We start from the raw sequence: 57,671 nt of genomic DNA on the forward strand, positions 1-57,671 counted from the left end.
CCGCGAGGTGCTCACCAGCATGCCGGAGGAGGCGTCCGCCGCGAGGGCCGCCGTCGCGGCCGCGGGCCGGCGCGCGAGGACCGACCGGCGGCGCCGGCGGGGCCTGCGGGCCCCCGCGCGGGCCGGGGGCGCCGCCCCGGCGGGGGGGGGGCCGGCGGCGGCCCCGCCGCCCCGGCCGGCCGCCGCGCCGACCGAGGCCCGCCCGGCGGACGCCCGGCCGCCACCGTGCCGCGACTACAGGCCGGGCAGCGCCGGCGGGGTCTTCGCCGGGTTCTCGGCCAGCGCGGCGAGCGCCAGCCGGACGCCTTCGGCGAGCTGCGGGTCCTCGCCGGCCGCGTACTGGTGCGGGGCGATCGGCACCTCGACGTCCGGGTCGACGCCGTGGTTCTCCACTCCCCAGCCGTAACCCTCCAGCCAGAAGGCGTACTTGGGCTGGGTGACCGCCGTCCCGTCGACCAGCGAGTACTTGCTGTCGATCCCGACGACCCCGCCCCACGTCCGGGTGCCGACCACCGGACCGATCTTCAGGGCCTGGATCGCGGCGTTGACGATGTCGCCGTCCGAGCCGGAGAACTCGTTGGCCAGCGCCACCACCGGGCCGCGCGGGGCGTCACCCGGGTACGGGTCCGCGCCCTCGACGTCCCGTGCCCGGTCCCAACCGATGATCTTCCGGTTGAGCTTCTCGATCACCAGCTGGGAGGTGTGGCCGCCGCGGTTCTCCCGCAGGTCGACGATCACGCCCTCCCTGGCCATCTCCACCCGCAGGTCCCGGTGGAGCTGCGCCCAGCCGGCGCTCACCATGTCCGGGACGTGCAGGTAGCCCAGCCGGCCGCCCGACAGCTCGCGGACGGCGGCCCGGCGCCCGGCCACCCAGTCGTGGTAGCGCAGCGCCTCCTCGTCCGCCAGCGGGACGACCACCGGGTGCCGCTGGCCGGTGCCGTCCTTGCCGGCGACCGTCAGCTCCACCGGCTGCCCCGCGGTGCCCGCCAGCAGCGGCGCCGGACCGGTCACCGGGTCCACCGGGCGACCGTTGACGGCCAGCACCGCGTCCCCCGGACGGACGGCGGCGCCGGGCGCGGCCAGCGGCGAGCGGGCCCGCGGGTCGGAGGACTCGCCGGGCAGGATCCGCTCGATCCGCCACACCTCGCCGTCCTTGACCAGGTCCGCGCCGAGCAGGCCCTGCCGGCGGGCCGCCTCGGAGCCGGTGCCGTGCGGGGTCACGTACGCGTGCGAGGTGCCCAGCTCGCCCTGGACCTCCCAGAGCAGGTCCACCAGGTCGTCGTGCGAGCCGAGCCGGTCCACCAGCGGGCGGTAGCGGGCCAGCGCGCCCGCCCAGTCGAAGCCGCCCATGTCCGCACGCCAGAAGTTGTCGCGCATGATGCGGCCGTTCTCGTCGAACATCTGCCGCCACTCGGCCGCCGGGTCGACGGTGACCCGCAGCCGGGCGAGGTCGACGTCGGTCTCGTCGTCCTCGCCGGAGGCCTTGTGGTCGGCCGGGACGATCCGCAGCCGCCCCTCGTCCAGCACGGCCAGCCGGGCACCGTCACCGGTGACCGAGAAGGCGTCCAGCCCGGAGACCAGCTCCTCGGCGCGCAGCTTCTTGAAGTCGAAGCGCTCCAGCACCGGCCGGGGCCGCTCGTCCTCCAGCGAGGCCGCCTCGTCGCCGAGCTCGCCGACCAGCGGCAGCCGCGTCCAGAGCACGCCGTCCCTGGCCGCGCGCAGGCTGCCGAACCGGCCGCCCTCGACCGGGAAGGGGATGATCCGGTCGGCGATGCCGTCCAGGTCGACCCGGGTGACGGGGGTGGCCTCAGGACCGTCCTCGGCGTCCGCCTTCTTGCCCTTGGCCTCGTCCTCCTCGCCGCCGAACGGCCGCCCGGCGCGCTGCGGGCCGAACGGCGACGGGGTGTCGGCCGCCAGCGTGATCAGGTACGGGCGGCAGCCGTTGGGGAAGGACAGGTCGAAGACGTGCGCGTCGTACACCGGGTCGAAGTTGCGCACCGACAGGAACGCCAGGTGCTTGCCGTCCGCCGTGAACGCGGGCGAGGTGTCGACGAAGCGCTGCGGGGTGGCCTCGCCGACCGACCGGGTGGCCAGGTTGGCCAGCACGATCTGGCGCAGCGACCACGGGCCGAGCGCGGGCTGCGACCACGCCAGCCAGGCCGAGTCCGGGCTGAACACCAGGCCGTTGACCTCGCCGTCGGTGCTGCGGGCCAGCTCGTGGACGGCGCCGTCGGCGAGCGTGACCAGCAGCACCCGGCCGTCGTGCGCCGCCACCGCCAGCTGCTTGCCGTCCGGTGAGACGGCGAGGCCGAGCACCCGGCCGAGCCGGCCGGCGGCCAGCCGGCGCCGCTCGGCGCCCAGCACGGCCGGCGCGTACTCGATCGCGTCGTCGCCCTCGGCGTCCGTCACCCACAGCACGCCCTGCGCGCCGTCCTCGCCCGGCACCACCCGGGCCAGCCGGGCGCGGACGCCCGGCGTCTCGTCCAGCACCCGGGCCGGGCCCTCACGGTGCGTCAGCCAGTGCACGCCGCCGCGGACGACGACGGCGCTGGCCCGGCCGGTGCGGTCCGGGGCGGCCGTCTCCAGCCAGTGCGCGGCGCTCACCGGGCGGGGCCGGCGGCCCGTCGCCGGGCCGGCCAGCCGGATGTCCAGGCGGCGCGGCTCGGCGCCCTCCAGGTCGTCCAGGATCCACAGGTCGCCGGCGCTGTGCCAGACCACCCGGGTGCCGTCCGTGGTGGCGTTGCGGGCGTAGAAGCCGTCCTGCGAGGCGGTGTGGGCGCGCAGGTCGCTGCCGTCGGGGAGGCTGGAGTACAGCCGCCCGTCGCCCTCGTGGTCACTGAGGAAGGCGATCCGGCCGCCGACCCAGAGCGGGGACTCGATGTTGCCGTCCAGCCCGGCGTGCACCCGGGCGAACTCCTCGGAGCCGATCCAGAGCTTGCCGGCCGTGCCGCCGCGGTAGCGCTTCCAGTGCGCGGGCTCGCGGCTCCAGGCGCTCAGCAGCAGCACCCTCCCCCCGTCCCCCGGCTCCTGCGCCAGACCGCCGACCGGCCCGTACGGCAGCCGGGCGGGCTCCCCGCCGTCCAGCGGTACGGCGAACGCCCAGGTGCGCCGCAGGGTGGCCTGCCCCGCGGTGGTGGTGGCGACCGGGCGGCCGTCCGCGGTCCAGCCGCGCAGTCTGGTCTGGCCGCTGCCCCAGTAGGTGAGCCGGCGGGAGGGGCCGCCCTCGGCGGGGGCCAGGTGGATCTCCGGGGCGCCGTCGCGGGTGGAGGTCCAGGCGATGTGCCGGCCGTCCGGGGAGAACCTCGGGTGCGAGACCGGGACCTGATCGGCGGTCAGCCGCCAGGCCCGGCCGCCGTCGAGCGGGGCGAGCCAGATGTCGTTCTCGGCGACGAAGGTGATCAGGTCGCCGTGCAGGTGGGGGTGGCGCAGGTACGCGCCGGCGAGGGTGCTGTGGGCTTCGGTCACGGGCGTCACTTTATGCATGTGCACGCACAGTGCGAAGCGTTTTCTTCGACAGCGAACCCGGGCGGGCGAGGGCCGCGGCGGTGCCCGCCAGCGCCCTCCCGGCGGGCGGGCGGGGGCGGCCGGTCGGGTACGATCCGCCGCCCGGGAACGGCCGCCGGGCGACCCCGGCCGGTCCGGCCCCGAGGGTCGAGCCCGGCGGGTCCGGCGCGGCGGATCAGGACCGGCGGATCAGGACCAGCGGATCAGGACCAGCGTCCGGTCCGACCCAGCAGCAGCGCGCCGGCCGCCACCCCCGCCGTCGAGGTGCGCAGCACGGACGGGCCGAGCCGGTACGGTCCGGCGCCGGCCTCGGCGAAGGCGGCCAGCTCCTCCGGGGAGACCCCGCCCTCGGGGCCGACGATCAGCACCAGGTCCCCGGCGGGCGGCAGCGCCGCGGTGGCCAGCGGCTGCGCGCCCTCCTCGTGCAGCACGGCGGCGAACGCGGCTCCGGCCAGCAGCGGGGCCAACTGGCGGGTGGTCATCGGCTCCCGGACCTCGGGGAAGCGCAACCGGCGCGACTGCTTGCCCGCCTCGCGGGCGGTGGCCCGCCACTTGGCGAGCGCCTTGGCGCCGCGCTCGCCCTTCCACTGGGTGATGCAGCGCGAGGCCGGCCACGGGATCACCACGTCAACGCCGACCTCGGTCATGGTCTCGACGGCGAGTTCGCCGCGGTCGCCCTTGGGGAGCGCCTGGACAACCACGATCCGCGGGGACGGCTCGGGCTCCCGGCGCACCGCGCCGACCGTCACGTCGACGGCGTCCTTGCCGTGCACGGCCGCGACCGTGCCGTCCACGCCGAGGCCCAGGCCGTCCGCGAGGGTGACCGCCTCCCCGGGCTCCAGCCGCTTGACCGCGGCCGCGTGCCGGCCCTCGGGACCGTCCAGGCGGACCACCGCGCCGGGGGCGGCGCCGCTGAGCCGCGCGGAGTCGGTGACGAACACGGGTGCGGTCATCGGGGTCTGCCTCCGGGGCTGGCGCTGCGCTGCTGGTGTGCGGGTGCGGGTGCGGGTGCGGGGTGGGCTGTGGGTGGGCGGGGTGGGAGCACCGGACAGGGGGCCGGTGGGCGCGTGGGGCTCTCGACGCACCCGGGTGGCGTACACGGCCGCCGGGGGCGCACAGAGGCCGGCTCACGCCGGGGTGACAGCGGCCCGCGCCCCCATGTACGGGGTCGCGGGCCGCTGCTGTGCTCGGTGTCCGGGCCGGCTCGGCGGCTCAGCGGCCGTTGAAGGCGTCCTTCAGCCGCGAGAACAGCCCCTGCTGGCCGGGCGCGAAGGTCCCCGAAGGGCGCTCCTCGCCGCGCAGCAGCGCCAGTCGGCGCAGCAGCTCCTCCTGCTCGGGGTCGAGCTTGGTGGGCGTCTGCACCTCGACGTGCACTATCAAGTCGCCCCGGCCGCCGCCGCGCAGGTGGGTGATGCCCCGGCCGTGCAGCGGGATCGACTGTCCGGACTGGGTGCCGGGCCGGATGTCGACCTCCTCCAGCCCGTCCAGGGTCTGCAGCGGCACCTGGGTGCCGAGCGAGGCGGCCGTCATCGGGATGGTGACCGTGCAGTGCAGGTCGTCCCCGCGCCGCTGGAAGGTCGGGTGGGCGGTCTCGGCGATCTCGACGTACAGGTCGCCGGCCGGGCCGCCGCCGGGGCCGACCTCGCCCTCGCCGGCCAGCTGGATCCGGGTGCCGTTGTCCACACCGGCCGGGATCTTCACCGTGAGGGTGCGGCGGGCCCGGACCCGGCCGTCGCCGGCGCACTCCGGGCACGGGGTCGGCACGACGGTGCCGAAACCCTGGCACTGCGGGCACGGCCGCGAGGTCATGACCTGGCCCAGGAAGGACCGGGTGACCTGCGAGACCTCGCCCTTGCCCCGGCACATGTCACAGGTCTGCGCCGAGGTGCCGGGTGCGGCGCCCTCACCGGAGCAGGTGGTGCAGGTGACGGCGGTGTCGACCTGGAGTTCCTTGGTGGTGCCGAACGCGGCCTCCTCCAGGGTGATCTCCAGCCGGATCATCGCGTCCTGGCCGCGCCGGGTGCGCGAGCGTGGCCCGCGCTGGCCGGAGGCGGCGCCGAAGAAGGCGTCCATGATGTCGGAGAAGCCGAAGCCCGCCGCGCCGGCGCCGAAGCCGCCCGCGCCGCCGCCGTTCGGGGAGAGGGGGTCGCCGCCGAGGTCGTAGACCTGGCGCTTGGCCGGGTCCGAGAGCACCTCGTAGGCGGCGTTGATCTCCTTGAACCGCTCCTGCGTCTTCGGGTCCGGGTTGACGTCCGGGTGCAGTTCACGGGCGAGGCGCCGGAACGCCTTCTTGATCTCGTCCTGCCCCGCATCCCGTCGGACGCCGAGTACCGCGTAGTAGTCCGTGGCCACCAAATGCTCCGCTTGTTCCGCCTCTAGAAGTGCTGCGACTGGTTGTCACCGTTGGAGGTCCAACGGCGCTGTTCTACGACTCGGCCAGGATCTGGCCCACGTACCGTGCCACCGCACGCACCGCCCCCATTGTGCCCGGGTAGTCCATCCGGGTCGGACCGATCACTCCCAGCTTTGCCACACTCTCGTCGCCCGAACCGTAACCGACCGAGACCACCGAGGTGGAATTGAGCCCTTCGTACGCGTTCTCCCGGCCGATTCGGACCATCATCCCGGCGTCGGCGGTCTCGCCCAGCAGGCGGAGCAGGACGACCTGCTCCTCCAGCGCCTCCAGCACCGGCCGGATGGTGAGCGGGAAGTCGTGCCCGAAGCGGGTCAGGTTGGCCGTGCCGGCCAGCATGATCCGCTCCTCGTTCTGCTCGGCGAGGGCCTCGAAGAGGGTGGCGAGCACGGTGGTGACGGTCGGGCGGTCGGGCGCCTCGAAGGCCGCCGGCAGGCCCTCCAGCAGCTCGGGGACGTCCGGCAGGCGCTGCCCGACGGCCCGGGCGTTGATCCGGGCCCGCAGGTCCGCCAGGACGGTCTCGCCGACCGTGCCCGGGCAGTCGACCATCCGCTGCTCGACCCGGCCGGTGTTGGTGATCAGGACGAGCATCACCTTGGCCGGGGCCAGCGCGACCAGTTCGATGTGCCGCACGGTCGAGCGGGAGAGCGAGGGGTACTGCACCACCGCGACCTGCCGGGTCAGCTGCGCGAGCAGCCGCACCGTACGGGCCACCACGTCGTCCAGGTCGACCGCGCCGTCCAGGAAGTGCCGGATCGCACGCCGCTCGGGCGCGGTCATCGGCTTCACCTCGGCGAGGCGGTCGACGAAGAGCCGGTAGCCCTTGTCGGTGGGGATCCGGCCGGCGCTGGTGTGCGGCTGCTGGATGTAGCCGTCCTCCTCCAGGGCCGCCATGTCGTTGCGCACGGTCGCCGGGGAGACCCCGAGGCTGTGCCGCTCGACCAGCGCCTTGGAGCCGACCGGCTCCTCGGTGCCCACGTAGTCCTGGACGATCGCACGCAGCACCGCGAGCTTGCGGTCGTCCAGCGGACGCACGTCCAGCTGCCTGCCGTCGAGGTGCCTGCCGTCGGACTTGCGATCGTCCGCCCTGCGCTCGTTGGCCATGGGCACGCACCTCCGTCTTCGCACGTTGTCCGTTATGACTTGGTCTGGGCCGCTCTGTGGATCACCAGTTCCGGGCCTCTGGCACTCAGGACAGTCGAGTGCCAGAACCGTACCTGCCAGTGTAAGGCCCGGGCCCGACGGCAGGAACGGCCCGTCGGTGGTGATCCTGCACGCACCGCCCCGCGCGGGGTGATGCCGCCCGCCCCGCCAGGTGGCAGCATCGAAGGCAACCGGCGAATGCGAGGAGCAGCGATGTCGACCTCAGGCCAGCACACCCGATTCACCCCCGACCGCGGACTGACCAGCCGGATGGTCGCCACGATGTTCGTGATCGGTCTTCTGTACGTGGGCTTCACCGGTGTGCTCATCGCGCTGTTCCGCGGGGCCTGGCCGATCATCGTGCTGATCTCGGGCGGGCTGTTCGTGGCGCAGTTCTGGTTCAGCGACAAGATCACCGAACGGGCGATGGGCGCCCACGAGGTCACCCCCGAGCAGTTTCCGCAGCTGCACGGCACCATCGACCGGCTCTGCGCACTCGCCGACATGCCCAAACCCAGGGTCGCGGTCTCCCAGAACGACATGCCGAACGCCTTCGCCACCGGCCGCAAACCCGAGAAGTCGGTGGTCTGCGTCACCACCGGCCTGCTGCGCCGGCTGGAGCCGGAGGAACTGGAGGGCGTCCTCGCCCACGAGCTCTCGCACGTCGCCCACCGGGACGTCGCGGTGATGACGGTGGCCGGGTTCCTCGGCGTCCTCGCCGGGGCGATGACCCGGATGGCCATGTACGGCGGCCTGATGGGCGGCAACCGCAACAGCAACGACCAGAACGCCGCCATCGCGATGCTGATCATCCCGCTGGTCTCGATGGTGGTGTACGTCATCAGCTTCCTGCTCACCCGGCTGCTGTCCCGCTACCGCGAACTGGCCGCCGACCGGGCGGCCGCCCAGCTGACCGGCCGGCCCAGCGCGCTGGCCTCCGCCCTGACCAAGGTGACCGGCCAGATCGCCGCGATCCCCACCAGGGACCTGCGGCAGGCCCAGGCCTACAACGCCTTCTACTTCGCCCCGGCGCTGAGCGCCCGGGAGACCGCCAGCCAGCTGCTGTCCACCCACCCGTCGCTGGAGAAGCGGCTGGAGCAGCTCGCCAGGATCTCCACCGACCTCAACCACTGACCCGCCCGCACCACCACCGCACCTGACGACACGCCGTGCGACCGGAGGGGACCCCGTGGGATTCCTGGACACCCTGTTCGGCCGGAGCAAGCCGGTCCGGCCCGACCTCGACCAGCTGTTCGGGGTCCCCTCCGCGGCGCTCACCCTGGAGGCCGCCGCCGGGTTCCGGCCGACCGGACTCGGCTCCGTCTGCTTCGCCGCCGTCGAGGGCGGCGCCTTCGGCGAGGTGGAGCGGCAGGTCCGGGCGCTGCTCGACGCCGACACCGACCGCGGCGGCGTCCCCGTGGAGGCCAGCCAGGACGGCTACGGCTACTCCTGGCTGCTGGCCCGGCACACCCCGGAGGAACTCCCCGAACTGGTCAACGACCTGCACGCGGTGAACAGCGAGCTGGAGGCGAACGGATTCGGCCCGCAACTGCTCTGCTCGCTGGTGGCCTTCCGCAACGACGCCGGCCAGGCGCTCGCGCTCGTCTACCTCTACAAGCGCGGCACCTTCTACCCGTTCGCACCGATGCCCGGCGGCGGCGAGAAGCGCAACAGCCCGCTGGAACTCCAGATCAAGGCCATGCTCGGCAACGACCTGCGGGTCGAGTCCGACCTCTCCCGCTGGTTCCCGGTCTGGGGCGCCCCGGGCCTGTGAGGCCGCCCGGAAACCCGCCGGACGCCGCGGCGCTGACGCACCGTACGGCGCTGGCGGAGCAGCCGGCGGCCGTGCTGTCGGCGGTGGCACCGGACGCGGGCCGGACGGGCCGGTGCGCGTGCCCGGCGGCCGGGGCGGCGGCGGGTTTCGTATAGTCCGAGGATGCGCAGCAGGAGTTACGGCCCGGACCTGACCCCGCCGTGGAAGCGGCAGCAGCCCGCCCCGGAGGTGCCCGCCGAGCGGGACCTCGTGGTGGAGGAGGCGGCCACCGGCTTCTGCGGGGCGGTGGTGCGGTGCGAGAAGACGGCCGAGGGGCTGACGGTCACGCTGGAGGACCGTTTCGGCAAGCACCGGGTGTTCCCGATGGGCCCGCGCGGCTTCCTGCTGGAGGGGCGGGTCGTCACCCTGGTGCGCCCGGCCGGCGCCGCGCCCGCGCCCGCCAAGGCCCCCGGCCGGACGGCCTCCGGATCCGTGGCGGTGCCGGGCGCCCGGGCCCGGGTCGCCCGGGAGTCGCGGATCTACGTCGAGGGCCGGCACGACGCCGAACTGGTCGAGCGGGTCTGGGGCGACGACCTGCGGATCGAGGGCGTGGTGGTGGAGTACCTGGAGGGCATCGACGACCTGCCGGCGATCGTCGCCGACTTCGCCCCCGGCCCGGGTCGGCGCCTCGGCGTGCTGGTCGACCACCTGCTGCCCGGCACCAAGGAGCACCGGATCGCCGGCCAGGTGACCGGCGCCTGCGTCCTGGTGGTCGGCCACCCGTACATCGACGTCTGGGAGGCCGTGAAGCCCGCCAGCGTCGGCATCCCCGGCTGGCCGCAGGTGCCGCGCGGGGAGTCCTGGAAGGAGGGCGTCTGCCGCCGGCTCGGCTGGCCGGTGGACACCCCGGCCGCCTGGAAGCGGATCCTCGCCTCGGTGAACTCCTACCGGGACCTCGACCCGGCCCTGCTGGGCCGGGTCGAGGAACTGATCGACTTCGTGACGCTCACCGAGGACTGAGCGGCCTCGGATCCCGCCGGAGGGTCTCAGGCGCAGGTCTGGAACTCCGCGGTGTCCAGGACGACGCCGAGCACGTCCACCGGGTCATCACAACTCCCTCGGACGGCCGCTCCCACGTCAACGGGATTCAGTCCACGAGGTCACGCACGACGCCGTCCGCCAGCAGGCGCCCCTGGAGGGTCAGCACGGCGCGGCCGCCGTCGAAGGCGGCGGGGTCGAGCAGGCCGTCGGCCAGCGCGCGGTGGGCGGCCTCCAGGCCCGCCGGGGCGAGCAGGTCGAGCGGGCAGCCCTCGACCAGGCGCAGCTCCAGCAGGATCCGCTCGACCCGGCGGTCCGCCGCCGGGAGGACCTCCCGGCCCTGGGCGGGGGTGCGGCCCTCGGCGAGGGCCCGGGCGTACGCGGCCGGGTGCTTGGCGTTCCACCAGCGGACGCCGCCGACGTGGCTGTGCGCGCCGGGGCCCGCGCCCCACCAGTCGGCGCCCGTCCAGTAGAGCTCGTTGTGCCGGCAGCGGCCGGCCTCGGTGGTCGCCCAGTTGGAGACCTCGTACCAGGAGTAGCCGGCCTTGCTCAGCGCCTCCTCGGCGATCAGGTAGCGGTCGGCGTGCACGTCGTCGTCGATCATCGGCAGCTCGCCGCGCTTGACCCGGGCGGCGAGCTTGGTGCCGTCCTCGACGATCAGGGAGTACGCGGAGACGTGGTCGGGGCCGGCGCCGATGGCGGCGTCCAGCGAGGCCCGCCAGTCGTCGTCGGACTCACCGGGGGTGCCGTAGATCAGGTCCAGGTTGACGTGCTCGAAACCCGCCGCCCTGGCCTCGGCCACGCAGGCCTCGGGGCGGCCCGGGGTGTGGTGGCGGTCCAGCAGCTGCAGCACGTGCGGGCGGGCGCTCTGCATGCCGAAGGAGATCCGGTTGAAGCCGCCCTCGCGCAGCTGCGCCAGGTAGGCGGGGTCGACCGACTCGGGGTTGGCCTCGGTGGTGACCTCCGCGCCCGGCGCGAGCCCGAACTCGTCCCGGATCGCGGCGAGCATCGTCACCAGGTCACGGGCGGGCAGCAGGGTCGGCGTGCCGCCGCCGAGGAAGACGGTCTGCACGGGCAGCTCCGCGGAGCCCAGCACCGTACGGGCGTGGCGGATCTCCGCGACCAGGTTGTCCGCGTAGGTGTCCTGCGAGGCGACGGCGCCGGAGGAGCGCAGTTCGGTGGCCGTGTAGGTGTTGAAGTCGCAGTAGCCGCAGCGGGTGGCGCAGTACGGCACGTGGACGTAGAACCCGAAGGGCCGCGTGCCCAGCCCGGCGAGGGCGTGGGCGGGCAGGGAACCGTCGGACGGCACGGGTTCGCCGTCGGGGAGTGCGGAGGGCATGCACCCATTGTCCGGTACGGCCCGGGCGGGCCGTACCGGACGGGGAGGCTCACGCCTCGACGGCGCCCGCGTACATCTCGGCGACCGCGTCGGCGTACGTCTTCTCGACCACCGGGCGCTTGATCTTGAGGCTCGGGGTCAGCTCGCCGTGCTCGATGTCCAGGTCGCGCGGGAGCAGGGTGAACTTCTTCACCGTCTGCCAGCGCTGGAGGTCGCCGTTGAGCCGCTGCACGAAGCCCTCGATCAGCTCGCGCACCTGCGGGGAGGAGACCACCTCGGCGTAGGACCTGCCGGCCAGCTCGTGCTCGGCGGCCCACGGCATGATCACCGACTCGTCCAGGGCGATCAGCGCGGTGCAGTAGTTGCGGCCGTTGCCGATCACCAGGATGTTGCTGACGAACGGGCAGATCGCCTTGAACTTGCCCTCGACCTCGCTGGGCGCGACGTACTTGCCGCCCGAGGTCTTGAACAGGTCCTTCTTGCGGTCGGTGATCCGCAGGAAGCCGTCCTCGGTGAGCTCGCCGATGTCCTCGGTGTGGAACCAGCCGTCCGGCTCCAGCACCTCGGCGGTCTTCTCCGGCAGGTTGTGGTAGCCGCGCATGATGCCGGGGCCGCGCAGCAGGATCTCGCCGTCCTCGGCGATCCGGACCTCGGTGCCGGGCAGCGGCAGGCCGACCGTGCCGATCCGGAAGTCCTCGGCGCGGTTCACGCAGGATCCCGCGCTGGTCTCGGTGAGGCCGTAGCCCTCCAGGATCGGCACGCCGGCGCCGGCGAAGAAGTACCCGATCTCGGGCGCGAGCGCGGCGCTGCCCGAGACCGAGCCGCGCATCCGCCCGCCGAAGGCGGCCCGGATCTTGGCGTACACCAGCTTGTCGGCCAGCGCGTGCTGCAGGCCCAGGACGAACGGCACCGACTCCCGGCCGGTGGCGATCCGGGTGGCCTGGGCGGTCCGGGCGTGCTCCCGGGCGACCCTCGCCGCCCACAGGAAGATCTTGTACTTGGCGCCGCCCTCGGCCCGGGCCCGGCCGGCGATGCCGTTGTAGACCTTCTCGAAGATCCGCGGAGCCGAGGCCATCAGGGTCGGGCGGATCGCCGGCAGGTTGTGGATGATCCGGTCGACCCGGCCGTCCAGGGCCATCACGTGCCCGGTGGCGATCTGGCCGGAGATCAGCGTCTTGCCGAAGACGTGCGACAGCGGCAGCCACATGAACTGGATGTCCTCGGCGCGCAGCAGCCCGCTGGCCTCCTGCGCCCGGCCCTCGTACGCCCAACAGTCGTGCACCAGGCGCACGCCCTTGGGGCGGCCGGTGGTGCCGGAGGTGTAGATGAGGGTGGCCAGCTGCTCCTTGTCGATCGCCGCGACCGCCTTGTCCACGGCGTCGGGGTGCTCCGCCAGGTACTCGTTGCCCAGCCGCTCCAGCTCCGCGAAGGTGAGGACGGCGACACCGGCCGGCTCGGGGACCTCGGCGGGGGCGTCGAAGAGGACGACCGTCCTCAGCTCGGGCAGCTGGTCCAGTCGGCTGATCGCCTTGTCCAGCTGGGCGGCGTTCTCCGCGAACAGGGCCCTGGACCCCGAGTCGGAGAGGATGAAGGCCGTCTCGTCGGCGTTGGTGCTCGGGTAGACGGTGGTGGTGGCCGCCCCGGCGCACATGTTCCCCAGGTCGGCGATGATCCACTCCACCCGGGTGGACGAGGACAGCGCCACCCGGTCCTCCGGTCGGATGCCGAGCGACATCAGGCCGGCGGCCACCGCCTTGACCCGGACGGCGGTCTGCGCCCAGGTGAGCGAGCGCCACTGCTCGGCGCCCGGCGCGCCGTCCGCGGCGTGCTCGTCCACGGGCACGGGGTAGCGGTAGGCCTCGTCGCCGGGAGTGGCGGCCACCCGGTCGAGGAAGAGGTGGGCGACGGAGGCGGGGCGCCCGGCGACGATGTCGACACTGCCGGAGCCGATCAGGGACTGCGCGGAACTCAACGAGACCTCCGGGGGCGGGTGGCCGAGGGTGGACGGTGACCGTGGGGGCGGCCTCCGGGCCGTCTTGTTAACCGACAAGTAACAAGAGGTGGCAGCAGCCTAGGGGGAAACAAGCCGTTCCGTAAGAGGGTGACGCCAGCTGGCACACCGGCGCGCCGCAAGTGCAAAGTGCCCCACTAGTCTCAGGGTCGGACCACGGCAATGCCGGTACACCGGTCCGCAGAAGCCCGAAAATTGGGATGCCGTTCCCGCTGTCGAGCATGAGAGTGTTGCCAGTGCTGATCAGACTGCTCCGGGCTCATCTGAGGCCCTACCACCGACCGATCTCCCTGCTGGTACTGCTCCAGCTGGTGTCGACCCTCGCCGCGCTGTACCTTCCCACCCTCAACGCCGACATCATCGACGACGGCGTGGTGAAGGGGGACACCGGCTACATCCTGCGGATCGGCGCGGTGATGATCGCCGTCACGCTGGTCCAGGCCGTCAGCTCGGTCGGCGCCGTGTACTTCGGCGCACGCACCGCGATGGCGGTCGGCCGCGACATCCGCGCCTCGGTCTTCGACCGCGTCCAGAGCTTCTCCGCCCGCGAACTCGGACAGTTCGGCGCGCCCTCCCTGATCACCCGCACCACCAACGACGTCCAGCAGGTCCAGATGCTGGTCCTGATGGGCTTCAACCTGATGGTCGCGGCCCCCATCATGTGCTTCGGCGGCGTGGTGATGGCCCTCAACCAGGACGTCCCGCTGTCCGCGCTGCTGCTGGTCGTGGTCCCGGTGCTGGGCACCGTGGTCACCCTGCTGGTCCGCCGGCTGCGGCCGGCGTTCCGCAGCATGCAGACCAGGATCGACACCGTCAACCGGGTCCTGCGCGAGCAGATCACCGGCATCCGGGTGATCCGCGCCTTCGTGAAGGACGGCCACGAGCAGGTGCGGTTCGCCGGCGCCAACCAGGAGCTGACCGACGTCTCGCTGCGGGTCGGCAAGATGATGGCCTTCATGTTCCCGAGCGTGATGTTCGTGGTGAACCTCTCCAGCATCGCCGTGATGTGGTTCGGGGCCCACCGGATCGACAGCGGCCAGATGCAGATCGGCGCCCTGACGGCCTTCCTCTCCTACCTGATGCAGATCCTGATGAGCGTCATGATGGCCACCTTCATGTTCATGATGGTGCCGCGTGCCGAGGTCTGCGCCGAGCGCATCCAGGAGGTGCTGGGCACCGACTCCAGCGTCGTCCCGCCCACCGACCCGGTCACCGAACTGCTGCGCCGGGGCAACCTGGAGCTGCGCGACGTCGAGTTCCGCTACCCCGGCGCCGAGGCCCCGGTGCTGCGCGGCATCGACATCCTGGCCCGGCCCGGCGAGACGACCGCCGTGATCGGCTCCACCGGCAGCGGCAAGTCCACCCTGCTGGGCCTCGTCCCCCGGCTCTTCGACGCCACCGGCGGCGCGGTGCTGCTGGACGGAGTCGACGTCCGCAGCCTGGCGCCCGAGCTGATCGCCGAGACGGTCGGACTCGTCCCGCAGAAGCCCTACCTGTTCTCCGGCACGGTGGCCGGAAACCTTCGCTACGGCCGGCCGGACGCCACCGACGAGGAGCTCTGGCACGCGCTGGAGGTCGCGCAGGCCAAGGAGTTCGTGGAGAAGTTCCCCGAGGGCCTGGACGCCCCGATCACCCAGGGCGGCGGCAACGTCTCGGGCGGTCAGCGCCAGCGCCTGGCGATCGCCAGGGCACTCGTCCGCAAGCCCGGCGTGTACCTCTTCGACGACTCCTTCTCGGCGCTCGACTACGCCACCGACGCGAAGCTGCGCAAGGCCCTCGCCCGGGAGACCGCCGACGCCACGGTCCTGATCGTCGCCCAGCGGGTCAGCACCATCCGCGACGCCGATCGGATCATCGTCCTGGACGAGGGCGCCGTGGTCGGCACCGGCACGCACCGCGAACTGATGGCCGACAACCCGACGTACCGGGAGATCGTGCTCTCCCAGCTCACCGAGCAGGAGGCGGCGTGACCACCCCGATGAACAAGGGCCCCGAGAAGCGGGGCCCCGAGACGCCGAGCCCCGGGGGCAAGGGCCCCGGCGGCACCGGCCCGGCGGACGGCGCGGCGCCGAAGGTCGCCGTCAGCGACTCGCAGACCGCCGCCGCCCGGCGCGGCCCGGCCGGCCCCGGCCGGTTCATGGGCGGCCAGGGCGCCGAGAAGTCGATGGACTTCAAGGGCTCCAGCAAGCGCCTGCTGAACCTGTTGCGCCCCGAACGCGCCTCCATCGTCGGGGTGCTCGCGCTGGGCGTGCTCAGCATCGGCTGCGCCGTGATCGGCCCCAAGGTGCTCGGCAACGCCACCGACCTGATCTTCGCCGGCGTGGTCGGCCGGCAGGCCCCGGCCGGCGAGACCAAGACCCAGGTCCTCGACGGCCTGCGCGCGGGCGGCCAGGACGGCGTCGCCGACATGCTCAACTCGGTCGACTTCACCCCCGGCCAGGGCATGGACTTCGGCGCCATCGGCACCGTGCTGATCTGGGTGCTGGCCATCTACGTCGCCTCCGCCGTGTTCGGCATCGTGCAGGGCCGGATCGCGGCCAACGCCATCCAGCGCACCGTCTTCCGGCTGCGCGAGTCGGTGGACGCCAAGCTGTCCCGGCTGCCGCTGAGCTACTTCGACAAGCAGCCGCGCGGCGAGGTGCTGAGCCGCGTCACCAACGACATCGACAACATCGGCCAGTCCATGCAGCAGACCACCGGCCAGGTGGTGAACTCGCTGCTCACCGTCGTCGGCGTGCTGGCGATGATGTTCTGGATCTCGCCGCTGCTGGCGCTGATCGCCCTGATCTCCGTCCCGCTCTCGGTGGTCGTCGCGGCCAAGGTCGGCAAGCGGGCGCAGCCGCAGTTCGTGGCCCAGTGGAAGACCACCGGCCAGCTCAACGGCCACATCGAGGAGATGTACACCGGCCACGCGCTGGTGAAGGTCTTCGGGCGCCAGCGCGAGTCCGCCGAGACCTTCCGCGAGCACAACGAGGCCCTGTACGCGTCCAGCTTCCGGGCGCAGTTCATCTCCGGGATCATCCAGCCGGCGATGATGCTGATCGGCAACCTGAACTACGTGCTGGTCGCCGTGGTCGGCGGTCTGCGGGTGGCCTCCGGGGCGCTGTCCATCGGCGACGTGCAGGCGTTCATCCAGTACTCGCGGCAGTTCAGCCAGCCGCTCACGCAGGTCGCCAGCATGTCCAACCTGGTGCAGTCCGGGGTGGCCTCGGCCGAGCGGGTCTTCGAACTGCTCGACGCCCCGGAGCAGTCCGCCGAGCCGGCCCGGCCGGAGCGCCCGGCCGAGCTGCGCGGACGGGTCGCCTTCGAGGACGTCGCGTTCCGCTACGACCCGGAGAAGCCGCTGATCGAGGACCTCTCGCTGAAGGTGGAGCCCGGCCACACCGTCGCCATCGTCGGCCCGACCGGCGCCGGCAAGACCACCCTGGTCAACCTGCTGATGCGGTTCTACGAGGTCAGCGGCGGCCGGATCACCCTGGACGGCGTGGACATCGCCGCGATGTCGCGTGAGGAGCTGCGGGCCGGCATCGGCATGGTGCTCCAGGACACCTGGCTGTTCGGCGGCACGATCGCCGAGAACATCGCGTACGGCGCGGACGGCGGCACCAGCCGCGAGCAGGTCGTCGAGGCGGCGAAGGCGGCCCACGTCGACCGCTTCGTGCGCACCCTGCCCGACGGCTACGACACCGTCCTCGACGACGAGGGAACCGGTGTCAGCGCGGGCGAGAAGCAGCTGATCACCATCGCCCGGGCCTTCCTCGCCGAGCCCAGCATCCTCGTCCTGGACGAGGCCACCAGCTCCGTGGACACCCGGACCGAGGTGCTGATCCAGCGGGCCATGGCACGCCTGCGCAGCGGCCGGACCAGCTTCGTGATCGCCCACCGGCTCTCCACCATCCGGGACGCCGACGTGATCCTGGTGATGGAGAACGGCGCGATCGTCGAGCAGGGCTCGCACGACGACCTGATCGCCACCGGCGGCGCCTACGCCCGGCTGTACCAGGCGCAGTTCGCCGAGGCGGTGGCCGAGGTCGACTGACCGCGGGCGCCGGCCGCCCACCCGGCGGCCGGCGCGGCGGGAAGGCCGGTCGTCGGAAGGCCGGTCGTGCGAAGGCCGGTCGTGCGAAGGCCGGTCGTGGGAAGGCCGAAGGGGGCCCGGGACAGTCGTCCCGGGCCCCCTTCGTCGAGCGGTGCTACTTCTTCTCGCCCTTCGGGGCATCCGCGTCGGTGGACAGCGCGGCGATGAAGGCCTCCTGCGGGACCTCCACGCGGCCGACCATCTTCATCCGCTTCTTGCCCTCCTTCTGCTTCTCCAGCAGCTTGCGCTTACGCGAGATGTCACCGCCGTAGCACTTGGCGAGGACGTCCTTGCGGATCGCGCGGACGGTCTCACGGGCGATCACCCGCGAGCCGATGGCGGCCTGGATCGGCACCTCGAACTGCTGGCGCGGGATGAGCTTCTGCAGCTTGCCGGCCATCATGATGCCGTAGTTGTAGGCCTTGTCCTTGTGCACGATCGCGGAGAACGCGTCCACCGCGTCGCCGTGCAGCAGGATGTCGACCTTGACCAGGTCGGCCGTCTGCTCGCCGATCGGCTCGTAGTCGAACGAGCCGTAACCGCGGGTCTTGGACTTCAGGATGTCGAAGAAGTCGAAGACGATCTCGGCCAGCGGCAGGGTGTAGCGCAGCTCCACCCGGTCCTCGGACAGGTAGTCCATGCCCTGCATGTTGCCGCGGCGGCTCTGGCAGAGCTCCATGACGGCACCGACGAACTCGTTCGGCACCAGGATGGACCCGCGGACCACCGGCTCGTTCACCTCGGCGATCTTGCCGGTCGGGAACTCGCTCGGGTTGGTGACGGTGTGCTCGGTGCCGTCCTCCATCACCACCCGGTAGACGACGTTGGGGGCGGTGGAGATCAGGTCGAGGTTGAACTCGCGCTCCAGCCGCTCCCGGACGATCTCCAGGTGCAGCAGGCCCAGGAAGCCGCAGCGGAAGCCGAAGCCCAGCGCGACCGAGGTCTCCGGCTCGTACACCAGGGCGGCGTCGTTGAGCTGGAGCTTGTCGAGGGCGTCGCGCAGCAGCGGGTAGTCGCTGCCGTCCAGCGGGTAGAGGCCGGAGAACACCATCGGGCGCGGCTCCTTGTAGCCGCCCAGCGCCTCGGTCGCACCCTTGTGCATCGAGGTGATGGTGTCACCGACCTTGGACTGCCGGACGTCCTTCACACCGGTGATGATGTAGCCCACCTCGCCGACGGCGAGGCCGTCCGCGACCTTGGGCTCCGGCGAGATGACGCCGATCTCCAGCAGCTCGTGGGTCGCGCCGGTGGACATCATCGCGATCCGCTCGCGCTTGGTGAGCTCGCCGTCGACCACCCGGACGTAGGTCACCACGCCGCGGTAGGTGTCGTAGACCGAGTCGAAGATCATCGCGCGGGCCGGGGCGTCCTTGACGCCGACCGGCGCCGGGATCTTCTCCACCAGGTGGTCGAGCAGCTCCGGCACACCGAGACCGCTCTTGGCGCTGACCTTGAGGACGTCCTCCGGGTCGCAGCCGATGATGTGCGCGATCTCGGCGGCGTACTTCTCCGGCTGGGCCGCCGGCAGGTCGATCTTGTTCAGCACCGGGACGATGGTGAGGTTGTTCTCCAGCGCCAGGTACAGGTTGGCGAGGGTCTGCGCCTCGATGCCCTGGGCGGCGTCGACCACGAGGATGGTGCCCTCGCAGGCGGCGAGCGAACGGGACACCTCGTAGGTGAAGTCCACGTGGCCCGGGGTGTCGATCATGTTGAGGATGTGGGTCTTGCCCACGCCCTCGCCGACCGTCGGCGCCCACGGGAGGCGGACCGCCTGCGACTTGATGGTGATACCGCGCTCGCGCTCGATGTCCATGCGGTCGAGGTACTGGGCACGCATCTGCCGGGGGTCGACGACGCCGGTGATCTGCAGCATCCGGTCGGCGAGGGTCGACTTGCCGTGGTCGATGTGGGCGATGATGCAGAAGTTGCGGATCAGCGCCGGGTCGGTACGGCTGGGCTGTGGCACATTGCTGGGGGTCGCGGGCACCTTGGTCCGATTCTCCGTTGGTCCGGGGGCCGGGCGCTCGCCCCCCTCGACGCCGCGTTCACGTCGGGCTGAGGAGCCGCTTCCCGGGGACCGGACGGTCTCGTCCGATCGATATGGCTCCGACCATCTTCCCACGAGCGGGCATCGGCTCACCGTCCAGCCGGGGCCACCGGTGCACGGACCCGCCTAGACTGCCGCGCATGATCTTGGAAAGCGTGCTGCTCGACGTCCGGCCGGGCCACGAGGACGACTTCCTCGCCGCGTTCACGGAGGCCAGGCCGCTGATCGCGGTACAGCCGGGCTTCCGCTCGCTGGAACTGCGCCGCTGCCTGGACGAGGGGCGCGGCTCCCGCTTCCTCCTCCAGGTGGAGTGGGAGACGCTGGCCGACCACACCGAGGGCTTCCGCCGCTCCGCCGAGTACGAGCGCTGGCGGACGCTCCTGCACCCCTTCTACTCGCCGTTCCCCGAGGTCGAACACTTCGGGGAACCCGTGCTGCGGGCGTAGGCGGGCCCGTGCTGCCCGCCTGCGGGCGTAGGCGGGCCCGTGCCGCCTGCCTGCGGGCGGGGCCGGCGCGGTGGCTCGGCGCGGTGGCGGCGCGGCGCCGTCGGTTTGGGGCGAGCCGCCCGCCCCTGGTAGCGTTGGCCGCTGCACCTGGCCCTGGCATGCCCTCTCAGCAGACCGGACCGCATGGTGCTGCCTCCCCCGGTTCCGGCCGGGAGGTACCTCCAGAACCATTACGAACAAGACTGAGGCTCCTTCGTGGCGAACATCAAGTCCCAGATCAAGCGCAACAAGACCAACGAGAAGGCGCGCCTGCGCAACAAGGCCGTCAAGTCCTCGCTCAAGACCGCCCTGCGCAAGGCCCGCGAGGCCGCTGCCGCCGGCGAGACCGAGAAGGCCACCGTGCTGGCCCGCGAGGCCTCCAAGGCCCTCGACAAGGCCGTCAGCAAGGGCGTCATCCACGCCAACCAGGCCGCCAACAAGAAGTCGGCCATCACCAAGCGCGTCAACGCGACCGTCCAGGCCTGACGCCCTCGGGGCCGTCCGGCCCCGCCCCCTCAGGTCGAACCGGCCCTCTACCCGGGACCCTGAGGCGCACAGACTCGTACCGCACGCGGCCTGCGTTCGCCACGCGGGTGCGGTGCACAGAACCACCGCGAATGCGTCTGATCACAGGCCGTTCGCCCGCTGCCCGTCCGGATCACTCCGGGCGGGCAGTTCGCGTTCCCGGGCGCGGCCCGCCGATCCAGGATCGACGCGTCAACTCGTCAACGCATCAAACCCCTTGAACACGCTTGGTGATGGACCAGGTGCACTGGGTGTCGCTAGTGTGCCGTCCATGACGCTTCCCACGGAACCCATCGGAAGTCTTCCCCGCTCGCCGGAGCTGCTCGCGGCCCTCCGGGAGCACGCCGCCGGACAGATCGACGACGCCGCGCTGGCCCGGCAGCAGCAGGAGGCCGTACGGGACACCATCGCGCGCCTCGAAGCCCTCGGCTCGCCCGTCGTGACCGACGGCGAGCAGGCCAAGTCCAGCTTCGCCACCTACCCGCTGGAGGGGCTGACGAGCCTCACCCCCGACGGCGTGACCATTCCGTTCGAGGACGGGCACACCCGCCGTCTGCCGCTGCTCACCGCCGGGCCGTTCCGCTACGGGACGTACGCCGACTCCTACCTCCAGGCCGCGCAGCAGTACGCGACGGTGCCGGTGAAGCAGGCCGTCATCGCGCCCTCGGCGCTCAGCCTGATCTACCCGCCGGAGGGCATCGCCGGCTACCCGCGGGAGCAGTTCCTCGCCGACCTCCAGGACCAGGCGGAGCAGGACATCCGCCGCTGCCTGCGGGCAGGCGCCCAGCGCGTCCAGCTGGACTTCACCGAGGGGCGTCTCGCGCTCAAGCTCGACCCCTCGGGCGGACTGCTCGACTCCTTCGTCGCGCTCAACAACAGCGTGCTGGCGCGGTTCTCCGACGAGGACCGGGTCCGGATCGGCGTGCACACCTGCCCCGGCGGCGACCAGGACTCCACGCACAGCGCGGACGTGGACTACGCGCTGCTGCTGCCCCGGCTCTTCGCGCTCCGGGCGGGCGCGTTCTACCTGGAGCTCGCGGGCGAGGCCGACCCGCGGCGCGTCCTCGACCTGGTGGCCAAGCACGCGGACGAGGACCAGCAGGTCTTCGTCGGTGTGACCGACCCGATCGATCCCGTCGTCGAGACCCCCGAGCAGGTCCGGGACCGGGTCCTGCTGGCAGCCGAGTACATCGACCCGGCTCGGCTCGGCACCTGCGACGACTGCGGCTTCGCACCGTTCGCCGACGACACCTCGACCTCCCGGGAGACCGCCTTCGCGAAGATCGCGGCACGGGTGGAGGGCACCGCACTGGCCTCGGCCGCGCTCGGGGTCTGACACCCGGATCTGACACCCGGATCTGACACGCGGGGTCGGGCCGGAGGTCGGGCAGGGGATCGGGTCCGGCCGTGCCGGGCCGTCGGCCGTCCTCGTGGGGCCTGCGGTGACGCTCCGGCGTCACGGCGGGCCCCACAGGCGTGCGGGAGCCGACCGAGGACCCGGCGCACCTCCCTCCGGGGTGGGCGGGCGGTGCCACTATCGTCGTCGCACCGGCTGCACCGATCCGTCCACGACGCCGCACACACCAGGGGGACTCCATGACATTGCCACCGCAGGCCGGTCCGGGTTACGGGGGCTTCCCGGCGCAGCCGGCGGCAGCATACGACTACGGTCGCCCGCCCGGGCCGCCGGTGCACTCCGGGCTACCGTCCCAGGCACAACAGGGGCCACAGGGGCCACAGTCGTCGTACCCCGCCCGGTCGGCGGCGGACAGCGGCAGCCGGCGGCTGCGACGGAACGCGGGCTGGGCGTTCGTCGGCGCCGCGGTGGTCTCGGTCGTGTGGACGGCCGTGGTGCTGACCGTACCGGGCATCGTCGCGGGCAAGGGCGCGCCCCTGGGCCTGCACGGCTACCACGCGGTGGACGACCTGTGTGCCAAGGCCAAGTTGGCCAAGTTCGGCCAGATCTACCGCAAGCCCGACGACACCCCGCGCCACCGCACCGACCGGGACCCGGCCCTCGACTCGATGACCTGCGCGCTCTCGCTCCAGAACGGCTCGGTCGGCGGCAGCGAGGGCGACACCGAGTACGCCTCGCTGTACGCGCAGCTCGGCCTGCACAAGGCCGTCAACGTGAGCGCCGAGTTCGACGCCGAGCGGACCGGCCGCAAGCAGGCGGGATACCGGATCACCGACGTGCCCGGCCTGGGCGACGCGGCCTACACCGCCTACCGCGACGAGGCCAGCGAGTCGGACAAGGCCTGGCACAGCGTCACGCACGAACTGCTGGTCCGCGAAGGCGGTATGACGTACTACCTGTCCTGGTCGGGCAGTTACCAGGACGGCAAGAGCACCGTGCCGGAGCAGGAGACGATCCGCCAGGCCCTGCTGTCCGACAGCCGGGACCTGCTGAAGGCCGTCGGCGGCCGGTGACCGCCCGGGCGGTGACCGGCCGGGCGGTGACCGGCCGGGAAGTGCGCGGCCGAGGGGTGGGCGGCCGGCGTGGTCAGTAGGCGCGGGCGCCCGAGCGGGCCGCCTTGGCGACGGCCACCACGGCACGTTCGAGTGCGTAGGCGGGGTCGTCCGAGCCGCCCTTGACCGCCGCGTCGGCCTGGGCGATCGCGGTGAGGGCGGTGGCGACGGCGTCCCCCGTCCAGCCCCGCATCTGCTGGCGGACCCGGTCGACCTTCCAGGGCGGCATGCCCAGCTCGCGCGCCAGGTCGGCCGGACGCATGTTGCGGCCGGTGGTGGCGAGCCGGCCGATGCTGCGCACGCCCGAGGCCAGCGCATAGGTGATACCGGTGGGCGGCTGGCCGACGGCCAGCGCCCAGCGCAGCCGCTCCAGAGCCTCGGCGGCCCGCCCGGTGACCGCGAAGTCGGCCACCTCGAAGCCGGTGGCCTCGGCCCGGCCGCTGTAGTAGCGGGCCACCACCGTCTCGTCGATGGTGCCCTCGACGTCGGCGGTCAGCTGGCTGCAGGCCGCGGCCAGTTCGCGCAGGTCGCCGCCGAGCGCGTCGAGCAGGGCCTGACAGGCCTCCTGGCTGGCCGACCGGCCCAGGGTGCGGAACTCACCGCGGACGAAGGCGAGCCGGTCCCCCGCCTTGGTCAGCTTCGGGCATGCGACCTCGCGCCCGCCCGCCTTGCGCCCGGCGTCCAGCAGGCCCTTGCCCTTCACGCCGCCGGCGTGGAGCAGGACGATGATCACTTCTTCGGCAGGGTTCTCGATGTACGCCTTGACCTCCTTCACGGAGTCGGCGGACAGGTCCTGGGCGGCCCGGACCACGATGACCTTGCGTTCGGCGAACAGCGAGGGCGTGGTGAGCTCGGCGAGACCGCCCGGCTGGAGGCCGCCCGGTGCCAGGTCGCGTACGTCGGTGTCGGGGTCGGCCGCCCTGGCCGCCGCCACCACCTGGGCGACCGCGCGGTCCATCAGCAGCTCCTCCTGACCGACCACGAGGGTCAGCGGGGCGAGCAGGTCGTCGGGTGCACTCTTCCTGGCCATCGCGTACCAGCATCCCACGGGGCCCGGACAATCCCGGCGGACGGCGGGAACGGCAGGGGCGGCGGGAACGGCAGGGGCGGCGGGGACCTCCTGCGGACGCCGTGGGACGGAACGGTTGCCGTGTGGGCGGCCGGACCAGGGCGGGGTGCGGGGGCGGGTGGTGGGATCGGGAGAATGGGGACGTGAACGAGAACGACATCGACCTCCAGGCGCGCCAGCTGCTCGTCCTGCCCGACCGTGACGCCGCCGACGAGGCGGCCGAGGAACTCTCCGCCCGCCGGCCGTCCCTGAACGACCTGTCCGTCGTCCGGGACGCCCTGGCCGGTGAGGACGACGCCGAGGACGCCCAGTGGCTGGTCGTCGTCGAACCGCCGGACAGCGGCTGGACCACGGACCTGCTGGCCGAACTCGACGCCCTCGCCGGCGAGTACGAGGGCTGGCGCGAGGAGGGCTGACGACGGCCGACGGGCGGGGGCCGAACCGGGCGGGGACGGAGCCGGGCGGTCGTCAAGGGGCGGTCGTCAGGGGGCACCGGCCTCCCGGTCGTGCGGATGGGTGGCAGCGCCGAGCGTGGCGGCACTCTCGCCGAGAACGGCGATGTCTCCGGACAGGTCGGTGCGCAGCACCGCCGCACCGAGGCCGCGGAGGTGGTCGACCGTCCGGGCTGAAGGGTGACCGTACGGGTTGTCCCGGCCGCAGGAGATCAGCGCGAGCCGGGGGTGCAGCGCCGCGGTGAGCTGCCAGTCCTGCTGGGCGGAGCCGTGGTGGGCCACCTTGAGGACGTCCACCCGCCCGGGGGCGAGGCGGGCGAGCAGCGCGCCCTGGGCCGGGGGTTCCAGGTCACCGAGGAGGGCGACGCGTAGGGCACCGCCGGGCTCGCTGCCGACGCCGAGGGTGACCAGCAGCGCGACACTGGCGTTGTTGGCCCCGGGCGCCACCGCTCCCGACGCGTCCGGATCCGTCGGGGCGTCCGGCCAGAGGACGTCCCAGGAGAGCCCCCGCCCGGCCGTGCGGTGCTCACCCCGACCGGCCCGCAGCACCGGCACACCGGCGCTCGCCGCCCAGCCCCGCACTCTGGCCGCCTCGGCCGCGGGCTCGTCCAGGGTCGTGGTCTCGATGGCGCCGACCTCCCGCCCTCGCAGCACGCCGGGCACGCCCTCGACGTGGTCGGCGTGGAAGTGCGTCAGGAGCAGCAGGGCGACGCGGGTGATGCCGAGGCTGCGCAGGCAGGAGTCGGCGGCGTGCGGATCCGGCCCGGCGTCGACGACCACGGCGCTGTCGGGCACCGCGCCCGCGGGGCCGTCCGGGAGGACCGGCAGCACGAGCATGTCCCCCTGACCGATGTCGCACATGGCGAGCCGCCAGCCGTCCGGCGGCCAGCCGGTGGCGATCCTGGTGAGGGCAGGCGGACGCAGCAGGACGAGCAGCAGGGCGAGTGCGAGGACGCCGGCGGACAGTGTCCGGATCCGGCGGGCGCGGAGGTGGCCCGGCCGGACGACGCCGTCCGGGCCGGCGGGCGGCGGCCCGAGCAGCAGGGGCGCCGCCCAGCACAGCGCCAGGGTGGCCACGACCAGCGTCCCGGTGCCGAACAGGCCGCCGGGCCAGGACAGCTGGGCCCCGGGCAGGGCCGCGCCGTGCCGGGCGACCGCGGCCAGCCAGTCCGCCGGGACCTCGGCCAGGCGGGCGAGGAACCGGGCCGCCGGCGACGAGAGCGGTTCGAGCGCCAGCACCGCGAAGCCGAGCAGGGTGGCCGGTGCGACGGCGATCTCGGCGAGCAGGTTGCACGGCACACCGACCAGGCTGACGCGCGGGGCCAGCAGCACGGTGACGGGGGCGCAGAGGGCCTGCGCCGCGGCGGCGGCGGCGACCGCGGTCGCGAGCGGACCGGGCCAGCCCCTGGCACGCAGGGCCGCCGCCCAGCGCGGGCCCAGGACCACGAGCCCGGTGGTCGCGAGCACCGAGAGGACGAAGCCGTAGGAGCCGGCCAGGGCGGGGTCGAGGAGCACGAGAACGAGCACCGCGCCGGAGAGCGCGGGGACGGCGTGCCGGGGGCGTCCCGCGACCAGCGCCAGCAGTCCGATCAGGCCGGTGGCGGCCGCCCGCAGCACGCTGGGATCGGGACGGCAGACGGTGACGAAGGCGATCGTCACGGCGGTGCCCAGCAGGGCGGTCTTGCGCAGGGAGAGTCCGAGCAGCGCCGCCAGGCCTCGGCGTTCCGGGGTGCCCGTACGACGACCGGACGTACCAAGCAGCACCGCCAGCAGAATGCCCAGGTTGGCCCCGCTGACCGCCATGAGGTGCGCCAGATCGGTGGCTCGGAAGGCCTCCTGGAGGTCCTCCGGGAGGCGGGAGGTGTCCCCCACGGTCAGCCCCGGGAGCAGCCCGCGGGCGTCGGCGGGGAGGCCATCGCAGGCCGCCCGCAGGCCCGCGCGCAGTCGGCCGGCGATGCGCTGCGGGAGGCTCGGGCCCGCCAGCAGCCGTGGCGGCCCGTGGGCCAACAGCACCACCGCGACATCGCGGTACCCCTCGCCCGCCGGGAGGACCCGGACGTCGGCGGCCAGCCGGGTGGAGGGCAGCAGGGTCTGCCAGGGGACGGCGTCCTGGGCACGCACCATGACCAGGACCGGGGTCCTGGTCCGGGTGGTGGTGGCCTCCCCTACCGGGTTCGGCACGGCCACCCGGTCGGCGACGGCCTCGACGGTGACCAGGGACTGGCCCGGGGCCGTCCCCCGGGAGCGTGCGGTGCGGGCCTTCGGGTCACCGGTGATCGTGAGCTCGACCCGCAGCTCGGACGGCCCGACCGGGCGCGGGTTCGGTGGTGGGGCTGAGGAGGGAGGGGCCGAGGAGGGCGGCACGGAGGAGGGCGGCGCGGAGGGATTCGGAGCCGAGGTGGGCGAGGCCGCCGGGGCCGGCGGGCGGGCGAGTGCCGGCAGCGGGCCCCGGTGGAGGTCGGCGGTGTGCAGGAGGGTGACGGCAGTCGCGGTGGCGGCGGTGAGGAGAACGACCGCCAGGGTGAGCGTGGTGCGCCCGCGGGCTCCCCGGCGGCCGAGCAGGAGGACCGCCGCCACGACCACGGCCACGCAGGCGACGGCAACGCCCGCCGCGCGCTGGTCGGGGCCCAGCCGGAGCACGGTGGCGGCGGCGCCCCAGGCCGAGACCGCCGGGAGCAGCAACCGGAGATCCGCCGCCGGGGGCGGGACGGCTCGCGCGCCTGCCGGCTGCTCCGTGGGCTCGCCGGGGGCGGCGGCCGCCCGGGCCGGAGGGGACGTGGGAGCAGTAATAGGTCGGGCGATGGGTCACCTCCTCGGCACCGGGACGGATTGGGACGGGACGGGGGCTCGAACCGGCCCGACCCGGGGCCCGAACTGGTCCGGCCCAGGGGCGCGGCCGGCCGAAGTCCGGCGCGGGTCAGAGGGTGAGCAGCGGGTCAGAGGGTGAGCAGCGGTTTCAGTTCGGCGTACGTCCGGTCACCGACACCGCTCACCTGCCGGAGCTGGTCCAGCGAACGGAACGTCCCGTGGGCCTCCCGGTAGGCGATGATGCGCTGGGCGAGGGTGGGCCCGACGCCCGGCAGGGCGTCGAGTTGCTCGGCCGTGGCGCGGTTGAGGTTGACCGGACTCCTCGGCCCGGGCCCGGTGGCCGACTGCGCGGGAGGACCGCCGACCAGGATCTGCTCACCGTCCGTCAGCACCCGCGCCAGGTTCAACGCGCTGGTGTCGGTGTCCGGCAGGGCGCCACCGGCCGCACTGAGCGCGTCGGCCACCCGGGCCCCGCCCGGCAAGGTCCGCAGTCCGGGGCTCCGGACCCTCCCCGCGATGTCCACGACCACGCTCCCTCCCCCGGACGGCGCGCCTGCTGCGTTGTCCGCGGAGCCGGCAGGTCCGCCGGGAGCGACCGGCCCGCCGGGCGCCTCGGGACCGGCCCTGATCGTGGGCGCAGCCGCCACCGGTACCTCGACGGCCTCGGGTCGGCCGAGCCAGAAGTGCTGCACCGCGTACGCGACCGCCAGTGCCAGCAGGACGGCCAGCCCCAGCACCGCCCGCCGGTCGAACCCGAATCCCGGGCTGGCTGTCAGGCGAAGCGGCCACCGGGGAGCCGGCGAGAGCGGCGGTACGGGGAGGACCTGCGGAATCGGGGAGACCGGCGGAATCGGGAGCACCGGCGGAGGCTCGTGCCGGTCCGGCTCGGGCCCGGGTCCCGCCGCGGCAAGGGGCGGCGCACCACCGGCCTCCGCGACCGCGGCCGGATCCGGGCCACGGTCAGGACCAGGACCAGGACCAGGACCAGGACCAGGACCAGAGCCAGGGCCGTGGCCGTGGCCGTGGCCGTGGCCAGGACCAGGACCAGGACCAGGACCAGGACCAGGACCAGCATCCCGATCCGGCCCGCGCGCCAGAACGCCGGCCCGGTACCGGTCGAGGACGCCGCCGCGGGAGTCCGCGCCCGGGGCGGGCCCGGGTAGCCCGCCCCCGTCGGCCCCGTCGGCCCCGTCGGCATCGGCGGCATCGGCGGCCCCGTCGGCATCGGATTCGCCCACGGCCGCTTCACCCGCAAAGTGATCGTGTGACCGCTCCCCCTCCCGGCCCGCGGGGAGCGGCTCCCCGGGCGGCCGCATGGCGAGGAGCTGCGCCATCCGGGCTCGGACGGACTCGGTGGTCTCGCGGCGCCTGGCCGCGCCCGGCATCGGAGTTCTCATGGCCCGGGACGGTACGCACCGGAGCCGCCCCGGCGGGAAGGGTGTCCGGATCCTGTGGACAACTCGGGCCTGTGGACAACCGGTGTCGCCCGGACGAGTGGTTTCCCGTCCGCCGTGTCACGCGATCGGACTCAGCGGGGCGAGAGCACGACCGCGAGCAGCCCCGGACCGACGTGCGCGCCGATCACCGCGCCCACCTCGCCCACGTAGAGCTCCCGCAGCCCGGGGACACGCTCGCGCAGGCGCTCGGCGAGGAGTTCGGCCCGCTCCTCGGACGCCAGGTGGTGGACGGTGATGTCGACCTCGCGGTCGGCCGCCCGCTCGACGGCGATCTCCTCCAGGCGGGCGATCGCCCGGGACGCGGTGCGGACCTTCTCCAGCGGCTCGATCCGGCCGCCCGAGAGATGGAGCAGCGGCTTGACCGCTAGCGCCGAGCCGAGCAACGCCCGGGCGGCGCCGATCCGGCCGCCCCTGCGGAGGTGTTCGAGGGTGTCGACGTAGAAGAACCCGCTGGTCAGGCCGGCCCGACGGGTGGCGGCGGCGGCCACCTCGTCGAGGCTCATGCCGGACTCGGCGCTCTGGGCCGCCGTCAGCACGCAGTAGCCGAGGGCCATGCCGACGAGTCGGCTGTCGACCACGCGGACCGGGATCGGCGCCTGCGCGGCGGCGAGCCGGGCGGCCTCGCAGGTGCCGGACAGTTCGGCCGACAGGTGCAGCGAGACGGCGCCGGTGGCGCCGGACTCCGCCGCCGCCCGGTAGGCCGCGGCGAAGGTCTCCGGGTTCGGCCGGGAGGTGGTCACCCGACGCTTGACCCGTAGTGCCTCGGCGACGTCCTTGGGTGACACCTCGACACCCTCGTCGAGCACCTCGTCACCGACCGCGACGCTCAGCGGCACCACCGTGATCCCATGGCGGTCGACGGCGCCTTGCGGCAGGTAGGCCGTGGAGTCGGTGACGATGGCGAGGTCAGCGGGCATGAGCCGGAGGTTACTCCCCGTGCGCCCCGGAGGACAGCGCCGTGGACAGCGCTGGGCCCCGGAGGACAGCGCTGCACCCCGGAGGACGGGCCGCGGACAGCGCCGGAGGCCCCGACCCGGGCCGTCCCGGCCGCGCCGCCGCCCCGGCGCTCCCCGCGCCGACCCGGCGGCCTCACCCCGCGGCGGGGGTGGAGGGCGTCAGGCGTCGGGCCCGTCAGCCGGCCGAGGGGCCCGTCGACGGCTTGCGCAGGCGCTGCGCGATGCGGGAGAGCGGGTCACCCAGCCCGAGGATCTCCTCGGCGCTCGGCGCGGCGCCCGCGGCACTCAGCCCGGCCCGGCGCGGCTGCGCCCCGGGGCCGGACGCCGGCCCCGCGCCCGCACCGGTGGCCGAGGGGCCGGTGGTTCCGGTCGCCGGTGCCTCCGCCTCCCGCGCGGGGTCCCAGTGCCGGAGCGCGCCCGCCTCGCTCTCGCACTCCTTGGCGAGCCTGGTCAGTTCGTCGTCCGCGAAGCGGTGCATGCGGTCCTGTGCGGCCCACCGCATGGTCTCGGCGGAGTGCGTGATCCGCTCGGCCCGCTCCCGCAGTTCGGGGAGCTTGGCGGCGATCCGACCGGCGTCCGGCTCGCGCTCCAGGATCCGCAACTCCGTGTCCAGTTCCGCCGCGTGGGCGTCCAGCCGGCCCAGCAGCTGCAGCGACTCGACCAGCTGACCGTCCTCCGCGAGGCCCGCCTCCAGGACCTGGCGGGTGCCGTCCAGCGAGGTCCGCAGGGCGAGCCGGGTGGCGGAGATCCGCCCCTGCGCGCCCGGCTTGGTGTACGTCTTGGCCTTCAGCGCGACGTTCTCGACGGCGCGCCTGGCGTTGGCCTCGTGCCGTTCGACCCTGGTCGCCACCGCCCTGGCCGCCTTGACCGTGCCGACCACGGCCAGGGTCAGCAGTCCGACGCCGATCAACAGCACCAGGCCCAGTACCACTCCGACCGCGTCCATCACGAGCCACCTTCCGCCGAAAACCGAGCACGCCGACCCGGCCGCACCGGACCGCCCGCCCCGGGCCACGGCCCGCAGCGGTCACCGAGGCTTCCACGGTAACCGGGTCCGCGCGTCCGGGGCGGGGCAAACCGGACAGCGCCCGCGAGATCAGGGACAGATCGGGGTTCTCCCCCAGGCCGGAGGGGGCCGGTCAGGGCCGGCCGGACCCGGACCGACGACCGGGCCCGCCGGCGCCCCGACCCCCGGCCGCCGCGCACCAGGCACCCCGGGCCGTCGCCCACCGCACACACCGCGCCGCGGCCGCGGCCGGGGACGAAGGAGGGCGGCCCCGCCGGAAGTCCGACGGGGCCGCCCGGAAGTGACGAATCGTCAGCCGGTGACGATGTTCACCAGCTTCGGCGCCCGGGCGATGACCTTGCGCACCGGGGCGTCGCCGATGGCGGCGACCACGGCCGGGTCGGCCAGGGCCAGCGCCTCCAGGTCGGCGTCGGAGATCGCCGGGGAGACCTCCAGCCGGGCCTTCACCTTGCCCTTGATCTGGACGACGCAGGTGACCGACTCGTCGACCACGTACGCCGGGTCGGCGACCGGGTAGTCGGCGTAGGCCAGCGACTCGGTGTGGCCCAGCTTGCGCCACAGCTCCTCGGCGATGTGCGGCGCCAGCGGGGCGACCAGCAGCACCAGCTGCTCGGCCACCTCACGCGGCGTGGAACCGCGCTTGACCAGGAAGTTGTTCAGCTCGATGGCCTTGGCGACCGCCGTGTTGAAGCGCAGGCCCGCCATGTCGCCGCGGATGCCGTCGATGGCCTTGTGCAGGGCGCGCAGGGTCGGCTCGTCGGCCGGCTCGTCGGTGACGACCAGCTCACCGGTGCTCTCCGAGGCGATGTTGCGCCACAGCCGCTGCAGGAACCGGTACGAGCCGATCACGGCGCGGGTGTCCCACGGGCGGGAGACGTCCAGCGGGCCCATCGACATCTCGTACAGGCGCAGGGTGTCCGCGCCGTACTCGTCGGCGATCTCGTCGGGCGCGACGGCGTTCTTCAGGGACTTGCCCATCTTGCCGGCCTCGCGCTTGACCGCCTCGCCGTTCCAGGTGTAGCCGCCGTGCCCGTCCTCCGCGACCTCGGCGGCGGGCACCGGGAAGCCCCGCTCGTCGCGGTAGACGTCCGCGGTGATCATGCCCTGGTTGAACAGCTTGTGGAACGGCTCGACCGAGGAGACGTGGCCCAGGTCGTGCAGCACCTTGTGCCAGAAGCGCGCGTACAGCAGGTGCAGCACGGCGTGCTCGGCGCCGCCGACGTACAGGTCGGCGCCGCCGGCCGGCTTCTCGGGCGTCGCGCCCAGCCAGTACTTCTCGTTGGCCGGGTCGACGACCTTCTCGCTGTTGACCGGGTCGATGTAGCGCAGCTCGTACCAGCACGAACCCGCCCAGTTGGGCATGGTGTTGGTCTCCCGGCGGTACGTCCTGACGCCGTCGCCCAGGTCCAGCTCGACCGTGACCCAGTCCTCGTTGCGCGACAGCGGGGTCTTCGGCGAGGAGGTGGAGTCGTACGGGTCGTAGGTGTGCGGCGAGTAGTCCTCGACCTCGGGGACCTCGACCGGCAGCATCGAGTCGGGCAGCGCGTGCATCACGCCGTCCTCGTCGTAGACGATCGGGAAGGGCTCGCCCCAGTACCGCTGGCGGCTGAACAGCCAGTCCCGCAGGCGGTAGTTGACGGTGCCCTCGCCGATCCCGTGCTCGGTCAGCCAGCCGGTGACGTGCTGCTTGGCGTCGACGACGCTCAGGCCGTCCAGCGAGATGCCGTTCTCCGTGCCCTCGGCGTGGGCCGAGTTGACGATCACGGAGTCGTAGGTGTCGAACGCGTCGTCCCAGGTGTGCGGGTCCTCGTCGCGCCCGTCGGTGGGCTTGACGACGCAGCGCATCGGCAGCGCGAAGGCGCGGGCGAAGGCGAAGTCGCGGTGGTCGTGGGCGGGCACGGCCATGATGGCGCCGGTGCCGTAGCCCATCAGCACGTAGTCGGCGATGAACACCGGGACGGGCTCGCCGCTGACCGGGTTGGTCGCGTACGCGCCGGTGAAGACGCCGGTCTTGACCTTCGCCTCGACCTGGCGCTCGACGTCCGACTTGGCCGCGGCGGCGGCCCGGTAGGCCGTGACGGCCTCGCCGGGGGTGGCGGCGCCGCCCGTCCACTCGGCCGGGACGTCCGCCGGCCAGGCGGCCGGGACGATCGAGTCGACCAGGGCGTGCTCGGGCGCCAGCACCATGTAGGTGGCGCCGAACAGGGTGTCGGGGCGGGTGGTGAAGACGGTGATCGCCCGGTCGCCGTCCACCGCGAAGTCGACCCGGGCGCCCTCGGAGCGGCCGATCCAGTTGCGCTGCTGCAGCTTGATGGCCTCGGGCCAGTCCAGCAGGTCCAGGTCGGCGATCAGGCGGTCGGAGTAGGCGGTGATCCGCATCATCCACTGGCGCAGGTTGGACTTGAACACCGGGAAGTTGCCGCGCTCGGAGCGGCCGTCCGCGGTGACCTCCTCGTTGGCCAGCACGGTGCCCAGGCCGGGGCACCAGTTGACCGGCACCTCCTTGGAGTACGCCAGCCGGTACTCGCCCAGCAGGTCCTCGCGCTCGGCGGCGGACAGCGCGGCCCAGGCGCGGCCGTCCGGGGTCGGCCGGGAGCCGTCCTCGAACTGCGCGGCCAGCTCGGCGATCGGGCGGGCGGTGCCGGCCTCGGCGTCGTACCAGGAGTTGAAGATCTGCAGGAAGATCCACTGCGTCCAGCGGTAGTACTCGGGGTCGATGGTGGCGATCGACCGGCGCGAGTCGTGGCCCAGGCCCAGCCGGCGCAGCTGCTGGCGCATGTTGGCCATCGCCGCCTCGGTGGTGATCCGGGGGTGCTGGCCGGTGGCGACCGCGTGCTGCTCGGCGGGCAGGCCGAACGCGTCGTAGCCCAGCGTGTGCAGCACGTTGTGGCCGGTCATCCGCTGGTAGCGGGCGAAGACGTCGGTCGCGATGTACCCCAGCGGGTGGCCGACGTGCAGGCCCGCGCCCGACGGGTACGGGAACATGTCCATGATGAAGCTGTGCGGCTTCGCCGAGACGTCGCCGGCCGCCGGGTCCGCCAGCGCGCCGGTCGGGTTGGGGGCGTTGAACGTCCCCTCCTTCTCCCAGACGTCCTGCCAGCGGGACTCGATCTCGGCCGCCAGCGCGGCGGTGTACTTGAAGGCGGACTCCGCGCGGAAGGCCTCGGTTGCGTCCTCGGCCGCGCCGGGGGCAGGTGTCGTCTCGCTCATGGTCCTTCGGGCTCCATCGGTGTCAGTGCGCGAACCAGCGGCCGGTCGGCGGTGGCGGAAAGCTGGGTACGTCCTCCGGAACGGGCCCGGAAAACAAAAAGGCCCCTCACAGGAGGGGACGCCACGCCGACTCCGGCATCCGCCCGAAGGCGCAGCCGGTCCTGGTCAGCGCGGCCGGCTAAGGAGCAGGCACGCGGTTCGCATTGGCCCAGGGTACCGCAAGCCCGCCAAGGGGCAGGCGCCCACGGGCGCGAAGCGCCGGCACGGCCCGGGCCGCACCCGACCGCTCCCGCCCGGGCGGGAGCCGCGCACCGGCGCCCGGCGGCTCAGGCGAGCCCGGCCCTGGTCGCCGCGTCGAAGTCGCGCAGCGCGCGGGCGACCCGCTCGGACTGCATGCCCGCGGCCAGCAGCCTGGCCCGGTCGGCCGTCCGGGCGGCCTGCTCGGTCTCGCCGGTGCGCCGGTAGGAGTCGGCCAGCCGCACCATCAGCAGGGCCCTCGCCCGGGCCCGGCCCGGCTCCAGCACCGCCACCGCGCCCGACAGCAGGGCGCGGGCCCGCTCGTGCTCGCCGAGGAAGAGGTACCCCTCCCCCACCATGCCCGCCACGTCGGCCCGCTCCTGCCGGTGCTCCGGCAGGTCCTGCAGTGCCCCGAGCGCCCGGCCGGCCGCCGCCTCCGCCTCGGCCCGCTCGCCCCGCCGGCCGTGCGCGCGGGAGATCCGGCCCAGCTGCAGCGCGAGTTCGGCCGGGGCCAGCAGTCCGTCCGCCACCCGCAGGGCGTCGGTGAGCATCGCCACCGCGTCCAGCCCGCGACCGCCCGGGCCGTGGGTGGCCTGCACGACCAGGCAGCCGACGACGCTCACCCCGAGCCGCCGGTCGCCGCAGACGTGGGCGGCCCGCAGCGCGGCCACGAAGGCGCGCTGCGCGGCGGCCTCGTTGCCCATGTCGTGCTCGGCCCAGCCGACCAGCCGGGCGAGCCGGGCCGCGGCGGCGTAGAGCTCGCGCCCGAGCCGCTCGCCGTACGAGCCGAGCTCCAGCAGCTTGCCGACCATGGCCAGTTCGGCCCGGGCCGGGTCCAGGATCAGGCCGCCGCCGCAGGCCCGCTCCAGGCGCTGCTTGCCGGTGTGGCCGAGTCCGAGGTCGGCGAGCTGCTCGGGGGCGATCCGCAGGGCTCCGCCGCCGCCGGTGACGGGAGGCGCGGGTGAGGCCCAGTGCCGGGCGGCCTGTTCCAGTTCGTCGCCGCGGAAGAGGTCGGTGAGGCGGACCGGCCCGCCGGGGGTGGCGGCCTCGCGGAGTGCGGTCTGCGCGGTGTCCGCGGTCCACGGGTCGGTGAGCAGGCCCGGGGAGAGGATCTTCGCGCCGCGGTTGCCGCCCATCCGGCCCCAGAGCTGCTCGTAGGTGACGGCGATGCCGAGCGTGCGGCTGAGCACCTCGCACACCGTCTGGTCGTGCGGCGCGCGCGGCACCATGCCCCGGTCGCGCCACTTGTAGGGGGCGGTGGAGCTGATCGCGAGGCCGGCGGGGAGGGTCAGGTTGACCTCGCGGGAGAGGCGTTCCGGGCTCCAGCCGAGCTGGTGGAGTATCCGGGCCAGCTCTTCGTTCCGCTTGCGCGCCAGGTCGGCCATGGGCTCGACGGTAGCGGTCGGGGCGCGCCGCCCGGTAGGCCGGGGATCGCCGCCCGCCGCCGTGAACGACAAGGGCCGCCTCCCGGAACGGAAGGCGGCCCTTGTCCTGCTGTGGAGCTACGGGGAATTGAACCCCGGACCTCTTGCATGCCATGCAAGCGCTCTACCAACTGAGCTACAGCCCCTTGACCTGCGATGTCACCGCTGGTGCCACGTTTCCGTGGTTCCCCTCGGCGACATCGCCCACTTTACACGGTCACGGGGGTGCTCCACGAATCCGTATCCGGGCGCCCCTCCCGCACCCCCGGGCCGGGTGGCACGGATCCGGTCGGCTCCGTGCCACCCGATGTGCCCCGGCGGCGACCCGGGTCGGTGCCGGGCCCGCGGTTCACCCGGTGCCGGACACCCGCCGGGTCCGGGCGGCCAGCACTCCCGCGCCGGCCAGCGCCAGCGCGATCACCGCGCTGGTGACCAGCAGCGCGTGCCCGGTCGCCCGGGGCGGCGCGGGCAGGGCCGCCTCACCGAGGAAGACCGTGCCCAGCAGGGCGACCCCGATCACCTGGCCGAGCTGGATGACGGTGACCATCACCCCGCTGGCATCGGCCGCGTCCCGCGGCGCCACCCGGCCGAGCGCCCGGGCGAAGAGCGGGGCGTACGCGCAGCCCGCCGCCAGTCCGAGCCCGGTCATCACGGTCACGTCGAAGAGACCCACGGCGCCGCCGCCGCGCAGCAGCAGGCCCAGCAGCAGGTACCCGGGCGCGACCACCGCGGTGGCGAGGACGGGCAGCACCGGGTGCAGCCGGCCCGGCAGCCGCTGCCAGTGCAGGCTGGAGAGCCCGAAACCGACCGAGACCGGGACGGAGAGCAGCCCGGCCCGCAGCGCGGTGCTGCCGAGGCCCGCCTGCTGGTGCAGGGCGAAGGCGAACATGAAGCCGGAGAAGGCGGCCATGATCAGGAAGATCGCCCCGGCGGCCGGCAGCAGCCCCGGCGCGCCCAGCACCCGCCCGGAGATCAGCGGCTCTCCCCCGCGGGCCGCGATCCGCCGCTCGACCCGCCAGAACACCGCCAGCATCAGCACACCGCCGGCCAGCATCGCCCGGCCCCACAGCGGCCAGCCGAGTTCGCGGCCCAGCACCAGCGGCGCCACCAGCATGCCGAGCGCCAGCGCCAGCACCACCAGGCCCGGCAGGTCGAAGCCGCGGGTGCGGTCGCCGGGCAGCCGGGGCAGCAGCCGGGCGCCGGCCGCCAGCAGCGCCAGCCCCAGCGGCACGTTGACGAGGAACACCGGGCGCCAGCCCGTCCCGAAGAGGTCGGCGCTGACCAGCAGCCCGCCCACGGCCTGGCCGACCGCCAGCCCGCCGGCCAGCACCGCCGAGTACAGCCCCAGGGCCCTGGTCCGGGCCTGGCCGGTGAAGGAGCGCTGGATCAGGCTCATCACCTGGGGGACCATCAGTGCGGCGCCCAGCCCCTGGAGCAGCCGGAACCCGATCAGCCAGCCGGTGGCCGGCGCCAGCCCGCAGGCCAGCGAGGCCGCGGTGAACCCGGCGAGGCCCAGTTGGAACAGCCGCCCGTAGCCGAACCGGGCGCCCAGCCGGGCGCCGGTGATCAGCAGCACGGCGTACGCGATCGTGTAGCCCGCGATGACCAGTTGGAGGGCCGCGCCGGAGGCGTGCAGGTCGGTGCGGATGGTGGGCACGGCCACGTTGACGATGGAGACGTCGAGCACGGCCATGAACTGGCCGCCGAGCACGAGGGCGAGGAGCAGCCCGGGCCGCGCGGGCCGGGTGGGCCCGCCGGAGGCGGCGGGTCGGGTCTGAAGGTCCGTCATGGGCCCAGGCTGCCCGGATACCGGTACCGGTGGTTAGAGCCTGCTGATCCTGGTACCGGCAGCACCTGGGACGGCGGGCCGGGGTGCGGCACCATGGCGGGATGACAGCCCTCGACGAGAGCCCCGTCCCACCGCCAGGGCCCGGGCCGAAGCCGCAGGACCACCGCCGGACCGAGCTCGCCGGGTTCCTCAAGGCCTGCCGGGCCCGCGTCACCCCGGAGGAGGTGGGCCTGCCGCCCGGGCTGCGCCGCCGCACCCCGGGGCTGCGCCGGGAGGAGGTGGCGCAGCTCGCCGGGGTGGGGGTGACCTGGTACACCTGGCTGGAGCAGGGCCGCCCGATCAACGCCAGCGAGCAGGTGCTGGCCGCGGTGGCCGGCTCGCTGCGCCTGGACGCCACCGAACGGGACCACCTGTTCCGGCTGGCCGGGGTGCGGGTGGAGGCACGGACCGCGGTGGCGCACTCCCACCTGGACGCGTCCACCCAGGTCATCCTGGACGCGCTGGCGCCGCTGCCGGCCGCGGTCTGCAACAGCCGCTACGACGTGCTGCTGCACAACGTGCCGTACGAGTCGCTGTTCGGGGCCGACCGGCCGACCGCACCGCACGGGACGTTCAACAGCCTGTGGTGCACCGTCACCGGGCCGGCCTGCTGCAATCCGTTCCTGAACCGCGACGAGGAGCTGCCCCGGATGGTCGGGGTGCTGCGGGCCGCGTACGGCAAGCATGTGGGCGAGCCGGTCTGGGAGGGCTACATCCGGGAACTGACGCTGGCGAGCGAGGAGTTCCGCGAGCTGTGGGCCCGGCAGGAGGTGGCGCCGGCCAGGAGCGCGCTGAAGGTGTTCCGGCACCCCGTGGTCGGGGAGCTGCGCTTCACCGCGGCCTACCTGACGCTACCGGCCGTCCCCGAGCACTACATGGTGGTGTACACCCCGCAGGGGCCGCAGGACCGGGAGCGGGTGGAGCGGATGGCGACCCTCCCGCCGCAGCGGCCGGCCCCCTGCCCGCACTGAGCCGCCGGCGCGGGAACCGGGTGTCGTGCCGGCCCGGAGGTGCCCGAGACCCCGACGCACCGGGGCCCGGACGCACCGAAGGCCGCCACCCGGTGGGTGGCGGCCTTCGGAACTGTTGTGGAGCTACGGGGAATTGAACCCCGGACCTCTTGCATGCCATGCAAGCGCTCTACCAACTGAGCTACAGCCCCGCGACACGAACGGCCCTCGCGGACCGGTGGTGCGGAGTGGAGCTACGGGGAATTGAACCCCGGACCTCTTGCATGCCATGCAAGCGCTCTACCAACTGAGCTACAGCCCCGCACTCGTGGGTTTTCCGGCTGCCCCTGCGGGGCCGCTTTCTCACCTGCGAACGAGGAAGACTCTAGCTGGTCAGGCCCGGAACTGCGAAATCCCGCCCGCGGCAGCCCTCCGGCCTCAGGTGTCGTCGCCGATCACCGGCTGCGGCAGGGTGCCCGCGTTGTGCTCCAGCAGGCGCCAGCCGCGCGCACCCCGGCCCAGGACGGACCAGCAGCAGTTGGACAGGCCTCCGAAGCACTCCCAGAGCGCCGGGTCCAGGCCCAGCAGCCGGCCGAGCATGGTGCGGATCGTGCCGCCGTGGCTGACCACGACCAGGGTGCCGTTCTCCGGCAGCTTCTGGACGGCCTCCAGCACCGCCGGCACGGAACGGTCCGCGACCTCGGTGGACAGCTCGCCGCCGCCGCGCCGGACCGGCTCGCCCTGCGCCCACGCCTCGTACTGCTCCGGGAACCGGGCCCGGATCTCCGCGTTGGTCAGCCCCTGCCAGTCCCCCGCGTACGTCTCGCGCAGGCCCTCGTGCTGGTGCACGTCCAGGCCGGTGACGTGGGACAGCTCGGCGGCGGTCCGCACGGCCCGCTTGAGGTCGGAGGAGATCAGCAGGTCCGGGTGGAGCCCGGCGAGCAGCCGGGCCGCCCGCTGCGCCTGCTGGACGCCCTGGCCGGTCAGCTCGATGTCGGTGGTGCCCTGGAAGCGCGATTCGAGGTTCCAGGAGGTCTGGCCGTGCCGCCAGAAGACGATGCGCGGTCCCCGCGCCTCCCGGCTCAGCTGTGGTCCTCGGAGACGTAGATCCCGACGCCGAAGTCGTCGGCCGGCGGGGCGGTGACGTTGCCGGCCGCATCGGTCTCGGCGCCCTCGGGGCGGTTGCGCGAGGCGATCGCGTCCTCGGGCAGCGCGAGCTCGGGGCAGTCCTTCCAGAGCCGGTCGAGGGAGTAGAAGGAGCGCTCCTCGGAGTGCTGGACGTGCACCACGATGTCCAGGTAGTCGAGCAGGATCCAGCGACCCTCGCGCTCACCCTCGCGGCGCACCGGCTTGACGTCCAGCTTCTCGCGCAGCTGGTCCTCGATCTCCTCGGCGATCGACTTCACCTGGCGGTCGTTGTTCGCGGAGGCGATCAGGAAGGCGTCGGTGATCGACAGCACCTCGCTGACGTCGAACGCGATGATGTTGTGGGCCAGCTTGTCGGCCGCCGCCTGGGCGGCGACGTTGATGAGTTCCTGGCTGTGGTCGGTGACGGTCACTGTGTTCTTCCGGCTCGGCTGCAGAGATGGCGCCCTCGCTCTGCCCGACTGCGGGCAAGAGGGCCCCAGTCCAGGATCTCACGCCGCCGCCGCGGCCCCGGACCGATTCGGTCGGGGGCCGCGGCGGTGCGGTGTCCGGCGCCGGCGGGCGGGCGCGGGCCGCTACTGCGGCTTCGGCGCCTGGTAGTCCTTGCCGAGCACCACCAGCAGGTCGGCGGTCTGCGCCCCGGTGACCTTCTTCACCACCGTCTCCGGCAGGTTCAGGCTGGTCGCCAGCGACTTCGCGGCCTCCTGCCGGGCGTCGTCGGTGTAGCGGATCTCGGAGGTCGCCTGCGGAGTGCTCTTCGCCGTCCCCGGCACGAAGGTCAGCCCCGCGTTGGTCACCTGGACCTGCGCCGCGGCGGCCGCCTGGTCGTTGCCGGAGGCGTCCTGGATCGCGACCCGGGCGGCGGCGCCGACGCTGTCGGCGCTGTGCACGGTGCCGCCGAGGACCTCCTTGACCTGCTTGCCGGCGGTGGCGTCGTCCAGCCCGCCGTCGGGCTTGACCGGCAGCGCCGAGGTGGCGAAGTGCCCGTCCTTGGCCTGCTGGGCGAGCTGCACCAGCACCCCGGCCAGCGCGTCCTTGGGCAGCGAGGGGTCGAGGACGGCGCCCATCCTGGTCACCACGTCCGTGGCGTCCTTCAGATCGGTCGGCATCGTCTTGACGATCGCCTCCAGCACCTGGCCGAACCGCGCCAGCTGGACGTCCCGGCCCTCGCCCGCGCCCTGGTAGGTGGCGTACTGCACGGCGGCCTGGCCGCTGAGCAGGACGTTCTTGCCGGGCGAGGCCAGCACCTTGCCGTCCGGCTTGCCGGCCTCGCGCAGCTCCACGTCGATGTCCGCGCGGACCCCGCCGAGCTGCGCGACCAGCAGCTGGAGGTACGGGGTGTCCAGGCGCCAGGTGCCGGCCACCGGGGCTCCGAGGACGTTCCCGAGACCCTCGCGGGTGTTGGAGGCGCCGATGGTGTCCATCGCCTGGCCGAGCGCGACCGTCGGCGGGTCACCCGCGCCGGGCAGCTTGAGGCCCTCCGGCAACAGCAGCACCGAGCCCTTGTGGCCGGAGGCGTCGTTGACCAGCAGCGCCGAGGAGACCTTGCCCTGGAGGTCGCGCAGGTGCACCACGTTGACCTGGCGGGGCCCGGCCGCCGAGGCCGCCGTCTTCGCGCCGCCGAGCTTGCCGGTGAACCACAGGTACCCGGTGCCGGCGCCGCCCAGCACGGCCAGCACGACGACCGCGCCGACCAGCCGGTTGCGCAGCTTCCGGCGGCGCTCGTCCCGGCGCTCGGTGCGCGACTCGGCGAACTTCAGCCAGTCGATGACGTCCTCGGACTCCTCCGCCTCCTCCTCGACGAAGGTGAACTCGCCGGTGGCGTAGTCGTCCGCGGGCGCCTTCGCGCCCTTGGCCGCACGGGAGCCGCCGACCTGCTCGGAGGGCTGCTCCGGCTTGACCGGGGCGGCCTGCGGCGCGGGGCGGGCCGGGCGGGGGCGCGGCGGTGCGGCCGGGGCGGCGGCCACCGGCGGCGCCGCGGCGGCGAACGGCTCCCGCTGCGCGGCCTGCTCGTACCCCGGCGCGTCCTGGGCCGGCTGCCCGTAGCCCGGCTGCTGCTGCTCCGGCTGGCGGTACGGCTGGTAGGGCTGCTGCCCGTAGCCGGGCTGCTGGTACTCCTCGTACGCCGGCGACCCGTAGCCCGGCGACTGCGGCGACTCGTACCCGGGTGACTGCGGGTAGGCCTGCGGCTGTCCGTACCGGTCGTACTGCGGGGCGTAGGCCTGCGGCCGGTCCGCCCGGCCGTACTGCTCCTGCTCGTAGCCGGGCTGCGGCCGGGCCGGCTGCTGGTACGAGGGATAGGGCTGGCCATACTGGTCGTACTGCGGCTCGTAGCCGGACTGCTCGTAGGGCGCCTGCTCGTAGGGCGCCTGCTGGTGGCCGGACTGCTCGTGGCCGGACTGCTCGTAACCCGGCTGCTGCCGGTACGGCGGGTAGGGCTGCTGCTGCTGGTACTGCGGGTACTGCCCGGTCGACCAGTCGTCGTCCTGCTGGCCCCTGCGGTCTGCCGTTCCGGTCACGCCGACCCTCCTGGGATCAAGGCTGGGCCGGCGCGTAGAGCGCCCGCTTGTCGATGTAACGGACCACGCCGTCCGGGACGAGGTACCAGACCGGTTCACCCTTGGCGACCCGGTTGCGGCAGTCCGTGGACGAGATGGCCAGCGCGGGTACCTCCACCAGGGACACCCCGCCCACCGGGAGCCCGGCGTCCGTCAGAGTGTGCCCCGGGCGGGTGCATCCGATGAAGTGGGCGAGCGAGAAGAGCTCCTCGGAGTCCCGCCAGGACAGGATCTGGGCGAGCGCGTCGGCCCCGGTGATGAAGAAGAGGTCGGAGTCCGGGTGCATCGTCCGGAGGTCCCGCAGGGTGTCGACGGTGTACGTCGGCCCCTCGCGGTCGATGTCGATCCGGCTGACCGAGAACTGCGGGTTCTCGGCGGTGGCGATGACCGTCATCAGGTAGCGGTCCTCGGCGGGCGTCACCCGGCGGTCGTCCTTCTGCCACGGCTGCCCGGTCGGCACGAAGATCACCTCGTCGAGGTGGAACGCGCTCGCCACCTCACTGGCGGCGACCAGGTGCCCGTGGTGAATCGGGTCGAAGGTGCCACCCATCACGCCGAGGCGCTTCTTCGCCGGTTGGAGTCCGCCGGGGGTCTCGGCCTGCTGTCCCATGCCGCCACACCTTACGCGACACGGGTTACGGTGCGCGTCCCCCGGTCGGCCTCACGGACGCGGACATGGCAAAGGGAGCGCCCACCGCTCTCGCGGGGCGCTCCCAGGGCCTGTCCGGCCGGTGCTGCGCGGCCGGCGCCGCCCGCGCTCAGCGGTCGCGGTTGAACCGGGTCGTGATGAAGAGCAGCAGCAGCAGGATGAACAGCCCGGCACCGCCGGTGAGGTACGGGTTGAGGCTGTCGTGGTTGCCACCCTCGCCCTCGGCGATCAGGTTGAGAACGGGGAGTGCAGCGGCAGTGCTCATGGTCGCAGGACCTTCTCGGCTCGGGTGACGGACCAGGGGTCTGGGCCGTTGAGGGCCCACCGGCCCATCGTACGGGTGGCCTCCGCGCAACCGCGCGGCGGCCCACCGCGTCTGATCCCGCGTGAGCCCCCGCCGTCCGCGGCGGGCGGCTCAGCTCTTGCGGCCGGCCCGCAGCAGCACCCAGGCCAGCAGGCCGACGCCGACGAAGGAGGCCACCACGATCACCCGCAGGAACAGTCCGGGGCCGGTCTCCGAGGAGATCGGGGCGGCCAGGGTGACAAGGGTGTCGGGGGACATCTGCGGGCTCCTCGGTCGGCTCTGCACCGCGGCCAGATCTGGTCCCGGTATCTCCAGGACACCCAGCCTAGACCGGGCCCGGCCGCCGGACCGCCACCACCCCCGGCGGGGCCCCGGGCGCCGCGGATCCGGCCCGCGGGCACTCTCGGCGACCGGCCGCACACCGCGTAGGGTGACCGCGGGGACGAGTACGCAACCACGCGCGTTGCACAGGAAGTCGTAGCAGGCGAAGAAGAGCGGGGGCCCGGCCGGCGGCCGGGACCGGCGTCGACCAGGAGGTACTCAGACCATGACCGACACCAACCAGGCGAAGAGCCCGAGCCGACGCCGTCAGCGCTTCCCGGAGATCTCCACCCGGGCCTGGGAGCACCCCGCCGACCGGTCCGCCCTGGTGGCGCTGCGCAAGCTCACCGGCTTCGACGACGTGCTGAAGAAGCTCGCCGGGCTGGTCTCCGAGCGCTCGATCCGGCTGATGTTCCTGGCCACCGCCGTGAAGACCTCCGAGCGTCAGTTCCCGGAGCTGTACAACATGGTGCGCGACGCCGCGTACGTCCTGGACCTGGAGAAGGTCCCGGACCTCTACGTCACGCAGGACCCGACCGTGAACGCCATGTGCATCGGCATGGACACCCCGATCATCGTGCTGACCAGCGGCCTGGTCGAACTGCTCGACGAGGAGGAGCTGCGCGCGGTCGTCGGCCACGAGGTCGGCCACGCGATGTCCGGCCACGCCGTCTACCGGACGATGCTGCTGATCCTCACCAACATCGCCACCCGGATCGCCTGGATCCCGCTCGGCAACCTCGCCATCATGGCGCTGGTCACCGCGCTCAAGGAGTGGTTCCGCAAGGCCGAACTCTCCTGCGACCGGGCCGGGCTGCTCGCCGGCCAGGACCTCCAGGCGTCCATGCGCGGCCTGATGAAGCTCGCCGGCGGCCACAACCTCGGCGAGATGAACGTCGACGCGTTCCTGGAGCAGGCCGAGGAGTACGAGAAGGCCGGCGACCTGCGCGACGGCGTGCTGAAGCTGCTCCAGGTGCTGCCGCAGACCCACCCCTTCGCGGTGGTCCGGGTCGCCCAGCTGAAGAAGTGGTCGGAGAGCGACGAGTACCGCTCCGTCCTCGCCGGTGCCTACCCGCGCCGCGACGGTGACGCCAACGCCTCCGTCAGTGACCAGTGGAAGGCCGCCGCCGACCACTACTCCACCTCCGTCAAGGACAGCAAGGACCCGCTGATCGGCCTGCTGCGCGACGTGGCGGGCGGGGTCGGCTCCGTCGGCGGCCGGCTCCGCGACACCTTCAACGGCACCCGGGCCGGCGCCGGCGCCGCGACCGGCGGCCCGGACGGCGGACCCGCCGACGACACGGCCCGCAACGGCGGCTGAGAGCGGACCGTCGGCCCCGGACACCCCTCGGTGTCCGGGGCCGACGGCATCACGCGGGAGCGGGCCGACCGCCTCGGCGGGCCTCGTGCGCCGGCCCGCGGGTCGACCTCACGGCCCGGCGAGGACGCCGCACTGCTGCCAGGCCGGGACGGCGCGATCGGCCGGGTCCACCGCCGGCGGCGCGGGCGGCGCGGTGCCGCCGGGGGTGGCCAGGAGGGGCTGCAGGAAGGTGGTCTGCGCCGTACCGCAGGCCGCCGGGCCGGTCTGCACGACGGCGTCGACCAGCCGCAGCTGGGCGGCCGCGAGGTCGCCGCGGTCGAACTCCATCCGCAGCTCGCGACGCACGCTCAGCAGGGTCACCGGCGCTCCGGCGGCGCCGTCCGCGGCACGCACCGCGTAGACGAAGGTGTGGTCGGTGGTGATCTGCAGCGCGCCGTTCTCCGCCTCGTCGACCCGCATGCTGCCGGCCACCTTCACGGTGTCCGCGGCCAGGGCGATCCGCGCCGGGTCGAAGCGCACCATCCAGCCGGTGGCCGCGTGGTGCTGGTCGTCGCGGGGGGCCGACACGCTCTGGTCGAACTGCACCTGCTCACCGGTGGTGATGAAGGACCGCACGTCCGAGGTCACTCCCTGCACCAGGGTCCGCGGCGCCAGGGCAGCGGCGACCAGGTAGCGCTGCGCGGTGTCCAGCGCCCTGGTCACCTCGACCCGCGTGTAGTGCGCCGTGGCGGCCCCTGCGGGTACCCCCAGGCCCGAACTGCCGTCCTGGTAGCCGGCGGGCAGGCCCGCGAACGGACCGGCCGGGTCGGCGACCGGCTGCACCGGCGAGGTCGGGCTGAGCGCCACCAGACCGACGGTCAGCTGGCTGCCCACGGGCTCGGCGCCGGGCCGGCCCGGCGAACTGATGCCGAAGTAGACGGCGGCGGCGAAGGCCACCACGATCAGCAGCAGCAGGGCGACGGCCTGGCGGGGCACCGAGCCCAGCGCGCCGAGGCCGATCCGGGGCCGGGTCGCCCGGCCGAACCCGCCGCTGAGCCGCTCCCGGGCCGAGAGCTCCTGGATCCGGGCAGCTCGGACGAACGATTCGTCGAAGACGACGGACCGGTACTCGTCCTCGTTCCCTGAACCGCCTTCGGGCACACCCTCAGGAGGCTCACGCGGGTCACCCATAACACCAGGGTAAGGCGATGCGGCGCCCACCACGAGGGGACCGCAGGTAACTTCTGCGCGACGCAGGGTGAGAGTGCCGGCGGGCTCAGCCCGCCGGGGCGATCACCGCGAGCGAGGGCTCCACGGACGGCGGTACCGACCCGGTGCCCGAACTGCTGTTGCCGCTGTCGGGGCGCCGCTGCGAACCGCCGCCGGCCGGGTCGAAGCCCTGGTAGACCGCCGCGACCGCCACCGCCACCAGGCTGACGCCCATGATCACGGCGAGCACCCAGGCGACCGGCCGGTGCCAGCGCTGCTGGGCCACCGAACGCCCGCGCGCCGCGCGGGCCGGATCGTAGCCGGCGTGCCGGCCCCAGCGCCCGGTGCGGCCCCAACGGCCCGCCCGGCGCCCGCCGGCCCGCCCCGGGCCCGACCACGGGTCGGGGTAGAGCCGGTCGTCGTCCAGTCCGCCCGGGTACGGCCGCAGTTCCAACGGCAGCCCGTCGCCCGGCACCGGCTCGTAGCCCCAGCCGGGCCCCGCGGTCTCCGGCTCGAAGCGGGCCTCGGCGGCGGCCAGCTGCCGCTCCCGGGCGCTCGGCTCGTGCACGGCCGCACAGCGGACGAAGGCCTCGTCGAACACCACGGTGGCGAACTCGTCGTCCGCACCACCGTGGTCGGCGCCGTCAGGGTACGGAGAGCCCCCCACATCCTCAGCCACGGATTCAGCGTATTACCGGGCGGCCGTTTTGTCTGTGGCTCCTCGCAGTTGGTCCGTCACACGTGTGACGGACCGCGCTCAGACGGCGGTGCCGGAGCCGCCCACGGTCTGCGTGGCCTCGCCCCGGACATGCCCGTCACCAGTGACGATGTACTTGGTGGAGGTAAGTTCGGGCAGGCCCATCGGGCCCCGCGAGTGCAGCTTCTGGGTGGAGATGCCGATCTCGGCGCCGAAACCGAACTCACCCCCGTCGGTGAACCGGGTCGAGGCGTTGACCGCCACGGTGGCCGCGTCGACCAGCTGGGTGAAGCGGCGGGCGGCGGGCTGCGAGGCGGTCACGATGGCCTCGGTGTGGCCGGAGGACCAGCGCCGGATGTGCGCCACCGCCTCGTCCAGCGAGGACACCACGGCGGCGGCGAGGTCGTGGGAGAGGTACTCCGCCTCCCAGTCCGCGTCGGTGGCGGGCACCACCACGGCCCCGGTGCCCTCGGCGGCCTTCAGCACCGCGTCGTCCCCGTGTACGGTGACACCCGCCCCGGCCAGTGCGGCCAGCGCGAGCGGCAGGAAGGCGTCGGCGATGTCCTGGTGGACGAGCAGCGTCTCCGCCGAGTTGCAGACGCTGACCCGCTGGGCCTTGGAGTTCAGCAGGATGCCGACGGCCATCGCCAGGTCGGCCTGGGCGTCCACGTAGACGTGGCAGTTGCCCGTCCCGGTCTCGATGACGGGCACCGTCGACCCCTCGACCACCGTGCGGATCAGCGAGGCGCCGCCGCGCGGGATCAGCACGTCCACCAGGCCGCGGGCCCGCATCAGCTCCTGGACGGACTCGCGGCTCTCGCCGGGCACCAGCTGGATCACGTCCGCGGGCAGGCCGGCCGAGACCACGGCGTCGCGCAGCACGGTGGTCAGCGCGGTGTTGGAGCGGTAGGCCGAGGCGGAGCCGCGCAGCAGGACGGCGTTGCCCGACTTCAGGCAGAGCGCGGCAGCGTCCACGGTGACGTTCGGACGCGCCTCGTAGATGATGCCGACCACGCCGAGCGGCACCCGCACCTGGCGCACGTCCAGCCCGTTGGGCAGGGTGTAGCCGCGGACCACCTCGCCGACCGGGTCGGGCAGGCCGGCCACGTCCCGCACGTCGGCGGCGATGGCGGCGATCCGCGCGTCGTCGAGGCTGAGCCGGTCGATCACGGACTCGGCCGTGCCGGCCGCGCGGGCGCGGGCGACGTCCTCGGCGTTGGCGGCGGTGATCTCCGCGCTGCGGGCGACCAGGGCGTCCGCGATCGCCAGCAGGGCGGTGTCCTTCACCCGGCGCGGGAGCGGGGCGAGGGCGGCCGCGGCCTCCCGGGCGCGGCGGGCGACGGCGATGACGGGGCTGTCTGCGGTGGCGGGGTCGCTGGTCATGGCGTCCAGCGTAACGACTGCCGGCGCCCGGCCGGACGCCCGTTTCGTCCGGTGAGACGGGCCGGTCCGGCCGACCGGATCCGCCCGGCCCGTCGGACCTGCCCCGGGCCGGTACGGCCGTCAGTACGGCTGCACGCCGCCCGGGCGGGGCGACGGCTCGCCGAAGCCCTCGGCGACCCGCTTGTGGTACGTCGGGCGATCCACCACCTCCAGGCCGACGATCTCCCACGGCGGCAGGTTGGCGGTCGCCTTGTGCTCGCCCCACAGGCGCAGCGCGATGGCCGCCGCGTCGTGCAGGTCGCGGGCCTGCTCCCAGTAGCGGATCTCGGCGTGGTCGGCGGCGTACCGCGCGGTGAGGAAGAACGAGTGGTCGTGCGCGAGCTGCTCCAGCCCGGCCCGCAGCTGCGGGAGCGGGGTGGCCACCCCGGCCACGCTCAGCACCACGTGCCAGAGCCTGGCCTGGTCCGGGGTGCCGGCCGGCGCCGCCGCGCCGCTCAGCCCGGGGCGCAACTCCCGCACGGCGTCGGCCGGTTCCACCGTGGCGGGCCGGCCACCGCCGGCCGGCGGGCCGACGGCCGACTCCCTGGCGCCGCGCGCACCCGCGATGCTGCTCAGCCTCCGCTCGGCCGTTGCTCCGGGCAGCGCTCCGTCGGGCCTGCGTCCCACCGGCGGCCTCCTGTTCGGCGATCTCGTGTCGTCGTGCGGGCCACGGCCCGGCCCGGCGCGTCCGGCTGCCCTCCTCGCCCGGCGCCGGGCGCATGGCACCGCTTCCGCCCCCTGCGGAGCGGCCCGTCAGCCGCGCAGGACGACGAGGTCGTCGCGGTGGACGACCTCCCGCTCGTACGCGGCACCGAACTCCTGGGCCAGGTCGCGGGTGGACCGGCCGAGCAGACGGGGCAACTCCCTCGCATCAAAGTTGACCAGCCCGCGCGCCACGATGTGGCCGTTTTCGCCAAGAAGGTCCACCGGATCACCGGCGGCGAAGTCGCCGTCGACCTTGGTGACCCCGGCCGGGAGCAGCGAGGCGCCGCCGGAGACCACGGCCTGCACCGCCCCCTCGTCCAGGTGCAGCGCGCCGCGCGGACTGCTCGCGTGGGCCAGCCAGAGCAGCCGGTCCGCCGTGCGGCTCCCGGTGCGCAGGAACAGGGTGCCGGTGGGCCGCCCCGCCAGCGCGTCGGCGGCCTGGCTGGCGGCGGTCAGCACCACCGGGATGCCGGCGCCGGTGGCGATCCGGGCGGCCTCGACCTTGGTGACCATGCCGCCGGTGCCGACCCCGGCCTTGCCCGCGCTGCCGATCTCGATGCCCGCCAGGTCCTGCTTGCCGCGCACCTCGGCGATCCGGCTGGTGCCGGGGCGGCTGGGGTCGCCGTCGTAGAGGCCGTCGACGTCGGAGAGCAGGATGAGCAGGTCGGCGCGGACCAGGTGGGCGACCAGGGCGGCCAGCCGGTCGTTGTCCCCGAACTTGATTTCGGCGGTGGCGACGGTGTCGTTCTCGTTGACGACCGGCATGGCGCCCATCGCCAGCAGCTGGTCCAGCGTGCGGTAGGCGTTGCGGTAGTGGGCCCGGCGGCTGGCGTCCTCGGCGGTCAGCAGCACCTGGCCGACCCGGATCCCGTAGCGGGCGAAGGAGGCGGTGTACCTGGCCACCAGCAGGCCCTGGCCGACGCTGGCGGCGGCCTGCTGCCGGGCGAGGTCCGGCGGGCGGCGCTCCAGGCCCAGCGGGGCGAGGCCGGCGGCGATGGCGCCGGAGGAGACCAGCACGACCTCCGGGGCGTCCGGCTGGCTGCGCACCTTCGCGATCGCGTCCACCAGGGCGTCGACCCGGTCGGCGTCCAGGCCGCCGGCGGCGGTGGTGAGTGAGGAGGAACCGACCTTGACGACGATCCGCCGGGCGGTCAGGACCTCCTCACGGAGTGACTGCTCGCTCATCGCGCTGGTGCCCTTCGCTGTTGCGTGTGACAGGCGCGGGAGCCTGCCGCTCCCCGCAATCTACGCGATCCGGGTGAGCCGTCCGTACGGCATGTCACCGGCTGGACGCCGCGACCGGGCCCGGGCCGCCGCGGGCCCGGCGGCCGGCGCACGGCGAGGCGCCCGCCACCCTCAACGGGTGGCGGGCGCCTCGGTGTTGACCGGCCGTCGGCCGGGCCGGTCAGTGGTCCTCGTCGTCGCCCTCGTCGATGGCGCCGGAGCGGCCGCTGGACAGCGCCTCGAAGGCCAGGTACTCGGACTCGGCGGCGTCGCGGCCCTTCGCCTTCTCGCGGCGGCGGTCGACGGCCGGGCGCGGGTTCTCGAAGCGGTGGTCCTCGCCGCGGCGGCCGAGCATCTCGGCGCCGGCGGCCATGGTCGGCTCCCAGTCGAAGACGACCGCGTTCTCCTCGGCGCCGATGATGACGGTGTCGCCCTCCTGGGCGCCGACCTTCCAGAGCTTGTCCTCGACGCCGAGGCGGGCCAGGCGGTCCGCGAGGTAGCCGACGGCCTCGTCGTTGGAGAAGTCGGTCTGGCGGACCCAGCGCTCGGGCTTGAGACCGCGCACGCGGTAGGCGCCGTCCTCCTCGGTGACGGTGAAGCCGGCGTCGTCGACGGCCGTCGGCCGCAGCACGATCCGGGTGTTCTCCTCGATCGGCTTGGCGGCGCGGGCCTCGGCGACGATCTGCGCCATCGCGAAGTTCAGCTCGCGCAGGCCCTGGCGGGAGGCGGCGGACACCTCGAAGACGCGGTAGCCGGCCTCCTCCAGGGAGGCGCGGGTGATGTCGGCGAGGTCCTGACCGTCCGGCACGTCCACCTTGTTGAGCGCGACCAGGCGCGGCCGGTCGTCGAGACCGCCGTACTGGGACAGCTCGGCCTCGATGGTCTCCAGGTCGGTGAGCGGGTCGCGGCCCGGCTCCAGGGTCGCGCAGTCCAGCACGTGCACCAGGACGGTGCAGCGCTCGACGTGGCGCAGGAACTCCAGGCCGAGGCCCTTGCCCTGGCTGGCGCCGGGGATCAGCCCGGGGACGTCGGCGACGGTGTAGACGGTGTCGCCGGCGGTGACCACGCCGAGGTTGGGGATCAGGGTGGTGAAGGGGTAGTCCGCGATCTTCGGCTTGGCGGCGGAGATCACCGAGATCAGCGAGGACTTGCCGGCGCTCGGGTAGCCGACCAGCGCCACGTCGGCGACGGACTTGAGCTCCATCACGATGTCGCGGGCCTCGCCAGGCTCGCCCAGCAGCGCGAAGCCGGGGGCCTTGCGGCGGGCGGAGGCGAGCGAGGAGTTGCCGAGGCCGCCGCGACCGCCGGCGGCGGCGATGAAGCTGGTGCCGTGGCCGACCAGGTCGGCGAGCACGTTGCCCTCGCGGTCCATGACGACGGTGCCGTCCGGAACCGGCAGGACGAGGTCGCCGCCGGTGGAGCCGGTGCGGTGGCCGCCCGCGCCGGGCTTGCCGTTGGTCGCCTTGCGCTTGGGCGAGTGGTGGTACTCCAGCAGGGTGGTGATGCTGGCGTCCACGGTGAGGATGACGCTGCCGCCCTCACCGCCGTTGCCGCCGTCGGGCCCGCCGAGCGGCTTGAACTTCTCCCGGTGCACGGAGGCGCAGCCGTGGCCTCCGTTACCCGCGGCGACGTGCAGTTCGACGCGGTCCACGAAGGTGGTCATCGGTGTGCCTTCCAGCTAGGAGAAAAATCGGTACAGAACGGATGTAACCGCCCCGGGGTCAAAACCCAGAGGGTGGACCGGAAATTTCCGGTCCACCCTCCAGAATGTCCTACCTTGCACCACTGTGACGCGGCGTCAGGAAGATCAGGCCTCGACGGCCACGATGTTCACGACGCGACGGCCACGGTGGGTGCCGAACTGCACCGCACCGGCGTTCAGCGCGAACAGGGTGTCGTCGCCACCGCGACCGACGCCCGCACCCGGGTGGAAGTGGGTGCCGCGCTGGCGGACGAGGATCTCGCCGGCGCTGACGACCTGGCCGCCGAAGCGCTTGACGCCGAGGCGCTGGGCGTTCGAGTCGCGGCCGTTACGGGTAGAGCTTGCGCCCTTCTTGTGTGCCATCTCGCAATCCCCTTACTTACTTCGCGGAGTCGATGCTCGTGATGCGGACGGCGGTGTGGCGCTGGCGGTGACCCTGGCGCCGACGGTAGCCGGTCTTGTTCTTGTAGCGGAGGATGACGATCTTCTCACCCTTGGTGTGGTCGACGACCTCGGCGTGAACCTTCACACCGGCGAGGACCCACGGGTCGGAGGTGACGGCCTCGCCGTCGACAAGCAGGATGGTCGAGAGCTCGACCGAGTCACCCGGCTTGACGTCAACGCGGTCAATCTCCAGCACGTCGCCGATGGCGACCTTGTGCTGGCGGCCGCCGGCGCGAACGATCGCGTACATGCGGTACCTGCTTTCTCTACTCGGTCGGAACTCTCGATGCCAGCCGCCTGGGTACGGACACAGGCGGCCTCCCCCGTCCCCCGGAGGGTCTGGGAGGTGATCTGCTCGGGAGCATGGCGTAGACACGCCGAATGTCAAGAATACGGATCCGCCGCCGCTGGAGCAAACCGGCCCCGCCGCCCCGGAGGGCGGACGCGCGACGGACCCGTACAACGCCCGGCGGGGTGGGCGGCGAACGCCCACCCCGCCGGGCGGCGGACTACTCGGCTGCCGAATCACCCTCGGCGGCCGCGGCCTTCTTGGCCGCCGCGCTCGTCCGCTTGGTGGCGGTCTTGCGGGCGGTGGTCTTCTTCGCCGCTGCCGTGGTGGTCTTCTTGGCGGCGGTCTTCTTGGCGGCGGCCTTGCGCGGGGCCCGCTTCTTGGGCGCGGGCGCCTCCTCGGCGCCCTCGGCCTCGACACCCTCGACCTCGACGGCCTCGGGCGCCTCGGTCGGGGCCTCGGCCACCGCCTCGGGCTCCACGGGGGCCTCGGGCTCCGCCGGGGCCACCGGGGCGGCCGCGGCGAGCGCCGCCTCCATGGCGGCGTCGGCACGGGCCTGCAGGACCACGATCTCGGCCTCGGCGGGGGCGCCGGCCGGAGCGGTGGCCTTGCGGACCGCGCGACGGCGGGTACGGCCGCCGGCCACCGGGGTGGCCGGGATCTCGACCAGGCTCGGACGCTCCTGCTCGGCGGGGGCGGCCTCGGCGACCGGCTCCTCGACGGCCGGCTCGGCGACCTCGACGGTCGGACCGCCCGGCACCTCGATCACGAGCTGCTCGCCGTTCGAGACGATCTCGAACTCCTCGTGCTCGTGGTCGTGGTCGGCGGCCTCGTCGGCCGTCTCCTCGTCCAGCAGGTGCGCCTGCGGCTCGTCGTGCCCGGCGCCGCCCTTGCCCCGGCGGCGGCGCTTGCCGCCGGCGGTGCCGGCCTCGCCGGAGGTCCCCACCGGGCCGCCGCCGCCACCGGGGGCGGTCGGCTGCTCCATGTGCACGATGACGCCACGGCCGTTGCAGTGCACGCACGGCTCGGAGAAGGACTCCAGCAGGCCCTGGCCGACCCGCTTGCGGGTCATCTGCACCAGGCCGAGCGAGGTGACCTCCGCCACCTGGTGCTTGGTCCGGTCCCGGCCCAGGCACTCCAGCAGACGGCGCAGCACCAGGTCCCGGTTGGACTCCAGCACCATGTCGATGAAGTCGATCACGATGATGCCGCCGAGGTCGCGCAGCCGCAGCTGGCGCACGATCTCCTCGGCCGCCTCGATGTTGTTGCGGGTGACGGTCTCCTCGAGGTTGCCGCCCTGGCCGACGAACTTGCCGGTGTTGACGTCGACGACGATCATCGCCTCGGTCCGGTCGATCACCAGCGAACCGCCGCTGGGCAGCCAGACCTTGCGGTCCAGCGCCTTCATCAGCTGCTCGTCGATCCGGTAGGTGGCGAAGACGTCCACGTCGGAGGTCCAGCGCTGGAGCCGCTCGGCCAGGTCGGGGGCGACCCCGCCGACGTACTCGTGGATGGTCTTCCACGCCTCGTCGCCGGAGACGATGACCTTGGTGAAGTCCTCGTTGAAGATGTCGCGCACGACCCGGACGGTCATGTCCGGCTCGCCGTAGAGCAGCGCCGGGGCGTTGCCGGTGGCGGCCTTCTTCTGGATCTCCTCCCACTGCGCCTGCAGGCGCTGCACGTCACGCGTCAGCTCGTCCTCGCTGGCGCCCTCCGCGGCGGTGCGCACGATCACGCCCGCGTCCTCGGGGACGATCCGCTTGAGGATCTGCTTCAGGCGGGCGCGCTCGTTCTCGGGCAGCTTGCGGCTGATCCCGGTCATCGAGCCCTCGGGCACGTACACCAGGTAGCGGCCGGGCAGCGAGATCTGGCTGGTCAGCCGGGCGCCCTTGTGGCCGATCGGGTCCTTGGAGACCTGCACCAGCACGGACTGACCGGACTTCAGCACCGACTCGATCCGGCGCGGGCCGCCGTGGCCGCCCAGCGAACCGAAGTTGACCTCACCGGCGTACAGCACCGCGTTGCGGCCCTTGCCGATGTCGACGAAGGCGGCCTCCATCGACGGCAGCACGTTCTGGACCTTGCCCAGGTAGACGTTGCCGACGTACGAGGTGGCCTGCTCCTTGTTGACGTAGTGCTCGACGAGGACGCCGTCCTCCAGCACGCCGATCTGGGTGCGCAGGCCGTTCTGACGCACGACCATCACGCGCTCGACCGACTCGCGGCGGGCCAGGAACTCGGCCTCGGTGATGATCGGCACCCGGCGGCGGCCCAGCTCGCGGCCCTCACGGCGGCGCTGCTTCTTCGCCTCCAGGCGGGTGGAGCCCTTGATGGACTGCACCTCGTCCGGGTCGAACGACGGCTCGGTGGAACGGCGGCGCGGCTCGCGGACCTTCACGACCGTCCGCACGCCGTCCTCGGCGGGGGTGCTCTCGGCGGGCTCGGCGCCGGCCTCACCGCTGCGACGACGGCGACGGCGACGACGGCGCGAGGACGCCAGGCCCGAGGCCAGGTCGTCGTCCTCGTCCTCCTCGTCGGCGACGGCCGGCTCCTCGGCGGGCTGCTCGGCCTCCTGCGTCTCCGGCTCGAACTCCTCGGCCTCACCGCGACGGCGGCGACGGCCGCCCCGGCGGCGACGGCGGGACGGACGGTCGTCCTCCCACTCCGCCTCCTGCTCGGGGCCGGCGGTCGCGGGCTCGGCCTTGGGCTCGGCGACCGGCGCGGGGGCCGGGGCCTCGACCGGAGCAGCGGGCGCCGGCGCGGCGACCGGGGCCGCGGCGGCCCGCTGGCGGGCCGGCGGCTGCACCCGCACCTGCGTGCGGGTACGGCGGCGACGGCCGACCCCGCTGTACTCGAACTCGTCGTCGGACTCGGCGGGCGCGGCCTCGGCCGGCGCCTGCCGCGCGGCCGGAGCCTGCTTCACGGCCGGCGCCTGCTTCGCCGCAGGGGCGGCGGGCTCGGCGGGCGCCGAAGCGGCCGGGGCGGCGGGCTGGGTCGGCGCGACGAAGGGCGCGGGCTCCTGGAAGACCGGCGCCTGGAAGATCGCAGTGGACGGGCGCACCGCACGGCGACGGGCCCGCGGAGCGGGCTCGGCCTCCACGACCGGAGCGGCCACGGGAGCGGGCTCAGCGACCGGGGCGGCGACCGCCTCGGGCTCCTCGACGACCTCTTCCTCGACGGGCTCCTCGGCCACGACCGGGGTCTCCTCGACCACGGGGGCGCTCTCCACCACGCGACGGCGGCGGGGGCGGCGGGCGGGAGCGGCCGGCGCCTCCTCGGCGACGGGCTGCTCCACGACCGGCTCGACGGCCGGCGGCTCCACGACGGGCTGCTCCGCGACCGGCTCGGCGGCGGGCGCCCCGGCGGGGGCCTCGGCACGCTTGCGGGTCCGGCGGGCCCGGACCGGCTTCTCGGCGGGCGCGGCCTCGGCCGGCTCCTCGACGGGCGCCTCGGCGACCGGCTCGGCGACCTCGGCGGCGGGTGTGACGATGATCTCGGCGGCCTCCGGCGCCCCGGCGGGGGCCTCGGCACGCTTACGGGTCCGGCGGGCCCGGACCGGCTTCTCGACGGGCGCGGCCTCGGCCGGCTCCTCGACGGGCGCCTCGGCGACCGGCTCGGCGGCCGCAACCACGGTCTCGGCGCCCTCGGCGCCCGCGCTCTGCGGGGTGCCCGCCGGGCGGGAGACCGCCCGGCGACGGCGCCGCGGCGGAGCGGCGGACGCGCCCTCGGTGCCGCCGGACTCGTTGGAGCCCGCGGCGGCAGGCTGCTGCGGATCGGTGTTATCGAGCATGCGGGTGGATCTCCCGTCAGGCCCCCGGGCTCCGCATCGGGCACGGTGCGGCACCGGTGGCCGGCCGGCATCCTCACGGATGCCACTGCCGGACCTTCCACGGTGCCACCGTGCGGACGCGAGGCCGCACAGGGGCTCGTAGTCTCGCTCGGCGCCCCGCACAGTTGCGGGGTGTCGAAAGTCTTCTGGTCTGACCAGTCTTCTCAGGTGTTCCCAAGCTGCGCCGTCCCCCAACCCCGGGTGGCTCCCGGAAGGGGTCCTCGGGCCCGCCGACCATCGGGGTCGGCGGGCCGCAAGGTGCCGGCCTGTGCTTCGACGACGCTCGCTCCCCTGGGGAGCCGCGGGGGCCTGGAGTGCCAGACGGTCCAGTTGTCCTGAACCCGGCCTCCGCCCGCTAGGCGGACGCGGTTGCGCGCGGCCCAGCAGCCTCTACAGGGCCGGCCGGGGCCGCGGCGCGGTCGAGCGCCAGCGGGTCGGTCACCGTGCCGGTCCCCTCGTCGAGCGGCCCCTGCGCCAGCCTGGTCACCTCAGCGGGGACCGGCGGCGCCAGGTCGGCCGTCACACGGAGACCGGACAAAACGTCGTCGGGTCGTACGGCGGGTGTGGCGTGTCGTACTACCAGGCGCAGTATCGCACAGGGACGGGCCGTCCGAACATCGGACTCCCCCTCCGAGTGCCCGTCCGGACCATTTCCCACCTGCGGCGAGACGATGTCGAGCGCCGCCACCGGGCCGCGCGCGTCGAAGCGACGGACCCCGTTCTTGGTCAGGCGTTCGACCTCGACCTGCTCCTCGGCGAGGAACAGCGCGACCGCGCGGGCGGCCTCGTCCTGCTCCACGCCGTCCAGCCGGACCAGCCACTCGGAGGCCTCCAGGCGCTCCACGAAGTTCGGCGTCCGGACCTCGACGGCGTCGATGACGTCCAGGCCCGTCGGCAGCGACTCGTCGAGCAGCGCGCGCAGCTCCGCCGGGTCACGGACGGCCGCCAGGCCGATCTCCAGGTACTCCGCCTCGCTCGCGACCCCGGTCGGGGCGGCGTTGGCGTACGAGACCTTGGGGTGCGGCGTGAAGCCGGCCGAGTAGGCCATCGGGACGGCCGACCGGCGCAGCGCGCGCTCGAAGGCGCGCTGGAAGTCACGGTGGCTGGTGAAACGCAGTCGGCCGCGCTTGGTGTAGCGGAGACGGATGCGCTGCACCGTCGGTGCGGGCGGCGGACCGTCGGGCGTTCGGCGTGCCAGGTCGCTCAGTCCTTAGTCAGTGTCCCCGTCCGGCCGCGCGCGCTGGCCCGGCCCGGACTCTGTCGTACCAAAGGGTACGCGCCTACCGGGCCGCCGCGCTCCGCCCCTGGTCAGAAGCCTGACCAGGGACGCGCGCGGCCGGCACGGTCACCCGGTCAGCGAGCGGCGCACTTCGCGGATGGTCGCGCGCACCGTCTGCCGGGCCCGACGCAGCTCCTCCTTCACCGGCCACCACACGTCACGCCGCACCCAGCGGCACGGCCGGACCACCGCGAACCGCCAGATCCGCCCGCCGAGGCGCCAGGCCCGGACGACGGCCCGGCCCAGCTCGCGCAGCAGCGGGAGGAGCAGCACCCGCCAGAGCCACCCGAGCGGAACCAGCACCAGGTGCTCGACCAGCCACCCCAGCCCGACGGCCGCCGGGCGCAGCACGTACCGGGCCAGCAGGGAC

Annotated in this window: 44 protein-coding genes and 3 tRNA genes (1 of these 47 running past the window's edge); 12 read left to right on the top strand and 35 right to left on the bottom strand. The window is 73.8% G+C overall.

Translation table 11 applies throughout. The annotated features are described in order from the left end of the window. Positions 1-234: 234 nt before the first annotated feature. From ACFTWP_RS19340 to hrcA, 4 genes are all read right to left on the bottom strand, one after another. On the bottom strand, positions 235-3,483 hold the full coding sequence (locus tag ACFTWP_RS19340; RefSeq protein WP_380265816.1) for a PDZ domain-containing protein: 3,249 nt from the start codon (positions 3,481-3,483) through the stop codon (positions 235-237). Between the two features lie 224 nt (positions 3,484-3,707). Further along, positions 3,708-4,457, bottom strand: a complete 750-nt coding sequence (locus tag ACFTWP_RS19345; RefSeq protein WP_380265817.1) for a 16S rRNA (uracil(1498)-N(3))-methyltransferase — start codon at positions 4,455-4,457, stop codon at positions 3,708-3,710. A gap of 259 nt (positions 4,458-4,716) precedes the next feature. Further along, positions 4,717-5,856 carry a molecular chaperone DnaJ gene (dnaJ, locus tag ACFTWP_RS19350; RefSeq protein WP_073927634.1) on the bottom strand — a complete coding sequence of 380 codons (1,140 nt, stop codon included), beginning with the start codon at positions 5,854-5,856 and terminating at the stop codon, positions 4,717-4,719. A 73-nt stretch (positions 5,857-5,929) separates the two neighbouring features. Beyond that, positions 5,930-7,021, bottom strand: coding sequence for a heat-inducible transcriptional repressor HrcA (gene hrcA, locus ACFTWP_RS19355; protein ID WP_380265818.1), 1,092 nt, complete (start codon positions 7,019-7,021; stop codon positions 5,930-5,932). A gap of 252 nt (positions 7,022-7,273) precedes the next feature. On the opposite strand from hrcA, the gene htpX reads away from it, so the two are divergent. The 3 genes from htpX (at position 7,274) to ACFTWP_RS19370 (ending at position 9,833) form a co-directional block, all read left to right on the top strand. After that, on the top strand, positions 7,274-8,194 hold the full coding sequence (gene htpX, locus ACFTWP_RS19360; protein ID WP_380265819.1) for a zinc metalloprotease HtpX: 921 nt from the start codon (positions 7,274-7,276) through the stop codon (positions 8,192-8,194). Between the two features lie 55 nt (positions 8,195-8,249). After that, positions 8,250-8,834, top strand: coding sequence for a hypothetical protein (locus ACFTWP_RS19365; protein WP_380265820.1), 585 nt, complete (start codon positions 8,250-8,252; stop codon positions 8,832-8,834). 162 nt (positions 8,835-8,996) lie between these two features. Next, complete coding sequence (locus ACFTWP_RS19370) at positions 8,997-9,833, top strand: DUF3097 domain-containing protein (protein ID WP_380265821.1); 837 nt, start codon at positions 8,997-8,999, stop codon at positions 9,831-9,833. A 127-nt stretch (positions 9,834-9,960) separates the two neighbouring features. Here the strand turns inward: ACFTWP_RS19370 and hemW are convergent, their stop codons facing one another. Beyond that, entirely contained in the window at positions 9,961-11,190 is a 1,230-nt protein-coding gene (hemW, locus tag ACFTWP_RS19375) for a radical SAM family heme chaperone HemW (RefSeq protein WP_380265822.1), read from the bottom strand. A 49-nt stretch (positions 11,191-11,239) separates the two neighbouring features. Next, positions 11,240-13,162, bottom strand: coding sequence for an AMP-dependent synthetase/ligase (locus ACFTWP_RS19380; RefSeq protein WP_380265823.1), 1,923 nt, complete (start codon positions 13,160-13,162; stop codon positions 11,240-11,242). 275 nt (positions 13,163-13,437) lie between these two features. Here ACFTWP_RS19380 and ACFTWP_RS19385 point away from each other — a divergent pair, with 275 nt between their 5' ends. Then, positions 13,438-15,171, top strand: a complete 1,734-nt coding sequence (locus tag ACFTWP_RS19385; protein WP_380265915.1) for an ABC transporter ATP-binding protein — start codon at positions 13,438-13,440, stop codon at positions 15,169-15,171. 167 nt (positions 15,172-15,338) lie between these two features. After that, positions 15,339-17,240, top strand: a complete 1,902-nt coding sequence (locus ACFTWP_RS19390; protein WP_380265916.1) for an ABC transporter ATP-binding protein — start codon at positions 15,339-15,341, stop codon at positions 17,238-17,240. A gap of 154 nt (positions 17,241-17,394) precedes the next feature. Here ACFTWP_RS19390 and lepA read toward each other — a convergent pair whose 3' ends face one another. Further along, complete coding sequence (gene lepA / locus ACFTWP_RS19395) at positions 17,395-19,266, bottom strand: translation elongation factor 4 (protein ID WP_380265824.1); 1,872 nt, start codon at positions 19,264-19,266, stop codon at positions 17,395-17,397. 200 nt (positions 19,267-19,466) lie between these two features. Here lepA and ACFTWP_RS19400 point away from each other — a divergent pair, with 200 nt between their 5' ends. From ACFTWP_RS19400 to ACFTWP_RS19415, 4 genes are all read left to right on the top strand, one after another. Next, entirely contained in the window at positions 19,467-19,772 is a 306-nt protein-coding gene (locus tag ACFTWP_RS19400; protein WP_380265825.1) for an antibiotic biosynthesis monooxygenase family protein, read from the top strand. Between the two features lie 255 nt (positions 19,773-20,027). Beyond that, entirely contained in the window at positions 20,028-20,297 is a 270-nt protein-coding gene (gene rpsT, locus ACFTWP_RS19405; RefSeq protein ID WP_073927651.1) for a 30S ribosomal protein S20, read from the top strand. Between the two features lie 310 nt (positions 20,298-20,607). Then, positions 20,608-21,672 (top strand): cobalamin-independent methionine synthase II family protein, encoded by a 1,065-nt coding sequence (locus ACFTWP_RS19410; protein ID WP_380265826.1) that lies wholly within the window; start codon positions 20,608-20,610, stop codon positions 21,670-21,672. A gap of 488 nt (positions 21,673-22,160) precedes the next feature. Next, a complete protein-coding gene (locus tag ACFTWP_RS19415) occupies positions 22,161-22,766 on the top strand; it encodes a hypothetical protein (protein WP_380265827.1) in 606 nt (201 codons plus the stop codon). A gap of 73 nt (positions 22,767-22,839) precedes the next feature. On the opposite strand, the gene holA is transcribed toward ACFTWP_RS19415, so the two are convergent. Beyond that, complete coding sequence (gene holA, locus ACFTWP_RS19420) at positions 22,840-23,835, bottom strand: DNA polymerase III subunit delta (RefSeq protein WP_380265828.1); 996 nt, start codon at positions 23,833-23,835, stop codon at positions 22,840-22,842. 218 nt (positions 23,836-24,053) lie between these two features. On the opposite strand from holA, the gene ACFTWP_RS19425 reads away from it, so the two are divergent. Beyond that, positions 24,054-24,290 (top strand): hypothetical protein, encoded by a 237-nt coding sequence (locus tag ACFTWP_RS19425; protein WP_380265917.1) that lies wholly within the window; start codon positions 24,054-24,056, stop codon positions 24,288-24,290. A gap of 66 nt (positions 24,291-24,356) precedes the next feature. Here the strand turns inward: ACFTWP_RS19425 and ACFTWP_RS19430 are convergent, their stop codons facing one another. From ACFTWP_RS19430 to ACFTWP_RS19465, 8 genes are all read right to left on the bottom strand, one after another. Next, positions 24,357-27,008, bottom strand: a complete 2,652-nt coding sequence (locus ACFTWP_RS19430) for a ComEC/Rec2 family competence protein (RefSeq protein ID WP_380265829.1) — start codon at positions 27,006-27,008, stop codon at positions 24,357-24,359. A gap of 254 nt (positions 27,009-27,262) precedes the next feature. Next, the gene (locus ACFTWP_RS19435) at positions 27,263-27,994 is read right to left on the bottom strand and encodes a helix-hairpin-helix domain-containing protein (protein ID WP_380265830.1); all 732 of its coding nucleotides are present in this window, start codon (positions 27,992-27,994) and stop codon (positions 27,263-27,265) included. A 668-nt stretch (positions 27,995-28,662) separates the two neighbouring features. Beyond that, complete coding sequence (locus ACFTWP_RS19440; protein ID WP_380265831.1) at positions 28,663-29,508, bottom strand: DegV family protein; 846 nt, start codon at positions 29,506-29,508, stop codon at positions 28,663-28,665. Between the two features lie 214 nt (positions 29,509-29,722). After that, positions 29,723-30,493 (bottom strand): hypothetical protein, encoded by a 771-nt coding sequence (locus ACFTWP_RS19445; RefSeq protein WP_380265832.1) that lies wholly within the window; start codon positions 30,491-30,493, stop codon positions 29,723-29,725. 372 nt (positions 30,494-30,865) lie between these two features. Then, on the bottom strand, positions 30,866-33,784 hold the full coding sequence (gene leuS, locus ACFTWP_RS19450) for a leucine--tRNA ligase (protein WP_380265833.1): 2,919 nt from the start codon (positions 33,782-33,784) through the stop codon (positions 30,866-30,868). Between the two features lie 326 nt (positions 33,785-34,110). Beyond that, positions 34,111-35,406, bottom strand: coding sequence for a hypothetical protein (locus ACFTWP_RS19455; RefSeq protein ID WP_380265834.1), 1,296 nt, complete (start codon positions 35,404-35,406; stop codon positions 34,111-34,113). Positions 35,407-35,518: 112 nt separating this feature from the next. Continuing rightward, positions 35,519-35,591 (bottom strand) — tRNA-Ala (locus ACFTWP_RS19460). Between the two features lie 203 nt (positions 35,592-35,794). Further along, complete coding sequence (locus tag ACFTWP_RS19465) at positions 35,795-37,234, bottom strand: MFS transporter (protein WP_380265835.1); 1,440 nt, start codon at positions 37,232-37,234, stop codon at positions 35,795-35,797. Between the two features lie 101 nt (positions 37,235-37,335). On the opposite strand from ACFTWP_RS19465, the gene ACFTWP_RS19470 reads away from it, so the two are divergent. Then, positions 37,336-38,244 (top strand): helix-turn-helix transcriptional regulator, encoded by a 909-nt coding sequence (locus ACFTWP_RS19470; protein ID WP_380265836.1) that lies wholly within the window; start codon positions 37,336-37,338, stop codon positions 38,242-38,244. Positions 38,245-38,362: 118 nt separating this feature from the next. Here the strand turns inward: ACFTWP_RS19470 and ACFTWP_RS19475 are convergent. From ACFTWP_RS19475 to ACFTWP_RS19510, 8 genes are all read right to left on the bottom strand, one after another. Beyond that, positions 38,363-38,435, bottom strand: a tRNA-Ala gene (locus tag ACFTWP_RS19475). A gap of 37 nt (positions 38,436-38,472) precedes the next feature. Further along, positions 38,473-38,545, bottom strand: a tRNA-Ala gene (locus tag ACFTWP_RS19480). A gap of 116 nt (positions 38,546-38,661) precedes the next feature. Then, a complete protein-coding gene (locus tag ACFTWP_RS19485; protein WP_380265918.1) occupies positions 38,662-39,309 on the bottom strand; it encodes a histidine phosphatase family protein in 648 nt (215 codons plus the stop codon). Then, entirely contained in the window at positions 39,306-39,782 is a 477-nt protein-coding gene (gene rsfS, locus ACFTWP_RS19490; protein WP_380265837.1) for a ribosome silencing factor, read from the bottom strand. Before rsfS ends, ACFTWP_RS19485 begins: the two co-directional genes overlap by 4 nt. A 162-nt stretch (positions 39,783-39,944) precedes the next feature. Then, a complete protein-coding gene (locus ACFTWP_RS19495) occupies positions 39,945-41,888 on the bottom strand; it encodes a LytR C-terminal domain-containing protein (protein WP_380265838.1) in 1,944 nt (647 codons plus the stop codon). A gap of 16 nt (positions 41,889-41,904) precedes the next feature. Next, a complete protein-coding gene (nadD, locus tag ACFTWP_RS19500) occupies positions 41,905-42,537 on the bottom strand; it encodes a nicotinate-nucleotide adenylyltransferase (RefSeq protein WP_380265839.1) in 633 nt (210 codons plus the stop codon). Positions 42,538-42,685: 148 nt separating this feature from the next. Next, positions 42,686-42,841, bottom strand: coding sequence for a hypothetical protein (locus tag ACFTWP_RS19505; protein WP_380265840.1), 156 nt, complete (start codon positions 42,839-42,841; stop codon positions 42,686-42,688). Positions 42,842-42,991: 150 nt separating this feature from the next. Continuing rightward, on the bottom strand, positions 42,992-43,138 hold the full coding sequence (locus ACFTWP_RS19510) for a hypothetical protein (RefSeq protein WP_380265841.1): 147 nt from the start codon (positions 43,136-43,138) through the stop codon (positions 42,992-42,994). Between the two features lie 289 nt (positions 43,139-43,427). Between ACFTWP_RS19510 and ACFTWP_RS19515 the strand changes: the two genes are divergently transcribed. Then, positions 43,428-44,522 (top strand): M48 family metallopeptidase, encoded by a 1,095-nt coding sequence (locus ACFTWP_RS19515; protein ID WP_380265842.1) that lies wholly within the window; start codon positions 43,428-43,430, stop codon positions 44,520-44,522. 108 nt (positions 44,523-44,630) lie between these two features. Here ACFTWP_RS19515 and ACFTWP_RS19520 read toward each other — a convergent pair whose 3' ends face one another. The 11 genes from ACFTWP_RS19520 to ACFTWP_RS19570 all read right to left on the bottom strand — a co-directional run. After that, positions 44,631-45,692, bottom strand: a complete 1,062-nt coding sequence (locus ACFTWP_RS19520; RefSeq protein WP_380265843.1) for a hypothetical protein — start codon at positions 45,690-45,692, stop codon at positions 44,631-44,633. Between the two features lie 85 nt (positions 45,693-45,777). Beyond that, positions 45,778-46,389, bottom strand: coding sequence for a hypothetical protein (locus ACFTWP_RS19525; protein ID WP_380265844.1), 612 nt, complete (start codon positions 46,387-46,389; stop codon positions 45,778-45,780). Between the two features lie 78 nt (positions 46,390-46,467). Beyond that, positions 46,468-47,790, bottom strand: a complete 1,323-nt coding sequence (locus tag ACFTWP_RS19530; RefSeq protein WP_380265845.1) for a glutamate-5-semialdehyde dehydrogenase — start codon at positions 47,788-47,790, stop codon at positions 46,468-46,470. A 120-nt stretch (positions 47,791-47,910) separates the two neighbouring features. After that, on the bottom strand, positions 47,911-48,456 hold the full coding sequence (locus tag ACFTWP_RS19535) for a hypothetical protein (protein ID WP_380265846.1): 546 nt from the start codon (positions 48,454-48,456) through the stop codon (positions 47,911-47,913). A 126-nt stretch (positions 48,457-48,582) separates the two neighbouring features. Next, positions 48,583-49,719 carry a glutamate 5-kinase gene (gene proB, locus ACFTWP_RS19540; RefSeq protein WP_380265847.1) on the bottom strand — a complete coding sequence of 379 codons (1,137 nt, stop codon included), beginning with the start codon at positions 49,717-49,719 and terminating at the stop codon, positions 48,583-48,585. Positions 49,720-49,939: 220 nt separating this feature from the next. Continuing rightward, positions 49,940-51,421, bottom strand: a complete 1,482-nt coding sequence (gene obgE / locus ACFTWP_RS19545) for a GTPase ObgE (protein WP_380265848.1) — start codon at positions 51,419-51,421, stop codon at positions 49,940-49,942. A gap of 144 nt (positions 51,422-51,565) precedes the next feature. Continuing rightward, a complete protein-coding gene (rpmA, locus tag ACFTWP_RS19550) occupies positions 51,566-51,823 on the bottom strand; it encodes a 50S ribosomal protein L27 (protein ID WP_057238555.1) in 258 nt (85 codons plus the stop codon). 16 nt (positions 51,824-51,839) lie between these two features. Beyond that, positions 51,840-52,154 carry a 50S ribosomal protein L21 gene (gene rplU, locus ACFTWP_RS19555; RefSeq protein WP_073927817.1) on the bottom strand — a complete coding sequence of 105 codons (315 nt, stop codon included), beginning with the start codon at positions 52,152-52,154 and terminating at the stop codon, positions 51,840-51,842. Between the two features lie 259 nt (positions 52,155-52,413). After that, positions 52,414-55,983 (bottom strand): ribonuclease E/G, encoded by a 3,570-nt coding sequence (locus tag ACFTWP_RS19560; RefSeq protein WP_380265849.1) that lies wholly within the window; start codon positions 55,981-55,983, stop codon positions 52,414-52,416. 394 nt (positions 55,984-56,377) lie between these two features. Further along, positions 56,378-57,178, bottom strand: coding sequence for a TIGR03936 family radical SAM-associated protein (locus ACFTWP_RS19565; RefSeq protein ID WP_380265850.1), 801 nt, complete (start codon positions 57,176-57,178; stop codon positions 56,378-56,380). Between the two features lie 189 nt (positions 57,179-57,367). Further along, positions 57,368-57,671 carry the 3' end of a hypothetical protein gene (locus ACFTWP_RS19570; RefSeq protein ID WP_380265851.1) on the bottom strand. 929 nt of this gene lie beyond the right edge of the window, so the window shows 304 of its 1,233 coding nt (coding positions 930-1,233); the start codon falls outside the window, past its right edge; its stop codon occupies positions 57,368-57,370.

The organism is Kitasatospora sp. NPDC057015 (genome assembly GCF_042673745.1).
Classification (GTDB): Bacteria; Actinomycetota; Actinomycetes; order Streptomycetales; family Streptomycetaceae; genus Kitasatospora.

Coding starts and splice junctions, on each gene's coding strand:
- ACFTWP_RS19340 (WP_380265816.1), bottom strand. CDS start 3,483: ATGCATAAAGTGACGCCCGTGACCGAAGCCCACAGCACCCTCGCCGGC.
- ACFTWP_RS19345 (WP_380265817.1), bottom strand. CDS start 4,457: ATGACCGCACCCGTGTTCGTCACCGACTCCGCGCGGCTCAGCGGCGCC.
- hrcA (WP_380265818.1), bottom strand. CDS start 7,021: ATGGCCAACGAGCGCAGGGCGGACGATCGCAAGTCCGACGGCAGGCAC.
- htpX (WP_380265819.1), top strand. CDS start 7,274: ATGTCGACCTCAGGCCAGCACACCCGATTCACCCCCGACCGCGGACTG.
- ACFTWP_RS19370 (WP_380265821.1), top strand. CDS start 8,997: ATGCGCAGCAGGAGTTACGGCCCGGACCTGACCCCGCCGTGGAAGCGG.
- hemW (WP_380265822.1), bottom strand. CDS start 11,190: ATGCCCTCCGCACTCCCCGACGGCGAACCCGTGCCGTCCGACGGTTCC.
- ACFTWP_RS19390 (WP_380265916.1), top strand. CDS start 15,339: ATGGGCGGCCAGGGCGCCGAGAAGTCGATGGACTTCAAGGGCTCCAGC.
- ACFTWP_RS19400 (WP_380265825.1), top strand. CDS start 19,467: ATGATCTTGGAAAGCGTGCTGCTCGACGTCCGGCCGGGCCACGAGGAC.
- ACFTWP_RS19410 (WP_380265826.1), top strand. CDS start 20,608: ATGACGCTTCCCACGGAACCCATCGGAAGTCTTCCCCGCTCGCCGGAG.
- holA (WP_380265828.1), bottom strand. CDS start 23,835: ATGGCCAGGAAGAGTGCACCCGACGACCTGCTCGCCCCGCTGACCCTC.
- ACFTWP_RS19440 (WP_380265831.1), bottom strand. CDS start 29,508: ATGCCCGCTGACCTCGCCATCGTCACCGACTCCACGGCCTACCTGCCG.
- ACFTWP_RS19445 (WP_380265832.1), bottom strand. CDS start 30,493: ATGGACGCGGTCGGAGTGGTACTGGGCCTGGTGCTGTTGATCGGCGTC.
- leuS (WP_380265833.1), bottom strand. CDS start 33,784: ATGAGCGAGACGACACCTGCCCCCGGCGCGGCCGAGGACGCAACCGAG.
- ACFTWP_RS19455 (WP_380265834.1), bottom strand. CDS start 35,406: ATGGCCGACCTGGCGCGCAAGCGGAACGAAGAGCTGGCCCGGATACTC.
- ACFTWP_RS19465 (WP_380265835.1), bottom strand. CDS start 37,234: ATGACGGACCTTCAGACCCGACCCGCCGCCTCCGGCGGGCCCACCCGG.
- ACFTWP_RS19470 (WP_380265836.1), top strand. CDS start 37,336: ATGACAGCCCTCGACGAGAGCCCCGTCCCACCGCCAGGGCCCGGGCCG.
- nadD (WP_380265839.1), bottom strand. CDS start 42,537: ATGGGACAGCAGGCCGAGACCCCCGGCGGACTCCAACCGGCGAAGAAG.
- ACFTWP_RS19505 (WP_380265840.1), bottom strand. CDS start 42,841: ATGAGCACTGCCGCTGCACTCCCCGTTCTCAACCTGATCGCCGAGGGC.
- ACFTWP_RS19510 (WP_380265841.1), bottom strand. CDS start 43,138: ATGTCCCCCGACACCCTTGTCACCCTGGCCGCCCCGATCTCCTCGGAG.
- ACFTWP_RS19515 (WP_380265842.1), top strand. CDS start 43,428: ATGACCGACACCAACCAGGCGAAGAGCCCGAGCCGACGCCGTCAGCGC.
- ACFTWP_RS19520 (WP_380265843.1), bottom strand. CDS start 45,692: ATGGGTGACCCGCGTGAGCCTCCTGAGGGTGTGCCCGAAGGCGGTTCA.
- ACFTWP_RS19530 (WP_380265845.1), bottom strand. CDS start 47,790: ATGACCAGCGACCCCGCCACCGCAGACAGCCCCGTCATCGCCGTCGCC.
- proB (WP_380265847.1), bottom strand. CDS start 49,719: ATGAGCGAGCAGTCACTCCGTGAGGAGGTCCTGACCGCCCGGCGGATC.
- obgE (WP_380265848.1), bottom strand. CDS start 51,421: ATGACCACCTTCGTGGACCGCGTCGAACTGCACGTCGCCGCGGGTAAC.
- rpmA (WP_057238555.1), bottom strand. CDS start 51,823: ATGGCACACAAGAAGGGCGCAAGCTCTACCCGTAACGGCCGCGACTCG.
- rplU (WP_073927817.1), bottom strand. CDS start 52,154: ATGTACGCGATCGTTCGCGCCGGCGGCCGCCAGCACAAGGTCGCCATC.
- ACFTWP_RS19560 (WP_380265849.1), bottom strand. CDS start 55,983: ATGCTCGATAACACCGATCCGCAGCAGCCTGCCGCCGCGGGCTCCAAC.